The organism is Octadecabacter dasysiphoniae, from assembly GCF_021532615.1.
Classification (GTDB): Bacteria; Pseudomonadota; Alphaproteobacteria; order Rhodobacterales; family Rhodobacteraceae; genus Octadecabacter; species Octadecabacter dasysiphoniae.
Map to the genome: position 1 here is coordinate 1,250,442 of NZ_JAKGAQ010000001.1, position 57,159 is coordinate 1,307,600.

The 57,159-nt window shown below is 57.6% G+C and carries 57 protein-coding genes (2 of these 57 running past the window's edge); 29 read left to right on the forward strand and 28 right to left on the reverse strand.

Annotated elements, in window-relative coordinates:
• Positions 1-428: the end of a transcription-repair coupling factor gene (mfd, locus tag L0664_RS06040; RefSeq protein WP_235224716.1), read on the forward strand. It extends 3,013 nt beyond the left edge of the window; 428 of the gene's 3,441 nt are visible here — the last part of the coding sequence; the start codon falls outside the window, past its left edge; the stop codon is at positions 426-428.
• Here mfd and L0664_RS06045 read toward each other — a convergent pair.
• The 3 genes from L0664_RS06045 to L0664_RS06055 all read right to left on the reverse strand — a co-directional run bounded on the left by L0664_RS06045 (position 425) and on the right by L0664_RS06055 (position 3,873).
• Positions 425-1,630, reverse strand: a complete 1,206-nt coding sequence (locus tag L0664_RS06045; protein ID WP_235224717.1) for a multidrug effflux MFS transporter — start codon at positions 1,628-1,630, stop codon at positions 425-427. The genes mfd and L0664_RS06045 overlap by 4 nt on opposite strands.
• A gap of 115 nt (positions 1,631-1,745) precedes the next feature.
• Positions 1,746-2,390 (reverse strand): DsbA family oxidoreductase, encoded by a 645-nt coding sequence (locus L0664_RS06050; protein WP_235224718.1) that lies wholly within the window; start codon positions 2,388-2,390, stop codon positions 1,746-1,748.
• On the reverse strand, positions 2,377-3,873 hold the full coding sequence (locus L0664_RS06055; protein ID WP_235224719.1) for a class I adenylate-forming enzyme family protein: 1,497 nt from the start codon (positions 3,871-3,873) through the stop codon (positions 2,377-2,379). The genes L0664_RS06050 and L0664_RS06055 overlap by 14 nt, the downstream gene beginning before the upstream one ends.
• A gap of 66 nt (positions 3,874-3,939) precedes the next feature.
• On the opposite strand from L0664_RS06055, the gene L0664_RS06060 reads away from it, so the two are divergent.
• Positions 3,940-4,560: a helix-turn-helix domain-containing protein gene (locus tag L0664_RS06060; protein ID WP_235224720.1), complete on the forward strand. Its 621-nt coding sequence runs from the start codon at positions 3,940-3,942 to the stop codon at positions 4,558-4,560.
• Positions 4,561-4,569: 9 nt separating this feature from the next.
• Here the strand turns inward: L0664_RS06060 and L0664_RS06065 are convergent, their stop codons facing one another.
• From L0664_RS06065 to L0664_RS06090, 6 genes are all read right to left on the reverse strand, one after another.
• Positions 4,570-4,797, reverse strand: coding sequence for a hypothetical protein (locus L0664_RS06065; protein ID WP_235224721.1), 228 nt, complete (start codon positions 4,795-4,797; stop codon positions 4,570-4,572).
• A 53-nt stretch (positions 4,798-4,850) separates the two neighbouring features.
• A complete protein-coding gene (locus L0664_RS06070; RefSeq protein WP_235224722.1) occupies positions 4,851-5,516 on the reverse strand; it encodes an aquaporin in 666 nt (221 codons plus the stop codon).
• Positions 5,513-5,998 carry an arsenate reductase ArsC gene (locus L0664_RS06075; RefSeq protein WP_235224723.1) on the reverse strand — a complete coding sequence of 162 codons (486 nt, stop codon included), beginning with the start codon at positions 5,996-5,998 and terminating at the stop codon, positions 5,513-5,515. Before L0664_RS06075 ends, L0664_RS06070 begins: the two co-directional genes overlap by 4 nt.
• Positions 5,999-6,084: 86 nt before the next feature.
• The gene (locus tag L0664_RS06080) at positions 6,085-6,408 is read right to left on the reverse strand and encodes a PilZ domain-containing protein (protein WP_235224724.1); all 324 of its coding nucleotides are present in this window, start codon (positions 6,406-6,408) and stop codon (positions 6,085-6,087) included.
• Positions 6,409-6,577: 169 nt separating this feature from the next.
• A complete protein-coding gene (locus L0664_RS06085) occupies positions 6,578-8,410 on the reverse strand; it encodes an extracellular solute-binding protein (RefSeq protein WP_418888012.1) in 1,833 nt (610 codons plus the stop codon).
• Between the two features lie 357 nt (positions 8,411-8,767).
• Positions 8,768-10,225, reverse strand: coding sequence for a calcium-binding protein (locus L0664_RS06090; protein WP_235224725.1), 1,458 nt, complete (start codon positions 10,223-10,225; stop codon positions 8,768-8,770).
• 209 nt (positions 10,226-10,434) lie between these two features.
• Between L0664_RS06090 and L0664_RS06095 the strand changes: the two genes are divergently transcribed.
• The 3 genes from L0664_RS06095 to L0664_RS06105 are packed head-to-tail and all read left to right on the forward strand — an operon-like array spanning position 10,435 to position 12,583.
• The gene (locus L0664_RS06095; protein ID WP_235224726.1) at positions 10,435-11,220 is read left to right on the forward strand and encodes a 3-hydroxybutyrate dehydrogenase; all 786 of its coding nucleotides are present in this window, start codon (positions 10,435-10,437) and stop codon (positions 11,218-11,220) included.
• On the forward strand, positions 11,217-11,570 hold the full coding sequence (locus tag L0664_RS06100) for a pentapeptide repeat-containing protein (protein WP_235224727.1): 354 nt from the start codon (positions 11,217-11,219) through the stop codon (positions 11,568-11,570). The genes L0664_RS06095 and L0664_RS06100 overlap by 4 nt, the downstream gene beginning before the upstream one ends.
• On the forward strand, positions 11,567-12,583 hold the full coding sequence (locus L0664_RS06105; RefSeq protein ID WP_235224728.1) for a patatin-like phospholipase family protein: 1,017 nt from the start codon (positions 11,567-11,569) through the stop codon (positions 12,581-12,583). The genes L0664_RS06100 and L0664_RS06105 overlap by 4 nt, the downstream gene beginning before the upstream one ends.
• Here L0664_RS06105 and L0664_RS06110 read toward each other — a convergent pair.
• The 3 genes from L0664_RS06110 to L0664_RS06120 form a co-directional block, all read right to left on the reverse strand.
• Complete coding sequence (locus L0664_RS06110) at positions 12,580-13,332, reverse strand: DUF502 domain-containing protein (RefSeq protein WP_235224729.1); 753 nt, start codon at positions 13,330-13,332, stop codon at positions 12,580-12,582. The two genes, L0664_RS06105 and L0664_RS06110, sit on opposite strands and share 4 nt — an antisense overlap.
• An 86-nt stretch (positions 13,333-13,418) precedes the next feature.
• Positions 13,419-14,324 (reverse strand): pseudouridine-5'-phosphate glycosidase, encoded by a 906-nt coding sequence (locus L0664_RS06115; RefSeq protein ID WP_235224730.1) that lies wholly within the window; start codon positions 14,322-14,324, stop codon positions 13,419-13,421.
• A complete protein-coding gene (locus tag L0664_RS06120; protein WP_235224731.1) occupies positions 14,321-15,211 on the reverse strand; it encodes a PfkB family carbohydrate kinase in 891 nt (296 codons plus the stop codon). The genes L0664_RS06115 and L0664_RS06120 overlap by 4 nt, the downstream gene beginning before the upstream one ends.
• 186 nt (positions 15,212-15,397) lie before the next feature.
• Here L0664_RS06120 and L0664_RS06125 point away from each other — a divergent pair, with 186 nt between their 5' ends.
• On the forward strand, positions 15,398-16,072 hold the full coding sequence (locus tag L0664_RS06125) for a lysophospholipid acyltransferase family protein (RefSeq protein ID WP_235224732.1): 675 nt from the start codon (positions 15,398-15,400) through the stop codon (positions 16,070-16,072).
• 3 nt (positions 16,073-16,075) lie between these two features.
• Here L0664_RS06125 and L0664_RS06130 read toward each other — a convergent pair whose 3' ends face one another.
• The 3 genes from L0664_RS06130 to L0664_RS06140 form a co-directional block, all read right to left on the reverse strand.
• Positions 16,076-16,333 carry a hypothetical protein gene (locus tag L0664_RS06130; RefSeq protein ID WP_235224733.1) on the reverse strand — a complete coding sequence of 86 codons (258 nt, stop codon included), beginning with the start codon at positions 16,331-16,333 and terminating at the stop codon, positions 16,076-16,078.
• 169 nt (positions 16,334-16,502) lie between these two features.
• Positions 16,503-17,222 (reverse strand): hypothetical protein, encoded by a 720-nt coding sequence (locus L0664_RS06135; RefSeq protein WP_235224734.1) that lies wholly within the window; start codon positions 17,220-17,222, stop codon positions 16,503-16,505.
• A gap of 70 nt (positions 17,223-17,292) precedes the next feature.
• Positions 17,293-18,096 carry a DUF4198 domain-containing protein gene (locus L0664_RS06140; protein WP_235224735.1) on the reverse strand — a complete coding sequence of 268 codons (804 nt, stop codon included), beginning with the start codon at positions 18,094-18,096 and terminating at the stop codon, positions 17,293-17,295.
• A gap of 28 nt (positions 18,097-18,124) precedes the next feature.
• On the opposite strand from L0664_RS06140, the gene L0664_RS06145 reads away from it, so the two are divergent.
• From L0664_RS06145 to tsf, 4 genes are all read left to right on the forward strand, one after another.
• Positions 18,125-19,441: a HupE/UreJ family protein gene (locus L0664_RS06145; protein ID WP_235224736.1), complete on the forward strand. Its 1,317-nt coding sequence runs from the start codon at positions 18,125-18,127 to the stop codon at positions 19,439-19,441.
• 123 nt (positions 19,442-19,564) lie between these two features.
• Entirely contained in the window at positions 19,565-20,692 is a 1,128-nt protein-coding gene (locus L0664_RS06150) for a GGDEF domain-containing protein (RefSeq protein ID WP_235224737.1), read from the forward strand.
• 194 nt (positions 20,693-20,886) lie between these two features.
• Positions 20,887-21,672, forward strand: a complete 786-nt coding sequence (gene rpsB / locus L0664_RS06155; protein WP_235224738.1) for a 30S ribosomal protein S2 — start codon at positions 20,887-20,889, stop codon at positions 21,670-21,672.
• An 83-nt stretch (positions 21,673-21,755) separates the two neighbouring features.
• Positions 21,756-22,628, forward strand: coding sequence for a translation elongation factor Ts (gene tsf / locus L0664_RS06160; RefSeq protein ID WP_235224739.1), 873 nt, complete (start codon positions 21,756-21,758; stop codon positions 22,626-22,628).
• Between the two features lie 401 nt (positions 22,629-23,029).
• Here tsf and L0664_RS06165 read toward each other — a convergent pair whose 3' ends face one another.
• Positions 23,030-23,782, reverse strand: coding sequence for an autoinducer binding domain-containing protein (locus tag L0664_RS06165; protein WP_235224740.1), 753 nt, complete (start codon positions 23,780-23,782; stop codon positions 23,030-23,032).
• A gap of 405 nt (positions 23,783-24,187) precedes the next feature.
• Here L0664_RS06165 and L0664_RS06170 point away from each other — a divergent pair, with 405 nt between their 5' ends.
• The 12 genes from L0664_RS06170 (at position 24,188) to L0664_RS06225 (ending at position 37,183) form a co-directional block, all read left to right on the forward strand.
• On the forward strand, positions 24,188-24,763 hold the full coding sequence (locus L0664_RS06170; protein ID WP_235224741.1) for a DUF4956 domain-containing protein: 576 nt from the start codon (positions 24,188-24,190) through the stop codon (positions 24,761-24,763).
• A 54-nt stretch (positions 24,764-24,817) separates the two neighbouring features.
• Positions 24,818-25,564: a polyphosphate polymerase domain-containing protein gene (locus L0664_RS06175; protein WP_235224742.1), complete on the forward strand. Its 747-nt coding sequence runs from the start codon at positions 24,818-24,820 to the stop codon at positions 25,562-25,564.
• 91 nt (positions 25,565-25,655) lie between these two features.
• Positions 25,656-26,144, forward strand: coding sequence for an EF-hand domain-containing protein (locus L0664_RS06180; RefSeq protein ID WP_235224743.1), 489 nt, complete (start codon positions 25,656-25,658; stop codon positions 26,142-26,144).
• A gap of 171 nt (positions 26,145-26,315) precedes the next feature.
• Entirely contained in the window at positions 26,316-27,380 is a 1,065-nt protein-coding gene (locus L0664_RS06185) for a hypothetical protein (protein ID WP_235224744.1), read from the forward strand.
• Positions 27,377-28,897 carry an ABC transporter transmembrane domain-containing protein gene (locus L0664_RS06190; RefSeq protein WP_235224745.1) on the forward strand — a complete coding sequence of 507 codons (1,521 nt, stop codon included), beginning with the start codon at positions 27,377-27,379 and terminating at the stop codon, positions 28,895-28,897. Before L0664_RS06185 ends, L0664_RS06190 begins: the two co-directional genes overlap by 4 nt.
• Before the next feature lies 1 nt (position 28,898).
• Positions 28,899-30,449: a sensor histidine kinase gene (locus L0664_RS06195; RefSeq protein WP_235224746.1), complete on the forward strand. Its 1,551-nt coding sequence runs from the start codon at positions 28,899-28,901 to the stop codon at positions 30,447-30,449.
• Positions 30,446-31,117, forward strand: coding sequence for a response regulator transcription factor (locus L0664_RS06200; protein WP_235224747.1), 672 nt, complete (start codon positions 30,446-30,448; stop codon positions 31,115-31,117). Before L0664_RS06195 ends, L0664_RS06200 begins: the two co-directional genes overlap by 4 nt.
• 114 nt (positions 31,118-31,231) lie before the next feature.
• Positions 31,232-31,936, forward strand: coding sequence for a GntR family transcriptional regulator (locus tag L0664_RS06205; RefSeq protein WP_235224748.1), 705 nt, complete (start codon positions 31,232-31,234; stop codon positions 31,934-31,936).
• Complete coding sequence (locus tag L0664_RS06210) at positions 31,926-32,834, forward strand: dihydrodipicolinate synthase family protein (RefSeq protein ID WP_235224749.1); 909 nt, start codon at positions 31,926-31,928, stop codon at positions 32,832-32,834. The genes L0664_RS06205 and L0664_RS06210 overlap by 11 nt, the downstream gene beginning before the upstream one ends.
• Positions 32,831-34,303 (forward strand): aldehyde dehydrogenase, encoded by a 1,473-nt coding sequence (locus tag L0664_RS06215; protein ID WP_235224750.1) that lies wholly within the window; start codon positions 32,831-32,833, stop codon positions 34,301-34,303. The genes L0664_RS06210 and L0664_RS06215 overlap by 4 nt, the downstream gene beginning before the upstream one ends.
• Positions 34,300-35,850, forward strand: coding sequence for a trimethylamine methyltransferase family protein (locus L0664_RS06220; protein WP_235224751.1), 1,551 nt, complete (start codon positions 34,300-34,302; stop codon positions 35,848-35,850). The genes L0664_RS06215 and L0664_RS06220 overlap by 4 nt, the downstream gene beginning before the upstream one ends.
• Before the next feature lie 7 nt (positions 35,851-35,857).
• Positions 35,858-37,183 carry an NAD(P)/FAD-dependent oxidoreductase gene (locus L0664_RS06225; RefSeq protein WP_336247095.1) on the forward strand — a complete coding sequence of 442 codons (1,326 nt, stop codon included), beginning with the start codon at positions 35,858-35,860 and terminating at the stop codon, positions 37,181-37,183.
• Positions 37,184-37,190: 7 nt separating this feature from the next.
• Here L0664_RS06225 and L0664_RS06230 read toward each other — a convergent pair whose 3' ends face one another.
• The 12 genes from L0664_RS06230 to L0664_RS06285 all read right to left on the reverse strand — a co-directional run bounded on the left by L0664_RS06230 (position 37,191) and on the right by L0664_RS06285 (position 49,382).
• Positions 37,191-37,832, reverse strand: coding sequence for a LysE family translocator (locus L0664_RS06230; RefSeq protein WP_235224753.1), 642 nt, complete (start codon positions 37,830-37,832; stop codon positions 37,191-37,193).
• A 79-nt stretch (positions 37,833-37,911) separates the two neighbouring features.
• The gene (locus L0664_RS06235) at positions 37,912-38,631 is read right to left on the reverse strand and encodes a copper homeostasis protein CutC (protein WP_235224754.1); all 720 of its coding nucleotides are present in this window, start codon (positions 38,629-38,631) and stop codon (positions 37,912-37,914) included.
• On the reverse strand, positions 38,618-39,757 hold the full coding sequence (locus L0664_RS06240; RefSeq protein WP_235224755.1) for an N-acetylglucosamine-6-phosphate deacetylase: 1,140 nt from the start codon (positions 39,755-39,757) through the stop codon (positions 38,618-38,620). Before L0664_RS06240 ends, L0664_RS06235 begins: the two co-directional genes overlap by 14 nt.
• The gene (locus L0664_RS06245) at positions 39,754-40,983 is read right to left on the reverse strand and encodes a class II D-tagatose-bisphosphate aldolase non-catalytic subunit (protein WP_235224756.1); all 1,230 of its coding nucleotides are present in this window, start codon (positions 40,981-40,983) and stop codon (positions 39,754-39,756) included. Before L0664_RS06245 ends, L0664_RS06240 begins: the two co-directional genes overlap by 4 nt.
• Complete coding sequence (locus tag L0664_RS06250) at positions 40,976-41,878, reverse strand: ROK family protein (protein ID WP_235224757.1); 903 nt, start codon at positions 41,876-41,878, stop codon at positions 40,976-40,978. The genes L0664_RS06245 and L0664_RS06250 overlap by 8 nt, the downstream gene beginning before the upstream one ends.
• Entirely contained in the window at positions 41,875-42,927 is a 1,053-nt protein-coding gene (locus tag L0664_RS06255) for an SIS domain-containing protein (RefSeq protein ID WP_235224758.1), read from the reverse strand. Before L0664_RS06255 ends, L0664_RS06250 begins: the two co-directional genes overlap by 4 nt.
• Positions 42,924-43,928 carry an SIS domain-containing protein gene (locus L0664_RS06260; RefSeq protein ID WP_235224759.1) on the reverse strand — a complete coding sequence of 335 codons (1,005 nt, stop codon included), beginning with the start codon at positions 43,926-43,928 and terminating at the stop codon, positions 42,924-42,926. The genes L0664_RS06255 and L0664_RS06260 overlap by 4 nt, the downstream gene beginning before the upstream one ends.
• On the reverse strand, positions 43,925-45,184 hold the full coding sequence (locus L0664_RS06265) for a Gfo/Idh/MocA family protein (protein ID WP_235224760.1): 1,260 nt from the start codon (positions 45,182-45,184) through the stop codon (positions 43,925-43,927). Before L0664_RS06265 ends, L0664_RS06260 begins: the two co-directional genes overlap by 4 nt.
• Entirely contained in the window at positions 45,181-46,281 is a 1,101-nt protein-coding gene (locus tag L0664_RS06270) for an ABC transporter ATP-binding protein (RefSeq protein ID WP_235224761.1), read from the reverse strand. Before L0664_RS06270 ends, L0664_RS06265 begins: the two co-directional genes overlap by 4 nt.
• Before the next feature lie 78 nt (positions 46,282-46,359).
• Positions 46,360-47,571, reverse strand: coding sequence for an ABC transporter substrate-binding protein (locus L0664_RS06275; protein ID WP_235224762.1), 1,212 nt, complete (start codon positions 47,569-47,571; stop codon positions 46,360-46,362).
• 34 nt (positions 47,572-47,605) lie between these two features.
• Positions 47,606-48,448, reverse strand: a complete 843-nt coding sequence (locus L0664_RS06280) for a carbohydrate ABC transporter permease (RefSeq protein WP_235224763.1) — start codon at positions 48,446-48,448, stop codon at positions 47,606-47,608.
• Between the two features lies 1 nt (position 48,449).
• Positions 48,450-49,382: a carbohydrate ABC transporter permease gene (locus L0664_RS06285; RefSeq protein ID WP_235224764.1), complete on the reverse strand. Its 933-nt coding sequence runs from the start codon at positions 49,380-49,382 to the stop codon at positions 48,450-48,452.
• 213 nt (positions 49,383-49,595) lie between these two features.
• On the opposite strand from L0664_RS06285, the gene L0664_RS06290 reads away from it, so the two are divergent.
• The 7 genes from L0664_RS06290 to L0664_RS06320 form a co-directional block, all read left to right on the forward strand.
• Positions 49,596-50,351 carry a GntR family transcriptional regulator gene (locus L0664_RS06290; protein WP_235224765.1) on the forward strand — a complete coding sequence of 252 codons (756 nt, stop codon included), beginning with the start codon at positions 49,596-49,598 and terminating at the stop codon, positions 50,349-50,351.
• A gap of 1 nt (position 50,352) precedes the next feature.
• The gene (locus tag L0664_RS06295; RefSeq protein WP_235224766.1) at positions 50,353-52,143 is read left to right on the forward strand and encodes a beta-N-acetylhexosaminidase; all 1,791 of its coding nucleotides are present in this window, start codon (positions 50,353-50,355) and stop codon (positions 52,141-52,143) included.
• 112 nt (positions 52,144-52,255) lie between these two features.
• Complete coding sequence (locus L0664_RS06300) at positions 52,256-53,251, forward strand: 3-oxoacyl-ACP synthase III family protein (RefSeq protein WP_235224767.1); 996 nt, start codon at positions 52,256-52,258, stop codon at positions 53,249-53,251.
• On the forward strand, positions 53,239-54,219 hold the full coding sequence (locus L0664_RS06305; protein ID WP_235224768.1) for an NAD-dependent epimerase/dehydratase family protein: 981 nt from the start codon (positions 53,239-53,241) through the stop codon (positions 54,217-54,219). The genes L0664_RS06300 and L0664_RS06305 overlap by 13 nt, the downstream gene beginning before the upstream one ends.
• Positions 54,216-55,022 carry an MBL fold metallo-hydrolase gene (locus L0664_RS06310; protein ID WP_235224769.1) on the forward strand — a complete coding sequence of 269 codons (807 nt, stop codon included), beginning with the start codon at positions 54,216-54,218 and terminating at the stop codon, positions 55,020-55,022. The genes L0664_RS06305 and L0664_RS06310 overlap by 4 nt, the downstream gene beginning before the upstream one ends.
• Positions 55,019-56,272: a F390 synthetase-related protein gene (locus L0664_RS06315; protein ID WP_235224770.1), complete on the forward strand. Its 1,254-nt coding sequence runs from the start codon at positions 55,019-55,021 to the stop codon at positions 56,270-56,272. The genes L0664_RS06310 and L0664_RS06315 overlap by 4 nt, the downstream gene beginning before the upstream one ends.
• Positions 56,265-57,159, forward strand: partial view of a GNAT family N-acetyltransferase gene (locus L0664_RS06320; RefSeq protein ID WP_235224771.1) — the 5' portion only. The gene runs 212 nt beyond the window's last position; 895 of the gene's 1,107 nt are visible here — the first part of the coding sequence; it begins with the start codon at positions 56,265-56,267; its stop codon lies beyond the right edge, outside the window. The genes L0664_RS06315 and L0664_RS06320 overlap by 8 nt, the downstream gene beginning before the upstream one ends.

Below are 57,159 nucleotides of genomic sequence, written 5' to 3' on the forward strand. Positions count from 1 at the left end.
TCCCTGACACCTACGTGCCTGATCTGGATGTGCGTCTTGGGTTATATCGCCGCCTGTCTGATCTGACGACCAAGGTTGAGCTGGAAGGATTTGCTGCGGAACTGATTGACCGGTTCGGGAAATTACCGCGTGAGGTCAACACGTTGATGCTGGTCGTGCGCATTAAGGCGATGTGCAAACGCGCTGGCATTTCTCAGCTGGATGCGGGCCCGAAGGGGGCTGTTTTGCGGTTCCACAACGACAAGTTCATCTCGCCCAAGGGGTTGGTTGAATTCATCGAAGACCAGCGCGGGCTGGCCAAGGTGAAGGACAACAAGATCGTCATTCGCCGCGATTGGGGTACGGACCGCGAAAAGATCCAAGGGTCGTTCAACATCGCCCGCGATTTGGCCGCGAAGGTGAAAGAGGCCAAAAAGGCGAAGGCCTAGCCGTCGCTGTCGCGCCGGATCATGGATGTCAGGGTGAAGGCCAGAACGGCGCAGATAAGGGTGCCGATGGCCAATGGCATTGGTGTTCCGTCAAAGCGCAGCCCGATGGGCACGGCGATAAAGACAGCGCCCACGGTTGCGGACGCCGTGACGAGGGACGCGGCCATGCCTGCAATGTGGCCCATGGGTTCCATCGCTAGCGCGTTAAGGTTGCCGAGCGTGAGGCCGGCCTGAAAGAACACCGAAATTGTCCAGAACGCGTAAAACAGCAGTTCTATCTGGTTGGGCAGATGAAGGCTGACGACCAGCACCATCCCCAATGACAACGCGATTTGGGCTAAAAACATGGCTTTGATGATCGGGCGCATGCCAAGGCGTTGCACGATACGGGCGTTTACGATGGACGCGGAGGCGGCCAGAATTGCGATGCCGCCAAACCATAAATGAAAGGTTTCGCCCTGTCCGTAGGTGACGTCAAACACCTGCTGGGTGGAGCTGAGCACGGAAAACAACATCCCGAGGCTGAGGGTTTGGACAAGGGTGGCTAGACGCACGGTGGGGTGGCGCAGGACTTCGCTGGCGGCGGACCACAGGCTTGTGAAGCTCAGCGGGCGGCGTTTTTCGGGCGGCAATGTTTCGGGTTGGCGCAGCATCAACCAGATCGACACGAGCGTCGCAAAGATCGCGAAGGCCAGAAAGATGCCGCGCCAATCAGACACGGCGATGATCACGGCGCCAAGGGACGGCGCGAGGGCGGGCACCAGCGAAAAGATCAACATGATGAACGACATGATGCGCGCCATGTCGCGGCCGGAATAAAGATCGCGCACAATCGCCACGGAGGCGACGCGGGGGGCGGCGGCGGCCAACCCCATGGCGAGGCGTGCGGCCAGCATGGTTTCCAGCGATTGCGCGAAATAGGCCGCCAAAGTCGCGCAAACGTACAGCGCGGCACCCGTGACAATCACCGCTTTGCGCCCGAACCGGTCGGCCAGCGGACCCGTGAAGAACGTGCCCAAACCCATGCCAAGCACAAAGCTGGTGATGATCAACTGCGCGCGGTTGGGCGCGTCGGGTGATAATTCAGCGGCGATTTCGGGCAGGGCGGGCAGCATGGCATCGATAGAAATGGCGATTGTCGCCATCAACATCGCAATCAGCGCGACAAATTCCGTTTGGCCGAGGGGTTTGATCGGGGGCATTATGCGGGCCTTTTGTACAGGGCGATTGCGGCGGCCCAGATCGCCAGTTCCAAGGCAAAAACCGGATGCAGGATGAAATTCAACACCCGGTTGTCAAAACGCGAGGTGTCGGTGATCACTCGTCCGCCTCGATCTGGTCCATGATTTCGCCCATCACCTTGAGCCACATTTCGGTGGGCTGCGCGCCGGGCACCGCGTGTTGGTTGGCGACGATAAAGGTCGGCACAGACGAAATGCCCATTTCGCGGCTGTGGGCATCGCGTTTCTGGATGTTTTCGATGTCCGCGTCTGAATTCAGCAGCTTGGTGACCACTGCGGCGTCCATTTCGCAGCCATCGGCGATGTCGGCCAGGACTTCGTGATCACCGATGTCGCGCGCGTCGCGGAAATAAGCCTCGAACAGGCGCTGGACGATGAAGGATTGGCGCCCTTCAATGCCCGCCCAGTGGATCAGACGGTGTGCGTCGATGGTGTTGGGGGTGCGCTGCATGCCGTCAAAATCGATCTTGAGGCCCGCGGCCTCGGCTGCTGTCACGACGGGTGCGTAGGCTTTGACGGCGCCTTCTTTGCCGCCGAATTTTCCCTCAAGGTAGTCGCGCCGTCCCATGCCGCCTGCGGGCATTGTCGGGTTCAGCTGGAACGGGTGCCATTCGATGGTGAACGGGTGATCGGGGATCTGTTCCAGCGCGCGGTCCAGATTGGTTTTGCCGATGTAGCACCACGGGCAAATCGGGTCGGAAATGATATCAAGTTTGACCATGATCGGCCTCCCAGTTTTGTCTAAGCGCGCGGCGCAGGAGTTTGTTGTTCGCCCCGCGGGGCAGTGTGTCGCGCCAAATGAACAGGCGCGGCGTTTTGTAGTGAGCGAGGTGCGCGGTGCAATGTGCCGCGAGTTCGCCCTGATCTAACACATCTGGGCCGGTGTAAAAGGCGGCAATGATGCTGGCGTCCGATTTCACGCGCAGCTCTACGGCGGCGGCGTCTTCTATGGCGGGATGCAGGGTAAGGGCGCTTTCGACTTCGATGGGTGACACGCGGTAGCCGCCCGCGTTCATCATATCATCCACGCGCCCGTCATAACGGATGGCGCCAGACGGGGTGCGGGTGGCGACATCGCCCGTCAGGAACCAATCCCCGCTGAATTTGGCCGCCGTTTCATCCGGCGCATTGAGGTAGCCGAGCATGAGGCCGGGATCGGATGTATGAACCGCGATCTGGCCTGCGTTTGCGGGTGATCCAGTGGGATCCAGAAGGGCGATCTGGCGGCCGGTTTGGGGCTGGCCGAGGGTATCGGGGTCTGAAGGCCGGGACGGATTGCCAGAGATGAAGGTGGAACATTCCGACATTCCGTAGGCTTCGAAAATCGGGGTTTTGGAGGCGTTTGTCCATGCGGTGCGCGTCGTTTCGGGGAGCTTTTCACCCGCCGACAGCCCGTGTCGCAGGGCTGGCATCGGGGTGAATTCCGACTTTAAGAGTTGGCGGTAAATACCTGGTGCGGCTGCAAAAAGTGTCGCGTTGTGATCGCGCAGAAGGCGGGGCAGTTGGGCGGGCGTGGTGCCTGCGGCGGGGATCAGGGCGGTTGCGCCGCGTGTCCATGGGTCCATCAATCCGGTGCCGAGCGTGTAGGTCCAATTGAATGCGCCCGCGTGCAAGACACGATCATTTGGCGTCAGGCCGTACCAGCCGTCTACCATCATCCGGCGGGCCCAGATGGCGCGGTGTGCATGGATCACGCCGCGCGGTGTGCCTGACGTGCCGGAGGTGAAAATGATGTAGGCTGGGCGGTTGGGATCGCCCATTTCAAAGGGTGCGGGGGGCAGTGTGGCAAAGGATGCAAGGGTTTCGGTTGTGATCACCGCGGCAGAGTAATCGGGGCGCGTGATGCCTGCCGCGGCAATGATCGCGGCGGGCGCGAGGTCTTGTGCGAGGGCTGTGATTTCAGGGGCCGTCAGCTGGGCAGAGGTCGGCACGGGGATCAACCCGGCGGTGATGCAGGCCAGAAAGGCGATCGGGAAATCAGGCGCATTGCCAAGGCGCAGCAACACGCGGTCAGACGGTTTTAGCCCAGTGCGAAGAAGGCCTGTTGCGGCGCCGCGAATGGCGGTTTCAAGCTGCGCATATGTCCAGTGGTGCGCAGATGTCGCGCCAAGCAGGCTGAGCGCGATCTTGTCGGGCAGATCATGGGCGCGGCCCAGCACGTGGGCGGCCATGTTGAAAGGGGCTGGGACGGGATCAGGGGTCATGAGCCAAGCGGTATCGCCCGCACCGTGCGGTTGCAAGGTGGGGGCGTGCTGCCGTATAGCACTGATATGACAACTGACCCCAGATCCCTGATTACGATTGCGCGCGAAAGTGGCGACAGTGAAACGGCTGTGCCTTTGGATCTTGGCATTCGGGTGCGCGAGCTGCGCAAGGCCCAAGGTTGGACGCTGGAACAGGCGGCCACACAGGCGGGATTGGCGCGATCAACTTTGTCCAAGATTGAAAACGGGCAAATGTCGCCGACCTATGATGCGTTGAAAAAGTTGGCTGTCGGGTTGCAGATTTCGGTGCCGCAGCTGTTCACGCCGCCCCAAAAGGGCCAAGTGACCGGTCGGATGTCGGTGACGCGATCCGGTGAGGGGGCGAGCCACGCCACGGCGACCTATGAGCATGAATTGCTGGCCGAAACCCTGACCAAAAAGCAGATGTTGCCGTACCGTGCGCAAGTGCGTGCGCGCAAACCGGACGAATTTGACGGCTGGGTGCGCCATGACGGCGAAGAATTTCTATACGTGCTGACGGGGGTTATCCGGCTTTATACCGAATTTTACGAACCCGTTGAGATGAAGCGCGGGGACAGTGCGTATTACGACGCATCCATGGGCCACAATGTCATTTCGATCAGCGCAGAGGATGCGACGATCCTTTGGGTGACATCACTGGCCTGAGTGCCGCAATTACGCCGCGGCCTGTGCGCGAAGGCGTGCGCCTGTGTAGGTCAGCCAGTTGTCCAACGCTTCGCCCGCTTCGGCGACTGTCAGATCGTGGGTTTCGGCAAGATACATTTCCATACGCGCGCGATCGCCGCGAAACCGGCGCATGGCCGTCACTTCGAGGTGGCGAAAATCATAGCAAAGATGTTCGATCAGGTTTGGCCAGCTGGCAAGAACGTGAGCCCAGGGCATGAGAATCCTCCTATAAGGTCAGCCCATCAAACCCAACAGATATTGAGACGAAGTTAATCAGCGCCGTCTTTGGCGGGGCCGAACAGCAGCGGCAAGACGGCCAGCGCCACAAACAGCCCGACCAGCTGTGCGAGGATAAAGCCGGACACATGGGCGGGATTGATGCCTGCGAAGGTGTCCGAAAACATCCGCGCGATGGTGACCGCCGGGTTGGCAAAGCTGGTGGAGGAGGTGAACCAATAGGCCCCCGTGATATAAAGCGCGACAAGGGTGGGCACGGCGGCGGCATTGCTGCGCAGCCCGCCCATGATGACGAACAACAGCCCGAAGGTCGCGAAGATTTCGGAGGTCCATTGATGCGCGCCTGTGCGGTCCGTCGTGGAAAACTGCAACACGGAGAGGTCAAACATCACATGACACAGCCAGACGCCCAAGATGGCGCCGATGATCTGCACAGGAATGTAGGCCACGGCAAGCGGCCAAGGATGATCGCCCTTGATCGCGAAGGCCAGCGTGACGACCGGATTAAAATGCGCCCCCGACACGGGGCCCAAAATGGTGATGATGAAATAGAGAGTGCAGCCTGTGGCGATGGCGTTGGCCAGCAGGGCAAGGGCGGTGTCATCGGTGAGCGTTTGCGCCATGATGCCGGAGCCGACGACGCCGATCAGCAGGAAGGCGGTGCCGATGAATTCAGCACCGAGTTTTTGCATGTTCATAAGTCGGCGATTCCGTTCAGGGCGGTTTTGAGGTCGGCGGTTGACAGTGTGTCCAACGGCAATTCCATCAGGGCCGATGCCTTGCGTGACAAGGCATCAAAGGCCGCACTAAATGCGGCGTCCCAATCGGGTTCGGCGGCTGCGGCAGGGTCGGGAATGCCCCAATGGGCCTGCACGGGCGCGTGGCCGTTTGTGGTGGGCCAGAACGGGCAGGTTTCTGCGGCGGCGCTGTCACAGACGGTTATGACGATGTCCATTTTGGGCGCGTCCGGCGTCGCGTAGATGTCCCAGCTTTTGGATGACAGATCGTCGGTTGCAAAGCCTTTGTCGGCCAGCAACGTCAAGGACTGCGGATGGACGCGGCCCGATGGTGTGGAGCCTGCGGAATAGGCATGGATGCGGCCCGCACCTTTGCGGTTCAGGATGCATTCCAAAAGGATCGAGCGGGCCGAGTTACCGGTGCAAAGGACAAGAATGTTCATAGGCGTTTCACTATCTTTGATGTGTAACGCATTTATGACGGATCACTGATTTCGATGCAAAGCCTGCTTTGATGCGCGGGCGGGCGTTAGCGCAGTTCGGTAAAGGCGTGAACAGGGCGATGAATTGCGCCAAACGTTTTTGGGGTTTGTCGAATCTGGGCGATTTGGCGAGTGCCGAGCTGTTGGGCGAATTTCACCCCGCATTGATCGTCTTCGGCCCATTGCACGGTCGCGACAAGATTGCCGACGGATGATTTGACGGTGATGACATCCCCTTTGTTGACGCCCTTGACCTCAAACACGCCGGCGCCTGTCGGTGTGATATTGGTCAGGTGGCATTTCTGGTTGGTGGTGCCGTGTACAACGTCAACGGGAAACATTGTCGGATATCTGTGTGGTCTGTAGCCCATGTGTCGGTCTCCTTACGGTGTGACCTAGACGGCAGGAGGTGAACAAAGGGTTAGCACGCGGATGCGTGGGCCCGGATTTCGGCCCTAAAGGTTAACGCGAGCAGGGGGTGCGCATGGATGGCAAAAGGGCGCCCCGATGGAGCGCCCCCTAGATATTGTTGTCTGTGGTTTAGTCTTCGGCGTACCACCACACGTCGGGCTGCCAGCCGGGCCAATCGCCAAAGATCGGCATGGTGTCGGGGTAGCGCAGGTTTTTGTCATGCGCGATGCGGCTGATGTTCCACTGATAGATCGGCACCACGTAGCGGCCCGCCGTCAACAAACGATCCATCGCGCGGGTGGCGGCGACGAAATCGTCCTGGCTGTCGGAGGTGAGCAGACGGTTGATCATTGCGTCAATGGCAGGCGATTGCACGCCCATCATATTGCGCCCGCCCTCTGTGTTGGCGGCGTCCTGACCCCAATAGAGGTATTGTTCGTTGCCCGGGGACAGCGACACGCCGCGCTGATAATACGTCATGTCGAAATTATAGGTGTCGGTGCGTTCTTTGTACTGGGCGGTGTCCGCAGAGGTCACGGTGGGCGTGATGCCAAGGCGGGACAGGCTTTCGACGTAGATGTCGATGATCGCTGTGTTCTCGGTCGAGTTGGTTTCAAGCAGGATGTCGAAGGTGAACGGCGTGCCGTCGCTGTCCGACATCACGCCGTTCTGGATCGTGTATCCGGCCTGTTCCATCAGATCGAGGGCCGCGCCAATGCCTGCGCGGTTACGTTCGGACCCATCAGACACGGGCAGGGCATAGCCTGTGATGGCGTCGGCGGGGATGTCATCGGCGAAAGGTTCGAGGAATTCCAGCACGCGGCCCGTTGCGGGGCCGTCCTGCATTGCCAGCGGAGAGTTGGAAAAATACGACGTGATGCGCGGCTGCACGCCACCTGTGATCGTGTCGTTTATGAATTCAAAGTTGAAGGCATGCATCATCGCATCGCGCACCAGAATGTCATCGAACTGATCCCTGCGCGTGTTCATCACGAACCCGCGCATGCCCGAGGGGCGCGAATGGGGCAGGACGGATTTCACGAAGTCACCGGAAGTGATCAGGGCGGTGTCATACTGCGTTTCCCAACGCACGACGTTGAATTCGCGGTTGGAATTGATTTCACCGACTTTGAAGGCCTCGAATGCGGCGACTTCATCGCCAAAGAATTCGATGCGGATGGTGTCGAGGTTGTGCTGCCCGTTGACGAAGGGCGCGACGTCTTGTGCCCAATAGTTCGGATTTCGGGTAAATTCGATGAAGCGGTTGGCCTCGTAGTTGGTGATGACATAGGGCGAGGACGTGATCGGGATTTCCTCAATCGAGGCATTTTCGAAGTCACGGTCTTCCCACTGTGTCTTTTGCAGGATCGGGCGCAGGCCTGCGATCAGCGCGAGTTCGCGGTCCTCGACATTAAAAGTGATGCGCAAGGACCGATCGCCGGTTTGTTCGATGCTGTCCACTTTGCTGTAAAAGCCGCGATAGCGTCCGTTGCCAATTGTGCCCAGTGTTTCATACGACCAAATGACGTCTTCGACGGTGACGGGCGATCCGTCAGAGAATCGGGCTTCTTCGCGCAGGGTAAATTCCACCCATGAGCGGTCTTCCGGGGTCTCGATTGATTCGGCAAGAAGGCCGTAGACGGTAAAAGGTTCATCCAGCGAACGCGCCATCAGGCCTTCGCCCATGAAGAACCGCAACTGCCAGTGCACGGACCCTTTGGTGATGAACGGGTTGAGGCTGTCAAAGCTGCCGACGGTGGATGTGACCATTGTGCCGCCTGTGGGCGCGTCGGGGTTGGCGTAGGGCAGATGCGCAAAATCTTGGGGTAGGGCGGGTTCACCATACATAGCTATGCCATGGGTCGGCTCTGCCATGAGGGCGCTGGCGAAAACGCTGGTGGATGCGACGAGCGCTGCTGCGCGGAAAATCCGGCCTGAAATGGATCGAATGTGTTGGGACATTTTTATGTCTCTCCCCCTGAGGTGCCTGTCATTTGTGACCCAGCCTAGAGGTGGAAACAAACCATTTCAAACTTTTAGCTTGGATGCGAGCGCGCGAACGCTTATACACAGGGCACTGCTCGATAGGTTTCTTGCCTGTATGAAACCTGCCTCAATAACTTAACCCCAGCTTCGGCTGGGGTTTTTTTCTGCCCTTTTTTTATTGGGTGTTTATGGGGCCAGCTGCATGTTCAACCGTTTGAAATTGCACCCCTTTGTTCGGGCAAGGGAATCACTTTGGGCGGGTGGGCTATTTTCAGACGAAAACGGCCCCCACGCGCGAACGTGAGGGCCGATTGATCGTCGTGTTTGGGGGCGTCAGAGGAAGCCGAGAAGGGCGTCTTCTTCTTCGGACTCTGTGTCGATGTCATAGAAATCATCGGCCGAGATATTTTCGATGTTGGTGTAAAGCAGGGTCATGATGTTGCCTTCACCGTTGTCGAATTCGACGTGTTTGCCGTTCTGCGTGGCGTCCGCTGAAAAGATGTCGAACAGTTCGGCGGCTGTCAGAACATCGCCTGTGTCCAGATACAGCGAATCTTCGCCTTGGGTGAAATCGCGCACGGTCATGGTGCCGCCTTCGGTCGATGTCATGTCAGCGACAAACACATCCGCGCCGTCGTTGCCTGAGACCTGATCGTCGTCCACGCCGCCGATCATGATGTCGTTGCCGTCGCCGCCCTGCATTTTGTCATCACCAGCGCCGCCCACAACAACATCGTTGTCTGCGTTGCCGCTGATTTTGTCATCGCCGTCGCCGCCGTAAAGTTCATCGTCGCCGTTGCCGCCGCGAATGTTGTCTACACCGTCGTCGCCGTGGGCTTCGTCGTTGCCGTTATTGCCATAGATCCAGTCGTTGCCGTTGCCGCCCATGACAAGATCGTTGTCATCGTGGCCCGACAACAGATCATTGCCGCTGCCGCCATAGATTTCATCATCACCCGCGCCGCCGAACACGGAATCGCGCCCGCCGTCACCGTAGATTTCGTCGTCGCCGTCGTTGCCATTCAAACGGTCTTTGCCGGTGCCGCCGTTGATCACGTCATTGCCGTCACCGCCTGACACGCTGTCGTTGTCGCTGCCGCCATCGATGACATCGTCGCCGTCGCCGCCGTTGATGTCGTCTTTGCCGCTGCCACCGTCGATGGTGTCGTTGCCGGCTTCGCCAAACAGAACGTCGTTGCTGGTGCCGCCATAGATGTCGTCATCGCCTTCGCCGCCAAGGATGTTGTCCTTGCCGTCGCCGCCATGCAGGTAATCATTGCCGTCGCCGCCGCGCAGATCATCACGTCCGTCGCCGCCATAAAGATTGTCGTCACCATCGTTGCCAAACAGGGTGTCTTCGCCGCCGTCGCCATACAGGGTGTCATTGCCTTCGCCGCCGCGCATATCATCGCCGCGCGTCGATCCGGTGACTTTGTCGTCGCCTGCGCCACCTTTCCAGTTGGTGATTCCCGCGGCTTCCATGAAGCTTTCGCCGAAATATTGCGCGGGTTCGTACCAGGGTGTCAGGGCATCCTGAAACGCGTTGTCCAATTGGGACACATTCGCGTTGATGTCGCTGTAAACGGCGTGGACGGTGTTTCCATCCACGTCTGAACGCGTCTGAAGTTCGATCCGGTCGATCTGGCCACCCACGGGCAGGCCGCTTTCGGGGTCATAAATCAGGTCTGTGCCAATCACGACAGCCCCTGAAAATACAGAAGCGCCGCCACTGATGGATGTGGTGCCGAACAAAAATCGTGTTGCACTGGTCGTTGTAATAATCGGTTCCATGTCATCTCCGAACGCTGGACAATAAGAGCTTGAGGACGGGTTTAGACACGGTTTGTGGACAAATAAGGGCAGGGGTGCGGCGATTTTGGTTAATGGTGCGTTAACAACGGGGCAGCCGAACGAGGGTGTTTGACGGATTGCGCATGCCCCCTCGCGCTTTGTGCAGGTGCAGCATATAAGGCGTCAAACCCAATTTGCAGGAGACACCCATGTCGATCACTGGCCCCCTTTCAGGAAAAACCGCCGTTATCACCGGATCAAATTCAGGTATCGGCCTTGGCGTTGCGCGCGAAATGGCGAAGGCGGGCGCGAATGTTGTGCTGAATTCGTTTACAGACCGCGACGAAGATCATGCGCTGGCCGCTGAAATCGCCGAGAATTTTGGTGTTGAGGCGAAATACGTCGCCGCAGATATGTCCAAGGCTGATGATTGCCGCCGTTTGGTGGTGGCTGCGGGCGGATGTGACATCCTGATCAACAATGCGGGCATCCAGCACGTTGCCCCGATCGAAGAATTCCCCACGGCCAAGTGGGATGCGATTATTGCGATCAACCTGTCTTCGGCGTTTCACACGACTGCGGCGGCGGTGACGGGGATGCGCGAAAAGGGCTGGGGGCGGATTATCAATATCGCGTCCGCGCACGGGTTGACGGCGTCGCCCTATAAATCTGCCTATATCGCTGCCAAACACGGGATTGTCGGGCTGTCCAAAACCGTCGCGCTGGAAACCGCGCAAGAGCCGATCACATGTAATGCGATTTGCCCGGGCTACGTTTTGACGCCGCTGGTCGAAAGCCAGATCCCCGATACGATGAAAGAATATGACATGAGCCGCGAAGACGTGATCAAGAATGTCATGTTGAAACGCCAGCCGTCCAAGGAATTTGCGACGGTTGAACAGCTTGGCGGGACGGCGGTGTTTTTGGCGTCTGATGCGGCGGCGCAGATTACGGGCACCACGATTTCCGTTGATGGCGGCTGGACTGCGCTGTGACACTGGACCAGACGCCCAAGCCAATCCACCATAAGATGGAATTCCTGCAAGGATCGACCTTTGCCAGTGTCAGCCTTGCGGATGCGACGTTTACCGACAGTCATTTGATGGGCGCGCGGTTTTACGACAACAACATGTCCGCGGTTGATATCGAGAACGCCAACCTGAGCGGTGCCACGATCCATGATGCCAATATGACGGATGCCAAGATTTATCACGCCAACCTGACGGGGCTGTCTATTTCGGGGGTCAACATGACCAATGCCAGCATTGCGGACGCCGATATGACGGGCATGACGATCAACGGCATTCTGGTCAGCGATCTGTTGGCGAAATGGAACGACGCATGAAGCGGATCAACCTTGCGCTTCAGGGCGGCGGCGCGCACGGCGCGTTCACTTGGGGTGTTCTTGATCGTATCCTTGAGGATGACCGGATCGAGATTGCGGCGATTTCGGGCACCTCTGCGGGGGCGATGAATGGCGCTGCGTTGAAGGCCGGCATGGCCACGGGCGGGCGTGAGGGTGCGAAAGAAAACCTGGATTGGTTCTGGGAACAGATCGGGGCGGTTAAGGATGATGCGCTGGTCAACTGGATGGATGCAATTGCACCTGCCACGCCGATGTTGGCGGCTGCGATGGCGTATTCGCCGTCTTATGCAGCGATTGATATGACCACGCGGATGTTGTCGCCCTACGCGTCTGGCGCGCTGTATTCCAACCCGCTGACATCTATCGTTGAGAAATTTCACTACGATGATGTCTGCGGTGAACAGGGCCCTGAATTATACGTTGGTGCAACGAATGTGCGCACGGGCAAGATCAAGGTGTTCAGCGGTGGCGACATCACGGGGGACGCGCTGATGGCGTCTGCCTGTTTGCCGACCATGTTCCAAGCGGTTGAAATCGACGGAGAGGCCTATTGGGACGGCGGATATACCGGCAACCCTGCCTTGTTCCCGCTGTTTGGTGCTGGGTTGCCCAGCGATATTGTGGTGATCAACATCAACCCGTTGCACCGTGATGAAATCCCCAACGATCCGCAATCGATCCAGAACCGCATCAACGAGATCAGTTTCAATTCATCGCTGTTTCGCGAGCTGCGGGCGATCAATTTCGTGAAACGTCTGATCCTTGATGGCACGATGGATCAGGGCAAGATGCGCAATGTTCTGGTGCATATGGTGTCTGATGACGTTTTGATGAACGATCTGAATGTCGCCACCAAATCCGTCGCCAATCCGGTTGTTCTGGCGCGGCTGAAATCAGCAGGGCGCACGGCGGCGAACCGTTTCCTTGAGGATCATTTTGATGATCTTGGCGAACGCGACACCGTAGATCTTGAGGCGATGTTTTCGGGCTAGTCGCGGCGGGGGTGTGCGATCTTGTCGGCCAGCTGGCCGACAGATTCTGGCATGTCGGCGTCTTTTTCGCCCGGATACACAAGGCCTGCGGAAATCACGAGCTTGGCCGCGTCTTCGACCGACATGTCCAGTTCGATGATGTCTTTGGTGGGCACCAGCAGCAAAAAGCCCGACGTCGGGTTGGGTGTTGTGGGCAAGAACACGGACGTCATGGGGCCTGTGTTGGCCTTTTCCAGCAATTCGCCCTTGGTGGCGGTGGAAATGAACCCGATGGCCCAGATGCCTTTGCGGGGATATTCGATCATGCAGGCTTTGTCGAAGCTGGTGTCGCTTTGCGCGAATACCGTTTCGGCGATCTGTTTTACGGCGTTGTAAATCGAACGCATGACAGGCACGCGCGCCACGAGGCCTTCGCCCCAGCGCAAAAAGCTGCGCCCAATCAGGCCTTTACCCATCCAGCCGACCAGCATTGTGAAGACCAAGAAGATCACCACGCCGATGCCGCGCACGTTGACTTCGATCCAGTTGCCGTCCGCGTTTGAACGCCCCATCAGGCGGTTCACCAGTTCTTCGGGTTGGTAGGCGTTGGGCACGAAGGGCCACACGAAACTGTCGACCCAGCCCACAACTGTCCAGATCAGCCACAGTGTCAGCCCGATTGGGGCGATCACAACCAATCCGGCGATGAAATTGTTGCGCAGGGCCGTTAGAACAGGGCGGCGTGGCTTTTGGTCTTGGGATTGGGGCACGTGGGGTCGACCTTAGGTAATAGCGCTTTGGTGTTATGTAGGCGAAGGCCCAGCTATCCACAATGCCGCGCCGCAATATGGGGCGGTTAGCCCGCTAAACTGCACGCAATCTGTGCACTTAGGCGCGCATTGTTGCGCACGAGGGCAATATTGGCCGTCAGCGACGCCCCATCTGTCAGTTCAAATATCCGGCCCAGCAGAAAGGGTGTGACGGCTTTGGCGGCGATGCCTTGTGCGTCGGCTTCGCCCAGCGCCTGTGCGATAATCGGCGCGAGGGTGTCGGCGGGGATTTGGGCATCCTGCGGGATCGGGTTGGCGATCAGCTGGCCACCGGGCAGACCCATGGCGGCCCGCATTTTGTGGGCGCGCGCGATGTCATCCGCGCTGTCCATGCGCAAAGGCGCGGGCAGGGGTGATGTGGAAGACCAAAAGGCGGGCAGGGTGTCTTGGCCATACGCAATCACCGGCACGCCGAGGGTTTCGAGGACTTCATAGGTTTTTTCCAGATCCAGAATGGCCTTTGCGCCAGCGGCTACGACTGTCACGGGGGTTTGTGCCAATTCGTGCAGGTCCGCTGAGATATCAAATGTGGTTTCAGCGCCTTTGTGCACCCCGCCGATACCACCCGTGGCAAACACATGAATGCCCGCAAGATGTGCTGCGATCATGGTGGCCGCGACCGTCGTGGCCCCTGTGCCACCCGTTGCGATGCACGCCGCGATATCCGCACGGCTGAGTTTGGCGACGTTTTTGGCCTGGCCCAGCGCGTCAAGCTGCGGGTCCGTCAGGCCGATGTGAAGCGCGCCGTTGATCACGGCGATTGTTGCGGGGGTCGCGCCGCCATCGCGGATGTCTTGTTCCACCAGCCGTGCCGTTTCGACGTTCTGCGGGTAGGGCATGCCGTGGGTGATGATGGTGGATTCCAGTGCGACGATGGCACGGCCCGCGTCTTTGGCGGCCTGAACGTCAGGGGCGAAATGAAGATCGATCAATGTGGGGTTTCTCCTGAAACGTAGGTGGCGGCGGCGCTAAGAGCGCGTTCAAGGGCGTCTTGTGGGGCCATGCCCTGGACTTCGGATGCGATGTGGGCGGCCATGAATGTATCGCCCGCACCAGTGACCCGCGTCACGAGGACTTCTGGGGGTTGGGCGGTGCGGATGTCATCGCCCAGCGCTTCGGCGGCGAGATTGCCACCGTCTGTGACCAGACAGCGGTGCACGCCACGTGTACTCAGGGCTTTGGCGCCGTCTTTGGCGGATGTGAAGGTGGTTTGGCACAACAACCCCGCTTCTTCGAGGTTCACATAAAGCGTCGCGGACGGATGGCCGACCAACGCAAGCAGGCGTTCGGCCTTGCCGGGGGATGCGGGGGCGACCCGCAGATCGGAGGCCGCAAACAGCGGTGATTTGGAAATATCGGCCAGCAAATCGCGGGTCAGGTTGCCGTCAAGCGCCACAAGGCCCGACCATGGTGTGTCGGATGATCCCAGCGGCCCGTTCGAGAGGGCGCGCAAGATTTTTGTGCCAGCTTGTTCCAGCGAATGCGCATCGGCGATGGCCGCGATTAGCCCATTCGCGCCCTCAATCGCCATGTAGGAATCAGTCGGCAAGTCTTCGGAGCGATAGAGGTGATCGGTGATCATGCCCATGCGCGTGGCCTCAAGCACCAGTTCATCGCCCTCAACGTCGCGCCCCACGGCGGACAACAGCGCGGGCGTCAGGCCGAAATTCACAAGTGTCATCGCGATGTTCATCGCCACACCGCCCGGTAGGCGCGTGATGCGGCCGGGCACGTCTGACCCGCTGCGCATGTGGCTGGAGGAGCGCCCGATGATGTCCCACAGGACCGAGCCGATACACAGGATGTCAGGTTTGTTCATGGGCCTGTGATGGCGCGGGGGCGCGGGGACGTCAACGGGGCGCGTGAGGTCGGGTTATCCATACTTTGGGGGATGCGGGGTGATTTTTGCTTGCGGGGGGAGGTCGTGTTGGTTATTTATGAACAATGTTCACGAATTGATAGAAAGAGTTCCCATGATCCCGACAATCTGCCAAGGTCGCGTGTAATGATGCGTTTTATTGATGTTACGCTGGGCAAATGGACCCGGCATTTGTTTTTCGTTCTCGTGCGCAGTTATTACGCGCTGTTTTATAACGTGGGCGCGTCGGGCAAGGAATTGCTGCAACAACAGCCCGGCACGTTGATTTTGGCGACCCATGTCAGCCGCCATGACGGGCCACTGATTTCTGCCATTTTGTATTCCACGGCCCGCGTGCGCCCGACGGTGCATTATGACGAATACCACAATTGGGCGCAGTGGTTTCCCATGTGGGTGGCGGGGGCTGTGCCGATGTCATCGCCAAAATCATGGCCCGAAGACCGGCGCGGCGCGCGCAAGGTTGAAACGCTGGGCAAAATTCACACGTTGCTGGAAACGGGCAATTCGATCCTGTTGTTTCCCGCAGGGCAGGTGCGTCGCCAACCCGAAGAAATCGTCAAACCCTACCTGTCCGGCGTGCACGAGATTTTGAACGCGGAGCCGGACACGCCCGTGATGCTTTTGCGCCTTGGCGGGCTGGGCCAGTTTCAACCTGCGATCTATGATCTGTTCTGGAGCTTTCTCGGGCGCACCAAGGGGCGACGCCATGTGAGCCTTGATCTGACACCCGTGGTCGATCTGGACCCGGGCATGGAGCTTGAGGCGTTTAACGCCAAGCTTGAGCAGATGCTTAATTCCTGACGTTCACGCGGCGGTGCGCCACAGCAGGTAGATGAAAGTGAGGATCATCACGACCAGCGCGGCCTTTCCCATCAGCCGTTTGTCCAAGACCCGTTTTTTGACATCTGCGGGGATATCGGCCCCGGGGCTTGCGCCGGCCAGAAAGCGATCAATGCGGCGCTGACGGTCTTCGTGGCTGCTGAGATCCCATGACAGTTGGGTCCGCTTTTCTTTGACGGGTTCGGGATGTGGGGCGTGCGGGGACGGGCCGGACTTTGTCAATTTAACACTACTCACACAACGATCTACATGCTGCGCGACCTGCGCAGGGTGGTCCGTCCAGTTACACAAGTCTTTGCACTCATTACCTAAACTGGGCGGCCAAGGCTGTGTTACGATCACCTGTGCAGGGCGGGCAATGCGGTTGATGGGGGATTGGAGAGAAATAATCCTACTTGAGTGGGGGATCGTGGAAAACCAGCATTTCAAACAGCAATCGCAACATCCGCATGTCTGCGCGCCGCACTGTCAGAAAGAACATCGACAGGCATTTGAATTTGCCTTTTTTGGTGGCCGTGAAGGTTTTGCCGCTTTTGATCGCCATGCCGTCCTTCACCAGAATTTGCAGGACTTTGTGCACAGCCTGATAGGAATAGCCCGTCGCATCGACCAGTTCGCTGATAGACCACTGCGTGCCGTTGGGGGCCATCAGATCCATCGCCGTCAGCACCGTGCGGTAGGCGATGGAATGGGGATGGCGCCGTGTGGCGCGGTCCAGATCGATAAAGAATTCGGCCTGTTTGCGCATCGGGGATCGGCCTGCGTATTTGGTGGAAAAGAACCGCTTTAGCGCGGCGCGGTCCTGGTCGGGCAGGGCGCGGTAGAACCGCACGGTCAGCCGGTACGCTGCGTGTTCACCGCTTGGCGTCAGCACGTAGCCCTCATCGGTGCGCGTGATGTGATCGGCCGGGAAATTGCGCAGGTGTTCGCGCACGGTCGCGCGATCAAGGCTTGTGGCCTCAGCCAGGGCGCTGATTGTCCACGGGGTGCCCGGGCGCAGCCAAAGCCGCGAATACAGCACCGTGATCGTTTGGGGCACACCCGACACGTTGAGCGCCCGCACAATTGAAACCGCGAGGCGTTCGATCCATTTGCGTTTTTGATTCTTCATATTGGGTAGTTAACGCGTGCGGGGGGTATCTGGTTGCTCCTGATGTCTTAAGATTTTTGGCGACGTGGGGTTATTCCGGCACACCGAATGTCAGCGCGGCCCAGAGGGTTTCCCATTCAATATCGGCCTGTTGTGCCAATTGCGCAGAGGGTTCGCGCAAGATCACGTGATCCACAAGATAGCTGTGCCCAGCTTTGACAGGCAGAACGGCAATGCCGTCTTCGTTTGTGCGGTGCAGCGTGATGTCGACGGTGCCATTGGGTGCTTTTTCAAACAGTTCCACCTGACCGTCTGCCAGCGTGTCATCCAGGAAATACAGCTGAACCCGCAAACCGTTGGTCAGATCGGCGGTGTAGGGGTTGTCGAGGGCGACAAATTCGGTCGCCAGTCCGGTGCGAAAATCATTGCCCGCAGAATGGCCCACGCCGACAAGGGTTTTGGCAAAACGCCAGTAGCCTTCTGTGAACCCTTCGCGGGGCAGGCCGCGGGCGTCGTGCAAGTCTTCGTAATCTGCAAAATCTTTATGCTCTGCGAAATTTACGAACTTTTCCCATTCCGCATAGCTGATCGTGGACAGGCGGGATTGATAGCTGATGGCGTGCAGACCTTCTGCCAAAGGCGCAATATCAAGGGCAGGGCGCGCACCAAGGCGGTTTTCGACGTTTGCTTGGCGCATTCCGGATGCCACGGTAAAGCGTTCAAAGCGCTGGGGTAAATATGCCAGTTGTGATCCGATGAATTCTTGTCCATTGACAAGCTCACCCCGAATAATACCGTCTGCCTCGATTTGATAGGCTGGCGGTTCGATCCAGAATTCATGGGACGACGCGGGCAAGGCAGTGGCGAAGGCAAAAAGGGCAGCTAGGATGCGCATGAAAAACTCCAATCAGTTATCTTTAAACGTGGCATGGGCACGCGCAGTGTCAATGGCCGCTTTCATCTGGATCACGCTTGCGTCAGCGGTGGCCGCACACGAAGTGTTGCCAACGATCGGTGACATGGAGGTGATTGACGGCCAGATCACGTTCCGCCTTGAAGGGAATTTCGAAAGCATCGTCGCGGGCATTGATCTGGACGGGTTGGAAGACACCGAAGCCGCGCCCGAGGCGGAGGCCTATGATGCGTTGCGCGCCCTGGAGCCGGATGCGTTTATGGCGCAGTTTGATGCCAATTGGCCCCAAATGGCCGACGCGATCGGAGTGATCGTGGATGGAACCCCTGTGGCGCTGGAATTGACCAGCCTTGAGGTCCCCGCGGTCGGCGATGTGGAGGTCGTGCGCCAGTCTGTCGTGACATTTGCCGCCGATATTGCTGCGGATGCGCAGAGCGTTCAAATCGATTGGCCTGCTGAATACGGTGTTCTGGTGTTGCGCCAGATGGGTGTGGATGCGGGCTGGGACGGGTATCTGTCCGGTGGTGGTCTGACGGATCCTGTCGCCCTTGCCGGTGGCGACGAGATGTCGGGCGGCGAAGCCTTCATGCGGTTCATTCCCGTGGGTGTTGAACACATCGTACCCCTTGGGCTGGATCATATCCTGTTCGTGCTGGGGCTGTTTTTCCTGTCTGTCAAAATGCGCCCCTTGCTGTGGCAGGTAACCGCGTTTACCGCCGCGCACACCGTGACGTTGGCTTTGGCGACGCTGGGCTATGTGAACATCCCTGAAGACTACATGTGGATCGTCGAAAGCATCATTGCGGCGTCTATCGTTTACGTCGCGGTTGAAAACATCTTTACCGATGGTCTGAACCCCTGGCGCCCTGCGATTATTTTCGGGTTCGGTTTGTTGCACGGGCTTGGGTTTGCGTCAGTTCTGGGGGCCTATGGTTTGCCCGACAACGCCGTGATCCCCGCGCTTTTGGGCTTTAATATCGGGGTCGAACTTGGCCAGCTGTTGTGTATCGCGATTGCCTTTATCATCGTGGTCAGCGCGATCCGCCTGTCCGAGGATGGCAAAGTGAACCGCGCTGCCGCGTGGGCCTATATGGCTGTGGCTATTCTGGTCGTGCCATTGGCGATTATTCCGATCAGCGCCATGGGCCCTGACGCGGTTGAGGCCTATTTGCCGCTGTTGTTCATGGTCGCGGCGCTGTCGGGCCTGTGTGCGGCGTCTTGCGCGGTTGAGAGGTTTGAAACCTATCGCCACATGGTCGCGATGCCCGCCAGTATCGGGATCGCGCTGATTGGTGCCTATTGGGTTGTTGAGCGAGTTTTTCTTTAACCCTTGATTCATCATCATTTAACCGCGCGATAACCATGCGCGCGGTTAGGTGACGTGATCGTAACCATTGATTAGTGCGCCACTGTTAAGCATCGCCCAGAGTGATGTTTAAAAGGTATTTTCATGAGTGATTTTATGAAACTGGTGTCCACGTTTGTCGATGCTACGGCGTTGATCATGGCGTTGGTTCTGGTTGTTAGCATTTTGCACCGAACCGGTCGCACGGGGTGGTTTTATCCGATCCTGATGGGGGGCGTGTTTTCGTTCGCGCTGGTGTTCACGATGTCGGACCCGATCAGCCTTGGGTCGGCGGGTATTTTTGACATGCGCGGGTTGTTGATCGGGACGGCGGCGGCGTTGTTTGGCCCTGTTGTGGGGGTGATGACGCTGATCACGGGTTTGCTCATGCGGTGGGACATCGGTGGGCCCGGCATCTTGCCCGGTTTCGTCGGAATGATAATGGCCTATGGCGCGGGCCTTGTCTGGATCGTGATGTTCAAGAAACGTGCCTTTGCGACGTGGAAAAAATCCGTTTTGCTGGGGGTGATGATCACGTCGCAGATGCTGGCGATATTTTTCGCGCCGCCCGATCTTCGCGGTGTGCTGTTTATGACGCTTGTGCCCTACACGATTGTGGCGAATGTGCTGGGGGCGTTGCTGATCAACCACCTGATCAGTGGGGAGCTTTCGTTTCTGTCTGAGGCTGAAACATCAAAGATCGAGGCGAACACAGATCACCTGACCGGGCTTTTGAACCGCCGCGGATTTGAGATGATTTACCCCGATCTTGCGGATCAAACGGGGGATCGACGCGGGCGGGCGCTGTTGTATTTCGACGTCGATAACTTCAAGTCGATCAATGACATCCACGGGCACGCTGTAGGCGATGATGTGTTGCGGTTTATCACCGATGAAGTGGGGCGAAACCTGCGCCCGCATGATGTGTTTGCCCGATTGGGTGGTGATGAATTCGCCATTGTTCTGAGCAGGATTGACGCAGCGGAGGCCGAGCGGATCGCGGAAAGGTGTCGCTCAGTCGTCAGCGATCGCGGGTTTGTGCACAAGGACGCGGCCCTGCCTGTGTCGATCAGCATCGGCGCGGTCTGGATGCTGGAACATTCTGAAATTGATCAGATCATGGACGCCGCGGACACGGCATTGTATGCGGCCAAAACGGGCGGGCGAAACAAGGTTGTTTTCAAGTTGGATCGTCCCAAACGATTGACCCTGCCTGTGACGGCCCCGACCTAGCAAAAGCAGGTGTTGGGGCGGTGAAAAACAGCCCCTTGCGCGACGGCCCAAGCCATTCTATATCGCGCATACGAAATCCCCAGACGGGGGCGGGTGAATTGGGGAGAAATCCCAACGCATCCACCGGTTGGCAAAGCTTTTGGGCGGCGCTGATACCCCCGTCCAAGGCTTATGAAACCGGAAAGGAAACGACCATGGCTCTTCCAGAGTTTACCATGCGCCAGCTTCTCGAAGCAGGCGTACACTTCGGCCACCAGACACAGCGCTGGAACCCGAAGATGCAAGAATTCATCTACGGCGCCCGCAACGGCATCCACATCATGGACCTCACACAGACGGTTCCAATGCTGGACGCTGCACTTAATGTTGTGCGCGAAACGGTTGCCAAAGGTGGCCGCGTTCTGTTCGTCGGCACCAAGCGTCAGGCGCAGAACCCGATCAAAGAAGCCGCTGAGAAATCCGCACAGTTCTACATGAACCACCGTTGGCTCGGTGGTACGCTGACCAACTGGCAGACTGTGTCCAAATCCATCCAGCGCCTCAAGAACATCGACGAAGCGTCCGAGCGCGGGTTTGAAGGCCTCACCAAGAAAGAGCGTCTTGGCATGGAGCGTGAGCAGGGCAAACTCGAAGCGTCTTTGGGCGGTATCCGCGAAATGGGCGGCGTGCCTGACCTGTTGTTCGTCATCGACGTCAACAAAGAAGATCTGGCCATCGCAGAAGCCAAAAAGCTGGGCATTCCGGTTGTGGCTGTTGTCGACACCAACTGTTCGCCAAACGGGATTGATTACATCATTCCGGGCAACGACGACGCGGCCCGCGCTATTGCGCTGTACACTGACCTGGCTGCACGCGCTGCGCTGGACGGTATGACGGCACAGATGGGCGCTGCTGGCATCGACATCGGTGAGATGGAAGCCTCTGTTGAGGAAGAAATCGCAGTCGAAGCACCGGCCGCAGACGCACCTGCTGCTGAATAAGCCGCAAACGCGACTGACTTGAATTTCGGATGCGGGGGCAGGGCCTTCGCATCCTTTCAATCCAATTCCTAAAGGAGACCAACATGGCGATCACAGCTGCATTGGTAAAAGAACTGCGCGACAGCACAGGCGCAGGCATGATGGACGCAAAGAAAGCGTTGACAGAAACAGACGGCGACATGGAAGCGGCGGTCGATTGGCTGCGCACCAAGGGTCTTGCGAAAGCGGCCAAGAAGTCCGGACGCACGGCGGCCGAGGGCCTCGTGGCTGTCGCAGTGTCGGGCGGCAAGGGTATCGCGGTTGAAGTGAACTCCGAGACTGACTTTGTCGGCAAGAACGCTGATTTCCAGAAGATGGTTGCGGCCATCGCGGACGTTGCGTTGACGGTTGATGATGTTGACGCGCTGAAAGCGGCTGACATGGGCGGCAAGTCCGTTGAGCAGACTGTGACAGACGCAGTTGCGATCATCGGTGAAAACATGTCCGTACGCCGCATGAGCGCGCTGTCCGGGGAGACTGTTGTGTCCTACGTGCACAACGCTGCGGCACCTGGCATGGGCAAAATCGGTGTTCTAGTTGCGATGCAGGGCGGCGACGAAGCCTTGGGCAAACAGATTGCGATGCACATTGCTGCGGTGAACCCGGCTGCGTTGTCCGAAGACGATATGGACGCGGCTGTTGTTGAAAAAGAAAAGCAGGTCCAGATGGATATCGCACGCGAGTCCGGTAAGCCTGAAGCGGTGATCGAAAAGATGATCGTTGGCCGTATGAAAAAGTTCGTTGGTGAATCCACATTGCTGAACCAAGCGTTCGTCGTGAACCCTGACGTAACAGTCGGGCAGGCGGCCGCGGATGCAGGCGCGACCATCACAGGGTTCGCCCGTTTGGAAGTCGGCGAAGGCATCGAAGTCGAAAAAGAAGATTTCGCGGCTGAAGTTGCGAAAATGAACTCTTAAGGCGAAACATTAATTTTCATCTGTAAGGTATTGAAAAGCCGTTCCTTTATTGGGGCGGCTTTTTGCGTTTCGGCGCGTATCGGCGGCCCTTGCCTCGGGAGAAGGAAGGACCGCCTTAGCCGCGCATCTCAGGGATAAGGTAGAAAAACACACGACGACGTATTGTGCCGATCTAACAAGGCTTAGCCCGACCAGATCGGCGTCCGGTTTCCCGGCACGGATAAGCTTGCCTTGTAATTCCAAGGGGTCAAACCCGCTGTTCCCAGGCCTTAGGCCACCACTCACGGAACAGGGTTAGATTGACATTAACGTAGCGTAAACCACAGTCAGGGAATCCCTACCTTTGGCAATTATCTGTCGTGTGACCTAAGGGAAAACGTAAGGATCGGTCTTGTGCCTGCCTAGGCCGCTTCGGATTCGATCACGAACATCTGGTTATAAAAAGCAGCCTTTAGAACGGCTTGCGCGGTGGTTTCGACGTCCAGCGTTTCGCGTGCGAGGCGTAGGTGTTTTTCGATTGTTGCGGGCGTGAGTTCGAGCAAGATCGCGATGTCCTGGGTGGTTTTTCCGTCACCGACCCATTGCAAAACCTCGCGCTGGCGCTTTGTCAGGCTGCGCTGGGAATACGGCAGGGTCTGGATTTTCAGGTGCATGACGTTGTTGATGACCGTGATTTCATCGCCGTGCTTGTCCCAGATGGCATCAACTTGATCCTGTGACATGCCGATTTCCGCCGTCAGCGCCGTCGCGCCCTTGGTGCGTTCTGTGACGCTGAGAAAGCTGATTGTGTAGCCTGCGGTGACATTTTGGGACAGATTGAACGCCACAACGTCCTTTTCATCGTCGGTCAGGTTGCCGGGCACCGACATCCAGCGCCAGCTGCACGGGCCTGTGTTGGCCAAAGCCCAGCGGATCATTGGTGCTTTGTTGATGTGACCTTTGCCTAAGAACTGTTCCATGTAGCTGTCGCCGTGGTTTGTTAGCAAAACCCAATCCTGGGGATCACCCAGCGACGTGCCGCTGCGGTAGCGCGTGAAACCGTAGATGATGCGATCAAACCCGTAGGAGGCCATGCGTTCAGAGTGCAGCGCCCAGAGGGTCTCGACGGTTGGGGCGTTGGTGATCGCGTCCAGGTGTTGTGTCAAAGTGGCCATGGGGAATTGGTAGCATTGTTTGCATGAGGCAGGAAAGAAAATTTGACCTTACAGTCAATCCTGTGAGGAGCGTGGCGTAAGATATTGGCAAGACAGGGTTATTATGCGGTTTCGGATATTAGTATATTTTACATAATACTCATTATGCGAATAACGCGTATGTTTAACCGTAAAGCTAAACCATCGCCTATCTGCGATTCAGGACTGTCACCCGCCCTTAATGACCGCATTCGTCTATGCCCATGACCCGATGAACGGCAATCGTGGCTGAAATCCCGGATGTCATAAAACGTTCATGAAATTGTTACACGGCTCTAATCCGCTGACCATGAGCGGTTCAAGCGTATGAAGCAGTGTTGATCCCAGAGGTGCCCGACCCGCGGTGCCGATCAAAGGATCAATACCATGCTCGAACAGTTGCTCACGTCTGAAATGCCTATCCGGTTTGCCATCAATGTCGTTGCCATGTTGGCACTGGTGTTCGGGCTGTACTATCGCCGCTACCGCGACAAAGAACTTGTCACGGCGGCGTCCCTTTTCAACATCTTTGCGTTTGGCGTTTTGACAATCCTGTCGTCTGTCGAGTTCAGTCTGGCCGCCGGTTTCGGACTGTTCGCGATCCTTGCTCTTTTTACGCTGAGGTCAGAACAGATTTCCAAAGTCGAAATCACGTACTTCTTTGGCTCCATTGCGATCGCGGTTATCTGTTCGATCCAAGGGACTGAGCTTGCCTTTGTTGGCGTGATCGTTTCGTTGGTGCTGATCGGTGCATGGGCGCTGGATCATCCGCGCATCCTGCGATCTGCCGATGGTGTGAAAATCACCCTAGACAAGATTGACCCGCACGCCCTGTCCGACCCCGAAGCCATGCGCAAAGACCTGTCCGGTCGTCTGGGTGTGGATGTGATGTCTTACCAGATCACAGCACTTGATTACATCAACGATATGGCGCGCATCAACGTGTTTTTCCGCAAAACCTGAACGAGCATTGAGGAGATCGATATGGATCATGCTATCGCAACGACGCTTGCGGCATTGAACACCATCAGCCTTGACGGGTTGAATGAAAAAGCCGCGATGCTTGAACGGCTGGACAACAAATATATCTTGCCAGCCAGTTCATTCCGCCCTGCACTAATGAAGTTTTCAGAGCATTTTGATGTGCTGGAAATCGAAGGAAAACGCGCATTCACCTACGCAACGAAATACTATGATGATCCGGAATTGCGCGGGTATTACGACCACCATCAAGGCCGCCGTAAACGTTGCAAGGTTCGGGTCCGTGAGTATGTCGACGCCGGTTTCAGTTTCTTGGAAGTCAAGCTGAAGGACAAACGCAAAGTGACCGTCAAAAAACGGTTGAAGGTGATGGATCCAGCCAACCCCCTTTCTGCCGAGGCGGTTGATTTCATCGAGGACCAATACCGCGGCATATACGCGGAGGCATTCGGCAAGAGCCTCCATTTTGTCATCGCGATGAACTACGAGCGCATCACACTGGTCGCAAAGGACGGCGGTGAGCGGATGACAATCGACACAAGCCTGCAATTTGAGGCCAACGATGTCGTGCGGACGGTCCAGCCCGATATGTTCATTATTGAAACCAAGTCGGCGCGCGGAAACGGGATCGCTGACAAAATCCTGCGAAGCCATCACCTGCACCCGACCAAGAGCTGTTCAAAATACTGTATCGGTATGGCGTCGACAGGTTCGGTTTCACGCCGGAACCGGTTCCTGCCTGCGCTCAAACGGCTCCGTCTTACTGACGCACAGATCGCCTGAATTTCGACGGTCAATTTGATGTCGGGGTCTATTCAGGATCGACAAGATCACGCCCCTGCCCCCGTTTTGCGGTCTTGTTCATCTGACGTTCATGTCACTGACACGATCTATGTCATTTGCCATCGTTAAGCCGTCTTGGATTGGGACATGGGATATGGATTTGGGTACGCCATTCTGTCGATTGAAGGATTGCGATCAACAAAGAACGTGGGTGCGGGTTCGCCGCCTTGCCGCGGTTCTTGTTGCGTCAACGACACTTGTTTTCAGTCTTTCGAGCGAGGCGTCTGCCCAAACGGCCAGTTTTCGGTCCGTAGACACAAATGGTGACGGTGTCCTTGATCGCGAAGAACTTGAAGCGGCTTTCGGTCAGGCGGGCGCGCGCACCCTTCTTTCGACATTGGATCGCAACAACGACGGCCTCATTACCATCCCTGAGCTTCGTGCAACGCAAGACGAGGACGAGCGGTCCCCGACCAGCCGCGATGATGATCGCAATGATGATGATGACAGAAACGACAGTGATGACGATGATGATGATGATGATGATGATGATGACGACGGCGGTGACGATGATGATTAGGCAGTTTGGCCAAGCGTTTCGTTTGGTGCTGTCACTTTCCCATCAGCTGCGCGTCAAACAGTTCATCTCTTGTTCACCTGAATGAATGCGCGGCCTTCATTTGGTTTTGAAAGGGTTGTCACGTGGTGCTGGCAAAACGATCGCATCGAAACGCCCAAACGGAGCAATACAATGACCTTATTCACCAACATTTCCCCATCGATGTGCGATGTCGCAAAATGGTCCTTCACGACCCGTCGTGTCGACCGTTCCGATGTCTGTGGCATATCCACACAGATGTCGTGCGCCACAGCCGGAGACTTGATCCTGTGCGAGATCGCAGAGATCGGCCAGCACAAGAAAATTCAGCTTGCGGAACGCCGGGTTTCAATCAGCTACCCCGGTGATCTTGTGGTCCTGTGCCTTGGTGATCGCTATGCGCCCGATCAGTTCCTTGCAAGTGCCATCATCGACGATGATCTGATTGATCTTGTTGCCGGTGGCGGCGTTGCCGGACGCGTCGACGCGGCACATGTCAGAATGGACGAACCAACCCGATTGAAGCCCCTTGGCCTTTTGACGGGGGCGAACGGTCAGGTCTTGAACGTTGATGATTATGCCCTGCAGCCCCTGCCCGCCAATGATCAGGTCACGGTGATTGGTGTGTTCGGCGCGTCCATGAATTCGGGCAAGACAACAGCGGCATCAAGCCTTGCCCATGGCCTGATCAAGTCGGGGTATTGTGTCGCGGGTGTCAAAGCGACGGGCACAGGGGCCTTCGGTGATTTCAACAGCTTTGAAGACGGCGGTGCCCCGGCCCTCGATTTTACAGATGTCGGGATGGCCACAACTTACCGCATGCCGCTTGACCGGATTGAACAGGGCTTTGATACGTTGGTGGCGACCGCGGCATCCAGAGGCGCCGAAGTGGTCGTGGTCGAGATTGCAGATGGTGTGTTTCAGCAGGAAACCCGCGCAATTCTGAAATCTTCACGGATCAAGGACCGCTTGGACGGTATTCTTTTCGCCGCACCTGATGCGCTGAGCGCATTGGGGGGCGTGACTGTCTTGGAACGAGACGGGCTTCGCCCATTTGCGATTTCGGGCATGGTGAGCTGTTCACCCTTGGCGGCGGCGGAAGCCGCGGAAATCACCGCCCGCCCGATCTTGACCCGCGAAGATCTTTGGACACCAGAGAAAATAGAAACACATGTCGTGCCACTTATGCGCGACAGATCGGCAAACGTGGCTGCATGAAACCCATCCCCCAAATGGCCACGGAGGATCGCGTCAAAGACGCGATCCTTATTATTTCTTGCGGTATTGCGCAGGCTGCTGCCCTTGCGGTGGCCGCATTTGCGACCCGCGATGCGTTTGCGGCCATTCACACCGGAACCCCGTTGGAAAGCGCGACCATTTTCGAACTGGCAGTGTCTGGTTTGGTGGCCGCTGCGTGCCTCTTTTTGTCGCGGCGCCGTGCCGAGGCGTTAGGTCAAAGCTACGCGAATTCTTTGCGCAAAGTGCTTTACCTCCAGATTGCGAGGCTGCCGAAATTGCGACATGAAGAACGTCGTGTCGGCGCCCTATCCCTCAGGTTTGTCGGTGATCTGTCTGCCGCACGGCTTTGGTTTGGCCGCGGGTTGCCAGAGGTCTTGACCGCGCTTGTCGTGCTACCGAGCGCGATTGCAATTCTTTTCGCGCTTGATCCGGATTTGGCCCGGACTGGTCTTGTACCACTTGGCATCGCCGTTTCGATTATGGGGATCATGTCATGGCATCTTGAACGCCGTCACCGCCAACTTAGACAGCGCCGCGCAAGCATCGCCATTTCGATGATTGAACGGATCGCAATTGCACCCGAGCTGGACCTGATGGGGCGTACCGATAAGGAGCTGCGCGCATTGGACAGCCGAAGTGCCGCGCTGAGACACTCTGCGGTTCAAAGACGGGGACGCACGGCCGGTTTGCAGGCGATTTTGCAGGCGGGCGTCGCGATGTCGGGGTTGTCTTTGCTTTGGTTTGCGAATGGTCATGCGGTGGCGCCTGCGACGGTTGCCGCGTCCCTATCGGTGTTGGCGCTGGTTGCTTTGCCGCTTGGGTCATTGGCAAGCGCGTGGGACCAATATTGCGCATGGCGGGTCGCCCGAGAGAAGGCCCAAAATCTGCTGAACGAACGCCCCCTTTCGAGGCGCTCAAGCTCAAGCCGTGAACCGGTCTCGGTCGATGTGACCGGTTTGCAGGGCGGCCATCCGGTTGCGTTTCGCGCTGCGGCTGGAAGCGTTGCGAAATTGGAAGGTCCGGCTGCTGCGGTGGTGGCGCGCTGCATCTCGGGCTTGGACCTTCTGGCGGATGTAGAAGTCTCGTTTGACGGATCGGCGACCACGCGCCCACGGATCGCGCATATCGGGTCTGAACATGTTGGTCTGCAAGGAAGCCTGCGGCGGTCCGTCACGATGATGTGCAGGACACGTCCATCGGACGCTAAGATTGAAAATGTGTTGGGCGACTTTGGTTTGGCAGATTTACTGCGTCATCCGAAGTGGCTGGACCAGCGCGTTTTTGCAGGCGGGAAAGGTCTTTCGGAGATGCAAACCCTGCGCGTCGATTTTGCCCGCGCGGTTCTTGGAAAGGTTGATCTTATCGTAATTTCCTCAATCCGCTGGAAGGCCGATCCAGACCAGCAAGGCCTGCTGACGACCTTGCGACGCTTGACACCCGCCACGGTAATACTGGCTGATGCTTACACCAAAACTCAACACACCGAGGCACTTTGATATGCGCTCATCTGCTCTTTTTGGAATTTATTCGCTGGTCATTGTCAGTCTGGTGGTCGGGATGGCCGTCTTGACGCTGTATAGCCTTGAAAAATCGCGGTGGTGGGATGCGAGAACGCAACTGGCCCAGGAATCCCATGCGTTGCACCTGAAGTTGGAGGCGAATTTGTATCGCCTTTTTAAGCAACACGGTGATGTGCTGCTGATCGGGGATCGCGACGGAGGTGCCGCTGTCACGGAGCTGCGCGCCAAGATTGACCGAAATCTAGACGATATTCGCAATGTTATCGCCCGCGAAATCCAGATGGTTGGCGACGAAGAGATCGAAGAGCTTGAACTGCTAGATGAAATTGAAAACGACATTCGATCGGTGAATGCCGTGATCGCAACACTGACGACTTCGGGTGAGCCGATTGAAACGTTCATCCAGATCGAACGCCTTGCCGGACTGCTGGACGGTGACATCGATGATGAGCTTGATCGCAAGATCAACGCGGCCCTCGAAGAGGAAATCGAAGAAGTTGAAGAAGTTCTGGAAGAGGCCGCGGCCTTTCGGAATTGGAACACGAGGTTGGTCTATGTCATTTTGCTGGTGGCGGCTGTGACTTTTTTCGTGGCGCTGCTGTCATTCAGCAGTCAGATACGCCAGCCGATCATTCGATTGCAAAACGGCGTCAACCGATTGCGGGACGCCGATTATTCCGAACCGGTGTATCTGGGAGGGAGCCGCGAATTCAAAGATTTGGGGACGGTTCTGAACCAAATGGCCGAACAACTGAAGGAGAGAGAGCTTAGTCGTGTGGAGCAACAAAAACACCTCGAAGAGACAGTCGCGGCGCGAACGTCCGAGTTGCAAGAGTTGGTCGACAAGCTTGAGATTGGTGAAGAAAACCGAAAACAGCTTATGGCCGATATCAGCCACGAACTGAGGACCCCCTTGGCCATTATCCTTGGCGAGGCCGACGTCACCCTACGAACGGCTGGAACGCTGAGTGACGATGTTTCGGATGCCTTTGCGCGGATACGTGAATCCGCCAAGCACACGAACCAGATCGTTGATGATATGCTTACGGTGGCGCGCTATGAAGCCGGTCAACTTCGGCTGGACCGCAAGGAGATTGACCTGAACAAGGTCGTCAAGGATGCCGTTTCCATGTTCCCCGGAAAAGTAAATGTTTCGACGTCGAAAGTGGCTATGAAGACCCAAGTCGACGAAGTGCGCCTGCGTCAGGCGGTTCTGGCATTGCTGCAAAACGCGCGGCGCTATGGTGGCCCCAAAATATCAGTGGATCTGAGCGAGACCGCAAGGGCATACGTTATCGCCATCGAGGATGATGGCCCGGGTCTGAGCGCAAATGAGAAATCGCAAGCCTTTGAGAGGTTTTTCAGAGGGTCCAACGCTGCGGGGCAAGGTGTTGAAGGCAGCGGGCTTGGCCTTCCTGTCGTTAAATCCATTGTAGAAGCGCATAAAGGCACTGTTGTGCTTCTTGACCGAGAGGACACGGGGTTGCGCGTTGTTATCGAATTGCCAAAGGAGTTGCGCGGGACATGAATATCCTACTTGTGGAAGATGAAGTACGGGTCGCGGATTTTGTCCGCAGGGGGCTATCGGCGGAAGGCTGGTCGGTAGATCATGCGGCGGACGGGGAAGATGCTCTCGAACTGGCGGCGATCAATTCATACGACGTTATTTTGTTGGACTTGATGTTGCCGGGAATTCAAGGCCAAGACGTCTGTCGCAAGTTGCGTGCGCGCAAAACGAAGACGCCCATCTTGATGCTGACCGCACTTGATAGCCCCGAAGAAAAGGTTGCAGGGTTGCGCATCGGTGCGGACGATTATCTGCCAAAGCCATTTGATTTTGATGAGCTTATAGCCCGCGTCGAAGCGCTGCACCGGCGGGCAAGTGGATATGCCCAAGATGCAAACGACACCATCATTTCCAGTGGTGCCCTGACGTTTGATCGGGAATCCTTGCAGGTGATGGTCGATGACACCGAGGTTGAACTGTCAAAGAAAGAGCGTGATCTGTTGCTGCTATTCCTGACAAACCTTGGTCGGGTTTTATCACGAGAACGCATTTTGAACGCAGTTTGGGGGCTGAACGCGGATCCTCTTACGAATGTCGTTGATGTTTATGTTGGCCGTTTGCGCCGAAAGATCGGAAGCGAGGGCAAGCGCATCGTGACCTTGCGCCATGTCGGATATCGCATGACCTGATGTGTTAGCGGCATTCCAATCCCGCGGCGATCCTGTTTGGGCCCACCGCGGATGGAAGTGGCTTGATCGGCCTTCAATTTTGTATACACCGTGTATACATCAATTGGAGGTCACATGCCCCGCTTTACGAAACTGGATTGTTTGAACGATCTGCGCCGCCGCATTTTATCGACGGAACTGGAACCCGGTCTTGATCTGGATGAGGCTGGGTTGTCGGAACACTATGCGATGTCGCGCACGCCCCTGCGCGAGGTTTTGCAGCGCCTTCAGGGTGAAGGTTGCGTGGTCATGAGCGAAAACAGAGGTGCGAAAGTTGCGTCGATGGACGTCAGCGTTTTGCGCACATTTTTTCAAACGGCGCCGATGGTCTATGCCAATATTGCCCGACTGGCCTGTGAAAACCGCAAGGCCGCGCAGCTGGACGATCTGAAACAGGCGCAGATGGCCTTTGCCAAAGCGGCCAAGGCATCAAATGCCGCCGAGGCCGCGTTGGCCAATCACCGATTTCACGCGCTGATTGGCGAGATGGCCCATAACACCTACCTGTTCGCATCCCTTGCGCGGCTGCAAATCGACCACACCCGAATGAGCCAGACATTCTATCGCCCTGCCGCGCCCGCCGAAACGATGCTGGTTCTCAAGGCGATTGAACAGCACGACGCGATGATTGCCGCGATCGAGGCCCGCGAAGGTGCGCTGGCGATCGATCTGACCCTGCAACATTGGGATCTGAGCCGTGACCAGATGGAGCGTTTTGTGCGCCCCGACCCCCTGCCCGTTCACGTTATTTCATTAAAGGACCGCCGCAATGCAATTTGAAGGCATTTATACGCCGCTCGTGACGCCGTACCGGACTGATTTTTCATTGAGCGAAGGGGCGCTGGCGCAAACCGTGGAACATCTGATTGATGCGGGTGTTCATGGGATTATCGTCGCGGGATCAACGGGCGAATACTACGCCCAGACCACCGAAGAACGCCTCGATATGATGACGCGGTGCGCGGGGCTGATCAAAGGCCGCGTGCCGATGATCGTGGGAACGGGTGCCATTCGCACCGAAGACAGCGTGATGTTTGCCCAAGCGGCCAAAGCTGCGGGTGCGGATGCGTTGTTGGTGGCCACCCCGCCCTACGCCTACCCCACGGGGCGCGAAATCGCGCTGCATGCCCTAGCCGTGGATCGCGCCGCGAACCTGCCGATCATGTTGTACAACTACCCCGGCCGGATGTCGGTCAACATGGACGAAGAGTGTTTGGATCGTTTGGGGCGGTCCCCGAATTTCTGCGCGATCAAGGAAAGTTCCGGGGATATCAACCGCTTGCATATGATGGCGCGGGATTATCCGCATATCGCGCTTAGCTGTGGAATGGACGATCAGGCGTTGGAATTCTTTGCGTGGGGCGCGCGGTCTTGGGTGTGTGCCGGATCGAACTTTGCGCCCGAAGCCCATATCGCGCTGTATCAGGCCTGCGCCGTTGAGGGTGATTTTACCAAAGGCCGCGCGATCATGTCGGCGATGCTGCCGCTGATGCGGGTTCTCGAACAGGGTGGGAAATTTGTGCAATGCATTAAATACGGGCTGACCTTGCGCGGCATTGATGCAGGGCCGCCGCGCAAGCCGCTGCAACCCCTCAATAAGGATGACAAACGCGAATTGGGCGAGGTCATTCGAACCATGAATACAACCATTTCTACCATTACGGGGGCGACCACATGACCGAACTGCTGACACATGGCGAATACACAGCGATTGCCGACACGCTCGACCTGCCCCGCAGCCCGTTCATTGACGGTAAATACCAGCGTGGGCACGGGCCGATGATGGCGACGGTGAACCCCGCGACGGGGGCCGAGATCACGCAGATTTCAACGGCGAACGCGCAAGACGTGGATGTTGCAGTGGCCAAGGCCCGCGAAGCGTTTGATCAGGGCCATTGGTCGAAGATGGACCCAGATGCGCGCAAGGATGTGCTGATCCGGTTGTGCAAACTGATCACCCGCAACCGCCGCGAACTGGCGGTGATGGAAAGCATCGAGTCCGGCAAACCGATCCTTGATTGTGAACAGATTGACCTGCCCGAAACGATCCACTGCATAAAGTGGCACGCCGAAGTTGCGGACAAAATATATGACCAGACGGCCCCGACGGGCGACAGCGCCATTGCGATGATTGTGCGTGAACCAGTGGGTGTGGTTGCTGCCGTGTTGCCGTGGAATTTCCCGCTGATGATGCTGGCCTGGAAGATCGGCCCTGCCCTCGCCGCGGGCTGTTCGGTGATCGTAAAACCGGCCGAACAAACCAGCCTGACGGCGTTGCGTGTGGCCGAACTGGCCCACGAGGCCGGCGTTCCGCGCGGTGTGTTGCAGGTGCTGCCCGGTGATGGCCCGTCCGTGGGCGAACCGCTGGGTCTGCACATGGATATCGACATGGTCAGCTTTACGGGATCAACCGAAACCGGGCGGCGGTTTCTGAAATACGCGGCGGACAGCAACCTCAAGAAGGTCGTGCTGGAATGTGGCGGCAAGAACCCTGCGGTGGTGTTTGATGACGCCGAAAACCTTGATCATGTGGCTGAACATGTGGTGAATGCCGCGTTCTGGAACGGGGGGCAGAACTGTTCTGCCACGTCGCGCCTGATCGTTCATACGTCTGTCAAAGACGCGTTGTTGGAAAAGATCAACGCGCGAATGCGCGACTGGAAAGTGGGTGATCCCCTTGATCCGGCCAATCATATTGGTGCGCTGATTGATGCGGGCCACTGCGCCAAGGTGCGCAGCTATCTTGACACCAAGGACGATGGGCCGTTTGTATCACCTACCATCTTTGAGGTCAGCGCGGATGATCCGCGGGCGCGTGATGAAATCTTTGGCCCCGTGTTGTGCGTTATCGACGTGGCGAGCAATGACGAAGCCGTGCAGGTCGCCAATGATACGGCCTATGGCCTTGCTGCATCGGTGTTTTCAGCTGGGGGGCGCAGCGCAATTCGGGCGGCCCGCGATATCAAGGCGGGCACCGTGACGATCAATTGTTACGGCGAAGGCAACATGGCCACACCATTTGGTGGCTATAAGCAATCGGGTTTTGGCGGGCGCGACAATGGCATTCATGCCCATGATCAATACACCGAACTGAAAACCATCTGGATCGACCTGACCGATCCGGCAGACGGGGATAATGTTGCATGAGCGTTGATGCCGTCGGAACCGTGCGCCGTGGGCGCGGTGCGCGCAAAGCCATCCGCCAGACCCGTGATGTGAAGATGCTGCCTGCCCTGAAACGCAAACTGCCCTACACAGAACCTATGACCCCCGATCAGATCGAAAAGATCGACGGGGCGAGCATGGATATCCTTGAAAATGTCGGCGTGCAGTTTCGCGACGACATCGCGCTGGAGGACTGGAAGCGCGCGGGCGCCAAGGTGGTCGGCGACATGGTTTATCTTGATCGCAATTTGGTGCGTGAATTGATCGCCACGATCCCCGAGACATTTACATATCACGCCCGCAATCCGGCCAATAACCTGCCGTTCGGGCGGGATCATGCGATGTTTGTGCCCATGACAGGCGCGCCCTATCTGCGCGATCTTGATGATTTGCGCCGCAACCCGACGCTGGATGATTTGGCGAATTTTCATAAGCTGAGCCATATGCTGCCCGCGATCCATTCATCGGCGCACCATATCGTTGAGCCCTATGACTGGCCGATCAGCCAGCGGCACCTGCGCATCACCTACAGTTCGATGAAACATTCCGACAAGACGTTCATGGGCATGACGACCAGCCCCAAGAACGCCGAAGATGTGATTGAGATGTGCGCGATCCTGTTTGGGGATGATTTTCTTGAGACGCATCCGGTTGTGACGGGCAATTGTAACGGCAATTCCCCCCTTGTGTGGGATGAAACAATGCTGGGGGCCATGCGCGCGTTTTGTAAGCGCAACCAGCCTGTGTTGTGTTCCCCGTTCGTGTTGGGCGGCGCAAATACCCCTGCCAGCGTGCCCGCAACGGTCGCGCAGTTGAACGCCGAAGCATTAAGTGCCCTGGCCTATACGCAAGTAATCCGCAAAGGCTGCCCTGCGATTTATGGACATTATCTGTCGACGGTCAGCATGAAATCCGGCGCACCCATGGCGGGCACACCTGAAATCAGCCTGATGAACTTTATGATCGGCCAGATGGCACGGTTTTATGGTGTGCCTTGGCGGACATCCAACACATTGGGCGGTGCCAAGACGTTTGACGCACAGGCCGGATACGAAAGCGCGATGACGATGAATGCCGTGTTGATGGCGGGCGCCAATTACATCTGGCATTCGGCGGGTTGGAACGAGGCGGGCATGCATTGTTCCACTGCAAAATTCATCGTCGACGCAGAAATGTGCGAAATGGGATATCGCATGGCCGAAGGGGTCAATTGGGATGATTTTGATGCGGCGATTGCTGCTGTGCCCGACATTGGGCCAGGTGGGCATTATCTGGGGCATCCCCACACGCTGGAGCATTTCCAGAAGGCGTTTTTCATGCCCGAGATGTTTGACAACAACGCGATTGAGCAGTGGCAGGCCGAAGGCAGTATCGAGATAAATGAATGCGCCCTGATCAAAGCCCGCGCGATGTTGAACGAATACGAAGAACCCAAACTGGATGCGGGCGTAAACGAGGCGCTGCTGGACTATATCGCGCGGCGTGAACGTGAAATTCCTGCTGTTGACGCGCTCAATCAGGAACACTGAGGTGAAGGTGACCCGCCTGCCCCGTGATCCCGGCCCCGCCGGGTGGAACAGGCTGTTGCCTGATCCTGATCCGCCGACGCCGCTGGACGGCAAGATAACGGCGGATTGGGTTGTCATCGGTGCGGGTTTCGCGGGGCTGGCCGCGGCACATCGTTTGTCAAAAGAAGCGCGCGGTGATCGTATCGTTGTATTGGATGCCGTTCGGGTCGGGGATGGCCCTGCGGGGCGCAATTCGGGGTTCATGATTGATCTGCCCCATGATCTGACGTCAGGGGATTACGCAGGTGCGCTGGCCGCGGATCTGGCGCAAACCCAAGACAACCGTCGCGGCATCGCCCATGCCCAAGACATGGCGCAGGATTACGGGTTGGGCGACGAAGCCTTTGTTATGTCGGGCAAGATCAACGGCGCGGCCTCGTCCAAAGGCCATGCACATAATCAAAGCTTTGCGAAACATCTGTCGGCGATGGGCGAACCATTCGAGGTGTTTGACGCGGCCCGAATGCGCGACATCACAGGAACCGATTATTACCAAAGTGGTCTATTCACGCCGGGCAGTGCGATGATCCAGCCTGCGATGTATGTTCGCGGTGTCGCTGCGGGATTGCGGTCCAACCGCGTGTCGATCTATGAAAACAGCCCCGTTACGGCGCTTGAACGGCGCGGTGATTGGGTTGTCACAACACCGAACGGACAAGTCACAGCGCCGCGCGTGATATTGGCGGTGAACGGGCATTTGAACAGCTTTGGATATGTGCCGGGTCGGTTGATGCATGTGTTTACCTATGCCTCAATGACGCGGGCGCTCAGCCCGCGCGAGGTGGCATCGCTTGGCGGTGATCGGGTGTGGGGGCTGACCCCGGCAGACCCTATGGGCACCACCGTTCGGCGTGTGTCGGGTGTCGGTGGGGACCGTATCATCATCCGCAATCGTTTTACGTTTGATCCGTCCCTTGAGGTGTCCGACACGCAGCTGGCCCGCGTCGGACGCGACCATGATCGATCCTTTGCGCAGCGGTTTGCCGCCCTTGGATCGGTGGATATGCAATACCGTTGGGGGGGGCGATTGTGCCTAAGCCGCAATAACGTTCAGGTCATCGGAGAGCTGGAAAAAGGTCTGTATTCAGCCTGTTGTCAAAACGGGTTGGGCACAGCCAAGGGCACGTTGGCGGGCGGATTGGCGGCCGAATTGGCCATGGGAATGACGTCACCCGCCCTTGCCCGCGCGCTGGCGGCAGTTGATCCGGCCCGCCTGCCCCCCGCACCCATCGCGCAATTTGGCGCCACTGTGTATTTGAAACTGCAAGAACGTCGCGCTGGCCGCGAACTGTAAGCGGTATTCAGGCCCGACTTGTCAGCAGGCGCAGTCCGGCGAATGCAAAAAACGTTCCTAAGACGCCCTGAATGGCGCGGCGGGATTTTGCATATAGACGCACCATCGCAGGGGTCGAAAAGGCGACGGCGTACATCAGGTGAATAGCAATCGAGAGAACGAACGTCCCCAAAACGATTGAGGCCCCAACCCAAAGGGGTGCCCCGTCTTTCAGCCCAAGGGAGATGATTGCGATCCATGCCAGTGCGGCCTTCGGGTTGGTCATTTGAATGATGTAGCCGCGTTTGAGGTAGCCAAAGGGTGTGCGGCGTCCTCCGGCCAGTTCAAGCGCTTCGATGTCATGGCGCGACGCGGCGGATTTGAATGATTTATAGGCCAGCCAAAGCAAGTATGCCCCGCCGAAAATCTTGATCGCCAGAAGCGCGGAGGCATAGGTGGCAAGGATCGCTGAGAGCCCGAAAACCGTCAGGATCGCCCAAGTGAAAGACCCCGTCGCGACGCCCATTGCCAAGGCCATGCCCGACGTCCGCCCAACGCCCATCGATGTGCCAATCACGGCGAGGATGTTTGGCCCCGGGCTGGCGATCGCGAGAAGGAATGCAGAATAGGCCAGTAGAATTCCAGGGAGATAGAGAGCAACATCTTGCATGGGTTCGCCTTTCGGATGGAGTATGTGTGTTCACATAATGTTCCAAATTCGAACGCCGCGCAAACAAAACTTGAGGGCGTCAGGATTTAAGAACCTGTGCCAGCCTCGCCATTTCGTGCGGATCAAAAGTGCGGGTCGCATCCCCAAAGCCGAACTGAACATAGCGCTGATCAAGTCGGGCCTTGGCCGAACACGAGGCGTGGAAAGATGTAATGGCGGTTTGGTCCATGATCGTTCGGATGTTGCCGCTGTTGATCCCCGCGCCCGCCATGATGTCGATCCGGCCCGCTGCCGATGTGTGCAGCCGTTTCAGCCCGGCAATCCCGTGCGCAGCAGACATAGCGGCGCCTGACGTCAGGATGCGCACCATGGCGTACTCAATCGCGACCTCAATCGCGGCGACGGGATCGTCTAGCACATCAATGACGCGGTGCAGGGTGATGTCCATGCCGTCCGCAGCGTGCACCATCGCATCCAGTGCGCGCCGATCCAGTGCGCCTGCCCGTTCTGCCCCGATCACGACCCCCTTTAGCTCCATTGCCTTCGCCGCGCGAATGTCCGCGACTGCGGTGGCCAGTTCTGTTGGCGACATCGTGAAATCACCGCCGTGTGGGCGGATCAGGACGTGGGTTTCAACGCCTGATGCCTTTGACTGTTCCATCAACCCGATGCTGGGCGTTAGACCCCCAATATCCAGCGCTGAACACAGCTCAACCCTGTCCGCGGTAGCGGCACATGCGGTCAGCGTGTCCGGGTTTTCGACACAGATTTCAAGGGTATAGGGGTTATTCCGCGGCATCGCGCGCCAAGAGAGCGGCCAGCGCGCCCTCCAATGTATCGCTGAGCGACAGATCAGCCGACAACACCATAAGATCGCGCAAGGAGCGGCCCACGAGGTGGGACAACCCGGCCTGCCCGACCAGCTGCGCCGGTGTTGTGATGGCCATTCGCAATGCCTGATCAAGTGGTGCGCCCACGTGTTTGACAAGGCGCGCTACGCCTTCGGCTTGTGTTACGTGGGCCCCGGCAAGGTTGCCTTCGGCGTTGATCAGCCGCCCCGCATCAAGGTGGACGTGCTCGCCGTAAAGATCAAATTGGTCCGGTCCGCCAACGGTGGCCATGGCATCTGACACCAGAAACATCAGATCATCCGCAGGGCGCGCGCGCAGGGCCAGTTGGATCATGCGGTCATCCACATGAAAGCCATCGCAAATGATGCCGGATCGGACCTGTGAATTCAGAACCGCCCCCACGGCACCCGGTGCGCGGCTGGTCATGGGGGACATGGCGTTGAACACATGGGTGGCGCAGGTGGCACCGGCCGCAATTGCGGCCTCGACCACGTCCGCAGTCGCGTCTGTATGGCCAATCGACACGACTGCCCCCATCGCGGCGAGGGCTGCGATTTGGGTGTTGGTGGTTGCTTCTGGTGCGACGGTGATCAGCACGGCGATGTCGTGTTGGCGAAGGCGCGCAACCACGTCCATCGTGCGCGCATCCATCTGGCGGATATGGTCGCGGTTGTGTGTGCCGCGCCGCGCCACAGAAATATGGGGGCCTTCGATGTGAAGCCCGATGATGCCATCGTCCCCCTGCGCCGCGATTGCGGCATCGGCGGCGCGATCCAGAACATCGGCGTGATCGGTGATCACGGTTGGCATCACCGCGACCGTACCGAATTGACGATGTGCCGCCGCGATATCTGCCATGCCTGCGCGTGTTGGTGTGGTGTTCAACAACACGCCACCACCACCGTTGACCTGCACATCAACAAACCCCGGCGTCAGACAGCCTTTGATGCGCCGCGCATCGTCAGGGGTGTCTGCCAGTTCAATAACCTGCCCGTCCACAATGCGTACGGCTTTGTGTGACACAACATTTTGCCCGTCAAACAGGGTATCCGGTGCGATCCAAAGCTCTGTCATGGGGTGTCCTCAAAGAAATAGGGATCCAATGCGATTTCGATCTGCGCGTCGATCAGGCGCTGGACCTGACTGCCGTTTAGGGCTTCGGCGCGCTCCAGTACAGGGCCGTTGAACACGCGGTTCAGGGCGTCGTCCGGTATCGTGTCTTTGAACGACGCCAACAGGTCTGTGACTGCGGCCTGCGCATCTTTGTGCGGCCAATAATAACGAATGCGGTCGGCCAGCCCGAAGTGGCGTTGCTGGTACAGCGCTGTGCCGTCACCGGAATAATGGCCCTGCCATTGCGACGGATTGGCCAACATCACTGATTCCATTGTAGATTTGAGAGTGCAGGCCGGATCGCGCAGCTGGTCCAATGCATAAAGCGCCTCGCGGTAGGCGAATGTCAGGGCTGGGCCCACCTTTTGAAAGGCGAAACCAAGGTCGGCTAACCGTGGGAATACGGCCGGATCCTGATAATCTGTTGAATGCGCTTCGAGGCAGACCTGCGGGTGATCGCGCAAGGCATCAAGCAGGCCTGGATCACGATCCAGCGGCATAGCGTGTACCGCCGTTGGGCTGAATTCGACACCGGGTTGCACAACCAGCCCGCCAATCAGCCCCGCCATATCGCCAAAGGCAGCGTCGTGGGCGGCCAGCGTTGCGCGTGCGTCGGCGGGGTGGGTTGGGGGGATGTCGCCGTGTTCATCCATGCGCGCACCGCCCGGCGGGGGGACTTCGGTGCCGACGACAAACAGCAAATCATCGCCCGCATCACAACACATCCGCGCCAATCGCGCAGAGCGTTCAGCGGTGATGTCATCGCCCAACTGTGCAGGATCGCCCGCGCAACCTTCGGAGCAATCGAGGTGGATTTTGCCAAAGCCCGCAGCCACATAATCGCGCACCAAAACGTCTGCCTTGGCCATGGCGGCATCTGCATCCAGCGCGCGCCATGCCTGCGGGCCAAGGTGATCACCGCCAAACGTAATCCGCGCGCGATCTGCGCCCGCCGTTTCCGCCAGCCCATGCACGTAGCCGATAAATTCGGACGGCGTGATGCCCGTATAGCCACCTTCCTGATTGACCTGATTTGACGTCGCTTCGACGACGATCTGGCGATCAAGGCGCTCTGCCATCGCGATGGAGGCGCGCAAAACATCGGGCTGGGCGGAACACACTGACACGATTGCGGCGCGTTCGCCTGCGCGGTTGCGCGTAATGATATCGCGTAACACGTCAGTCATTTTCGGCCTGCCATGCGGCATAGGCCGCCCCGCGTGCGCCGCTGGTATCGCCGCCCTGCGCAAGAACCAAGGGCGGCACACCGAAATCGCCGATTTGCGCGCGTTGTGCTGCGGCTGTCAGATCGTCAATTATGCCGTCAATATGGGTCAACCCGCCGCCCAGCACGATCACATCGGGGTCCGCTGTCAGGGTCATCGAATGCAGCAAATCAGCCGTCAGATCACACCAAAGCTGCCAGACCTGTGCCATGTCACCACCGCGCCGTGTGGCGATCTGGGGCGGTGTGACGTCCTGCCCTGTCATCTGTTTGGCCAGACGCGCCAGACCCGGCCCCGCGATATAGGTCTCAATACAGCCCGTCCGCCCGCAGCCACATTGCCAGATTGGCAAATCATGCTGGGCAACCAAATGGGCAGGCGCGGACGTGTGGCCAAATTCGCCCCCTGTCAATGTAGGGCCCTGCAAAATCGCGCCGTCAACAGCCAGACCGCCACCAACACCTGTGCCAAGGATCAGCGCCATAACGATGCGGTGCCCCTTGCCTTGGCCGAACACGGCCTCTGACAGGGCCAAGGCGCGGCAATCGTTCACATAGGTGATCGCGCGGCCGGCCGCATCGGCAATGTCAGCGGGAAACGGTTGATCTGTTGCGGCCAGATTTGCGGTCAACGCGAGCCCGGTTTGCGGGTTGATCAAACCAGCCGCGCCGATGCCAACGGGGGCGGATTTCCCACCTTGTGTTTCTGCCCAGCCAATCAGATTTGCCACGTCGCGCACCAGATCGGGGTAATCGCACGGGGTATCGCGGCGTTCGCGTGCGATGACGTTCCAGGCATCGTCAAACACCTGCGCTTCCATCTTCGTGCCACCAAGATCTATCCCGATTGCTGTCATAGCGTCACAGGGTAAAGTTTAACGCCCGACACCACACGGCTGAGCGTGGATTGACCGCTGAACGGATCATCGACATTCAGACCGAGCGTGTCGGACCAAACGACACCGCGCACCTGTGCCACGGCCACAACCAGCGGTGCGGCCCATGCGGGGCCAAAAGGCATCGCGATATCAATGTCGCCGCCCGCCCCGATTGTTTCGACTTTCGCGTTCGGAAACTGGGTGCGCAGTTCTGCCGCAAGATCAGCGTCGTACAATCGTGTCGGATCGTTCGGGCTGGTAAAGATCGTGATGTCCGTTGCGTCCGTTACGAACGCCTTTGGGCCGTGGCGAAAGCCAAGGGTGCTGTCCCACACGGCGGGCATCTGTCCGGCGGACAATTCCATGACCTTTAGCGCGGCTTCGCGGGCGGCAAAGGCCAGCGGCCCTGCCCCGACATAAACCACCCGTTCAGGGCGCGGGCCTATCGCTATTTGGGTCAGCGCATTGTCCAATTGATCGGCAAGGTCGGACATGCGGGCGGGCACGTCACACGGCGCGTCAAACAGTGCCAATGCTGTCAGCAACATTGTTGAAAAGCTCGACGTCATGGCAAAGCCTTCATCGTGGGTTTCATCAGGCAGCACGATGATCTGGGTCGGCGCATCTGACGTGCGGGTCGCCAGTGCGCCGTCTTTGTTGCAGGTGATGTTGATGCGCGCAGCGTGCGGCGCGAGCGCGTCAAGCGCATCAAGTGTTCCGATGCTTTCGGTGCTGTTGCCGGATCGCCCGAAGTTGACGACAAGTGGCTTTGCACCTTTCAAGAAATGGGCAGGATTGGCCACGATGTCAGTGCTTGGCACGGACCGCGCGCCTTTGACAGAGGCTGCGATAATATCGCCGATATACGCACTTGTGCCCGCGCCGCAAAACCAGACCTCATCAAAGGATTGCGCCGCGATCCAGCTGCGCAGCCCCGCCACATCCAAGGCCTGCCCCCAAGCGCGCCAGATGTCGGGCTGGCTGTGGATTTCACGCCATGTCGCCCATTTGGAAAGATCTTGTGTCATGTGGTTTGCGTCACTTTCGACAGAGTTTCAGGCGCGTCAGGGTCAAACCCTAATGCCAGCGCAGTGTTGAGAATAACAGGGTACATCGCCGCCAAAAGAACAGCCGCTGCTGCTGCGGGCACAGTTTCGCCGAGATCGAAATCGGAAACCCTGATGCGTTGGACATCACAGTCGATAGCCCGAAAGCGCGCTTCGGCTTGATCGAGACTGTCCTGAATATCGGCCAGCCCGGTGTCCAGCATCAGCACCATCAAGGGGTTTGTGGCCAATTGAAGCGGGCCGTGCAGCACCTCTGAGCTGGAATAGGCTTCGGCGTGTAGCGCGCAGCATTCCTTTAACTTTAGCGCGACTTCATGGGCGGCGCCGTATCCGGTGTCGCGCCCGATCACATAGATATGGCGCGCGCGCAGGAAAGCGGATTGAAGGGCGGCGGCATCAGGGTGTTGGATCGTCTGTTGCGCCAATGCTGCCGCTGCGATTTTGGCCTTTGCGCCATATTCAGGCTTCAGCGCGCCCAGCAATGCCATGCCCGCCGCGATCGACCCGATGACAGATTTGGTGGCGGGCACGGCCAGTTCGGGGCCAGCCCCGATGGGCAGTGTTATATCTGATGCCGATTGAACCGGACTGTCGGGTTGGTTTGTGATTGCGACCACCTTGGCGCCATGCGCCGCCGCGCCTTTGGCCGAACGGACAAGATCATCGCTGGCACCGGATTGGCTGACGACCAATGCAACCGCGTTGTCCATCGCCACCCCTGCCCCGAGCGAAAACACGGATGGCGGCAAGGACGTGACCGGTACGCCGAGTTCGCGCATAAATTCATAAGACAGTATGTTGGCCGCTGCATCCGATGACCCGCGCGCAATTGTGTAGATGGCGCACGGTGTACCCAGCGTCGTGACGTCAATGTCTTGCGTCGCGGCACGCGCAAAAACGCCCATGCTTTGCGCGGACTCCGCAGCCATCAGGCGGCCGGGTGTTGTGTTTTCTCTGCTCATTGTCGCAATCCGTACGTGTCAAAGTCTGCCCATGTGGCGGTTAGATCGACCATGGTGCCCGCGATCCGTGCCTCATCCAGCGCCATGGCCACCAATCCTGCCTCAAGCGCGTCAACAACGCCCACCGGAAGGCTGTCTGTCTGCCCTTTCAAAAAGCCAACGATGTCATCCACCATCATATGATCTGCGCCGTAGTGCGCAGAGGCGCGGGTGGCTTCCATTTTGGTATAATCATGATCAGCGATAATTGTACCGTCGCGCGCCGTGGCCTTCAGGTTGCCGCGCACAAAGTCGCCTTCGGCCATGCCGTGGGTGCCCATGATGCAAAACCGGCGGTGTTCGTCGGGGGTGTTCAGGTTCGTGTGAAAGGCCAAGGATGCGCCGCTGTCGTAGTGCAAAATCGCCGTTTGGTGATCGATGATGTCACCGTCGGAATGAAATGCATCATCCGCAGTGTTCCACACGGATGGCTTGTAATGCATGATTTCGTTTTCGATATTCGCCGTGGGCGCGTTTTCGGGCACGAAGGATTTGCGTCCCCCGAAGCTTGCGACGCGCGTGGGGCGCGACCCTGTGACCATGTTGTAGATGTCGATGTCGTGGCAGCATTTTTCGAGCATGAACCCGCCGGACCAAGACACCATTCGCCGCCAGTCGCGCATGAAAAACGCACCGTGATAGGGCGCGATATGTTCGTTCGCCTCAAGCGACACAATCGGCCCCAGATCATCCAGCACGGCGCGCAGATCGACCATATGTTGCGAATAACGCAGCACGAGGCCGACCATCACTCGGTCCGTTCCGTGTTCGGCCAAAAGCGCCGTCAGTTCCATCGTGTCCTCTTTGGTGGTTACCACAGGTTTTTCGGTAAAAATGCGTACGCCCGCCGCCAACCCGATCTTGATATGTTCGAGGTGAAAGCTGTTGGGCGATCCGACAAACAACAGGTCCGCATCGGTCTGCGCCAACATATCGCTAAGGTCGTTAAACCGCTGCGTATCTTTGCGAAGTTGCGCACAGGCTGCGAACCCTTCGCGCAACTGTGCGATTTTGGGGGCGTCGGGGAATTGCGGGTACGTCTGATCCGGGATCAACGCCTTGGCCGCGTCATCACTGATGGTTTGCCCGCCAACGTGAAGTGCGGAGTCGGGAAGCGGGTCATAATAGCCCACGATTTCGGCCTCTGGCATGGCGTCTTTGAGGATCGACAGGACGTGTGCGGCCCTTAATCCGATGCCGGCGGTGACAATTTTCATGCGACAAGCGCCGGGGCTGATTTGCGCCGCAGCACATCGCCGGATGCATCAAACACGTGGCAGTCTTGCGGTGCCACAGACAGCATCATCGGTTCCCCTTCTTTGATGGCTGCATCACCGGGCAGTGATGCGCAGAACCGTGTGGCGCCCGCGATCGTGCCATAGGTGATCGACACACCGCCAAGGCGTTCCAGAACGTTGACTGAAATCTCAAGCCCGTTGTCACCAAGGGCCACGTGTTCGGGGCGAATGCCGACTTCGACTTTGTCGCCTTTGTTCACCGTCGCGGCCTCAACCGGGAGGGCCATTTGGTGCCCGCCGATCAGTTCAACCTTAATCCCGGATGCATCCGTGGCGAGCACCGTTGCGGGGATCAGGTTCATGTTGGGCTGGCCGATAAAGGACGCCACGAATTTGGTTTTGGGGTGGTGATACAGCTCCATCGGGGTGCCGAATTGTTCGACCCGCCCGCCGTTCAAGACCACGATCCGGTCTGCCATTGTCATGGCTTCGATCTGATCATGGGTCACGTAAACCATTGTCGCATCGAGGCTTTTGTGCAGCTGGCTAAGTTCGACGCGCATGTCACCGCGCAACGCGGCATCAAGATTGGACAGCGGTTCATCGAACAAGAATACTTTGGGGTTGCGCACAATGGACCGCCCGATGGCGACACGCTGGCGCTGACCGCCGGACAGCTGGCCGGGTTTCAGTTGCAGCTTGTCGGTCAGTTGCAAAACCTCTGCGGCGCGGTGCACCCGTGCGTCCATATCGGCCTTTTCCAGCTTCTGCACACGCAGTGGAAAGGCAATGTTTTCATAGACAGAAAGATGCGGATAAAGCGCGTAGGATTGAAACACCATCGATATGCCGCGTTCAACCGGATGGGCCGCGCTGACGTCTTCCCCGCCGATAATGATCTGGCCTGATGTCGCTTCCTCAAGGCCCGCAATGATGCGCAGCAAGGTGGATTTGCCGCAGCCCGACGGGCCGACAAACACCACAAATTCCTTGTCGTTGATGGCAAGGCTGATGTCATGCAACACCTTGGCCGTGCCAAACGACTTGCTGATTGAATTGAGATCGAGAGTTGCCATGGCGCTGTCTATCCGTTTGAAAGAATTCGGTAAAATGTCGGGGCGGCAGCGCACCGCCGCCCCGACAAGGGAGGTATCCTAGAGAGCGTCGGCGAGTTCTTCACCCGCGATTGTCACAAGGTTGTCGACTGTGTCGTCTTCCAGAATGATGCCTTGGATCATGTTGGTGAACACAGATTGCAGCGACTTGAAGTCTTCCAAAAGCGGTTCGGGCCCGCCGGTGGAAATGGTTGCTGTGAAGTTTGGCCAGATGCCATCTTCGTAATACAGATCGGTTTTACCCATCGCCGCATAATCAAGGATGGGCGTCAAACCCCATGAACTGTCCAGATCATACTGGCTGTCGCCCGACGTGATCCGCTGTGCCAATTCCTGCGCCAGTTCTTCGTGGCCAGACCCTTTGAACACAACAATCGAGTCCGTGATGAGGATGGTGCCGCTGACGCCGGACGGGCCAGCGGGAACAGGTGCAACCAACTGGTTGATGTCTTCGTTGTGCTGCCCGTAGCCCCATGGGCCTTGAACGTACATCGCGATTTGGCCGTCGTTGAACAGGTCTTTCAACTGGTCGCGTTCCCAAGCGGTCGGGCCTTCTTGGGACACAGTCGCAAGCTTGCCGTAGAATTCTAGCGTTTCGCGGGTTTGCGCACTGTCGAGTTGGGATTCGCCTGTGGCGGGGTCAATCACAACGCCGCCGTTGGAATACAGGTAGTTCAGGAATTGGTGCATCGTGTTGTCGAAGTCTTTGCCCGCAAGGCCGACACCTGCGCTGTCGGTGTTTGCAACAACGCCTTCGGCCATCGCATACATCTCGTCCCACGTTGTTGGCGCGACACATTCCTGACCGGAGGCTTCGACAATATCACAGTTGATATAAAGAGCTTTGGTGGAGAACGCATGCGGATAGCCCCACTGCGTGCCCTCAATCGTAACGGTGTTCAGAACGCCGTCCTGATAGATCACATCATCCTGAATGTTGGCCGGAACGATCAGGTCGTTGTTGGCCAGTTGACGCAATGTGCGCGACCCCATGTAGGCGATGCTTGGTGGATCGCCCGCGGCTGCCAATGTCAGGGATTTGTCCTGACATGTGCCCCATGGGACGGCCTCAAGGTTGACGGTGACGCCGTCATTGTCGGCCTCGAATTGGTCTACAACGGCCTGATCCGCAGCCCGAACTTCGCCGCCGCACATGATGAAATGCAGCTCTTGTGCGTGACCGTCGGCGAACGCCACAGTCGCACCGCTGGACAGCAAGGCCGCAGCACAGGTGAGTTTGATAAGTTTCATTTTGTAGTCTCCCTTGGTTGGTAGTTTCGTTTCATTATTCTTTGACCGCACCCGCCGTGAGGCCCGCGACGAGGTATTTTTGCAGAAACAAAAAGATGACCATGACCGGCAAAACACCGACCAAAGCAGCCGCCATCATCTGGTTCCACGTCACATCCTGATAGCCGATGAATTCGAACAATCCGGCAGGCAGGGGTTGCAGTTCACGCTGTTGGTTGAACGTGATTGCGAACAGAAATTGCTGGGCATAGGCGCCGATGAACACGGCCGTTCCCACGACGATCAGGCCCGGTGTGGCAAGTGGCAAAACCACGCGGCGCAGCGTGTACATACGCGATGCACCATCCACAAAGGCCGCTTCTTCCAGCTCTTTCGGGATTTTTTCGAGGTAACTGCGCAACAGCCAGATGCCTGTCGGAATAAGGAATGCGACACCGGGCACGATCATCGCCCAATAGGTGTTCAGCAACCCGAGCGAGCGCAGCACACGGTAAAGCGGGATCAACAGAACCGCGCCCGTGAACATGTTCACCCCAAGAAAAATCGCGAGGGAGGCATTTTTGAAAGGGAAATCTAGACGCGCATAGGCGTAGGCGGCGGGCACCACGAACACCATGGTGATCAGGGTCACCGAAGTGGCGATAAAGACCGAGTTGAAGATGTAGCGCCCCAGCAGCGGGACCGTGTCCCACATGTCGCTGTAGGCCTGAAAACTGAAATCGTCCGACCAGAACTGGTAGGGGCTGCGAAACAAATGTTCGAGGGGGCGCAGCGACGCCATGAACATTTCAAAGAATGGAAGCAGGATGAACGTCAGGAACACGAGGAGTGCTGCGTAAATCCCGACCGTCTGTAACTTTGTATACTTGTCCATCATCCTATTTGGTCCCGTATTTGCGGTTCACGAATTTCAGCACGTTGAGGTACAACAGCGCGAACACACCCAGCAGGATCACGATGATCACCGCCCGTGCGGACCCTTCGCCGAATTTGAAATTGCTGATCGCGGTTTTGTAGGTATCGATGATCAGGGTTGTGGTGGCGCTGCGCGGGCCACCTTCGGTCAAGATCCAGATGACCTCGAACGAATTGAACGTGAAGATCGCCGACAGCAGTGACATCGACACGATGACGGGCATGATCTGCGGGATCGTGATGCGGCGGAACCGGTACCACCGCCCTGCCCCGTCAACCCACGCGGCCTCATACAGATCGCGGCTGACGCCCTGCATCGCGGCAAGGAAAAACAGGGTGACCATGGGCGTGCCGACCCAGACATCGGCAACCACTGCGGAATAAAACGCGGATCGTTTATAGGCGAGGAATTCGAACGGGCCGTCGGTGATGCCCAGCGACATCATCGATCCAGACAAAACCCCGAAATATCCGTTGTAAAGCCATAGCCAGCCGATCATCCCGATGGCCATGGGAATGATCCATGGCGGCATGACCAAAACGCGAAACAGCGCGCGCCCGGGCACGGCGGCATTCAGCAGTGTCGCGCCGATCAACCCAAGGACCAGTTTCAGACCCACAGATAGGAACATCCAGTAGAAGGTGCGCACAATGGTCTGATGGAATTTGCGGCTTTCAACGAGGTCTTGGTAATTGGCAAGGCCGACGTATTCTTCGCCGCCCAGTCCCGCCTCCATGAAAGACAAGCGGATCGTTTCGGCCAGCGGCCAGGCCACAATGATGGCGATGAACAACATCGCAGGACCAATAAGAAGCCATGCGAACACCGCTTCGGGCAATGTCTTGGCCTTCGGTTTAAAGGTGCCTTGGCCAATTTGTTGCGTCACATCTGCCATTTATCCCCCGACAATCGCATTCGAATCATTCGCTTTCATAAAGCCTACCGCAGAATTCGGCTTTTACTACCAGTCTAGTACCAAAGTTGATCTTCGATAAAATTTACATCAATAACAGCTAGTTATGGTGTGTTTCGTAATGCCATGTTGTCAAAGTGGCTTGCATTGGTATTGTTTATTGATACCACAAGATACCTGATCCGAGGATGATCCATGACTGATCTGATTGCCGAACTTGACCCGACCCAGTGGTATCGCGACGGACGCGGGCCGCGTTACAAACAGCTGCACCGCCATATCCGGGGTTTGGTGTCATCCGGTGATCTGGCCGCAGAAGACCAACTGCCGTCCGAGCGTGAAATCGCGGATCGTGCGCAAATCAGCCGCGTCACGGTGCGCAAGGCCATCGCGGAACTGGTCGCGGATGGATTGATCGAACAACGCCACGGCGCGGGATCGTTTGTGCGGGCCAGCAGCAACCGGTTTGAACAATCGTTGTCGTCGCTTGTGTCGTTTACCGAAAATCTGCAAGCACGGGGGATCACATCGGCCAGCCGCGTTTTGTTGAAAGGTTTGTTTCGCCCCACCCCGACAGAGGCGATGGTCCTCGGCCTATCGCCGCATCATCAGGTTGCGCGCATTAATCGTTTGCGCAGTGGTGACGGTGTGCCCATGGCCTTGGAATATTCATCCCTTCCCGAGGATGTTTTGCCGCGCCCCGACAAGATTGACCTGTCGTTGTACGAATTGCTGCGTGCCCGCGGGACGGCACCGACACGGGCGATACAGCGGGTGATTGCAGTCAACGCCACCGCGCCTGTTGCGGACTTGCTTGACCTTGCCGAAGGGGCGGCGGTTCTTCAGATCGAGCGCACGGCCTACCTCGCGTCAGGGCGCCCGATTGAATTCACCAGCGGCATCTATCGGTCTGATATATATGATTTTGTTTCTGAACTAAGGCTGGACTGACATGCACTATGACTGCCGTATTGAGGGTGATCTTCTGGTTTGCACATTGACGCCCGATCGGACCCTTAGGGGGGCGGTGTTCTGCTGTTCGGGTATGGCGCCCATGGCCCCCGTTTTGGGCGGCACGTTGGCGCGGTCTTTGGGCAGCTACACCGAAATTGCGCTACCAGATTTGGCCGCTGACGCCCCCCACGTTTTTCATCTGCGCTACACGGGCGGCTACACCCCCGCCAACCGCGCGTGGATGCCGCTTGGCCCCTATCTGCGCGATGGCGAGGATATTGTTGTGCTGCCGCCAACACCTGCGGGCCGCATGGCCAAACCACGCGGTGACAGTGCCCCGTTGGAGGGGCTGTCGGTTGTTCCCCAGCCGGACGGTTGGGTGCCAACCGGGCAAACTGTGGATATTGACGGGGTCAAAGTGCAAGGCGGCGCGCTGAGGGCTGTCACTGACCTTGCGGATCGTCAGGGGATGTCGTTTCGCGGGTCACATCCGGTAACGCTCGTTCATCAGGATTTGCCCAAAGACGCCTATTCTATCGCGATCGCACGCGACGGGATCACCATTGGCGCATCCGGTTACGATGGGCAGTTTTATGCAGGGATCACGCTGTTGACCTTGCTACAACACGGGCCGCTGCCGTGCGGGGACATCACCGATACGCCCCGTTTTGAATGGCGCGGTCAGCACCTTGACACGGCGCGCCATTACTTTGATCCGACCAGCATCACAGCCCTTCTGGACCTGATGGCTTTGCTAAAGCTGAACCGGTTTCACTGGCATTTTGCGGACGACGAAGCATTCCGCATTGAGCTTGATACCCTGCCCGAACTGGCGACAAAAACCGCGTTGCGCGGGGAGGGCCAGTTTTTGCCCGCCCTGTTTGGTGGGTCACCGTGTGAGGGTGGGTCATACCCAAAAGACACCGTGCGCGACATCATCGCCCATGCCACGGCACTGAATATTGAAGTCATGCCCGAGATAGAAACGCCTGCCCACGCCTTGGCCGTTGCGGCGATTTACCCCGACACGCGCGATCCTGGTGACAATGGTCAGGAAACGTCCGTGCAGGGATATCAGGGCAACGCAATGAACCCAGCAATGGCGAAATCCTGGCAGGTTTGGGAAGCGATGATTGATGAAATAAGCGATCTGTTCCCATTCGATCATCTGCATCTGGGGTGTGATGAACTGGCCGAGGACACATGGATGAGCAGCCCCCGCGCCCGCGCCCTGATGGCGGAGCACGGGCTGGAAACCACCCATGATTTGCAAGGCTGGACGATTGAAAAACTTGCCGCCTACACCGCCCGCAAAGGCAAACGCCCCGCTGCATGGGAAGAGGCCGCGCAAGGGTCAAACGGCGGGATCGGCAACAACGCGACCCTGTTCAGCTGGACAGGCCAAGGCCCCGGACTGGATGCCGCACGCGCTGGATATGACGTGGTCATGACCCCCGCGCAGCATGTTTACCTTGATATGGCCCATACGGATGATCCAAACGATTGGGGGGCCAGTTGGGCGGCATTTGTCGACCTGCCCGACACAATTGCATGGGATCCCGTGCCCGATCCTGCGTTAGTGGGCCGCATCATTGGTGTTCAGGGTGCGTTCTGGTCGGAATTCACCACCCAAGATAGCGAATTATGGCCGATGATTATGCCACGGATGTTGGGGGTGGCCATGATGGCGTGGCAGTCAGACCCGCCAAACCCTGACGTTTTGAAAGCCCTGTCGCACCGCTACAGTGTTGATGATAGCGGGCAGGTTACGATCGGGACGCAGGGCTAAAGTGACACCCCGCCAAAAGCGGGGGTATTCCATACCTTTGCGATCTGCGCGGTTGTGAGGCTTGGTTTAGTCGTTACCTTAATTCGACATGACCCAATGAAAGATCAACACGGTGCAGCCCTCAGTCTCGATCATAGGAACCGGTGCAGCGTTGCCGAACACTGTCTGGACGACGCAAAAGCTGCGTGACACCTTTGGCGATGACGCGGCCAAACAGGCAGAAACGACGGGTGTTTTAAGCCGCCGATATTGCAGCAGCGAAAGCCAGATTGACATGGCCTGTGACGCCGCCCGCGCTGCAATTGGGGCTGCCGACATTGGGGTCAATGATATTGATCTGGTCCTGTCCGCCAGCGCTGTGCCCTATCAGACATTGCCCAGCACCGCGCCTTTGGTGATGTCACGCCTTGGGATGGCGGATGGGGTTGCCGCAGCCTTTGATGTGAACAGCACCTGCTTAAGCTTTCTGACCGCGCTTGAGGTGGCGACGCGTATGATCTGTGCACAACAAGCCCGCACCGCGTTGATCGTGTCTTCTGAAATCGCGTCACGCGCGTTGCCGTGGCGGACTGACCCGTGCACCGCTGCCCTCTTCGGGGACGGCGCGGGGGCGGTGATTGTGCGCAAATCGGTCGACGATTCGGTCGGTTTGAAGGCCGCGCAGATGCGCACCTATCCGTCGGCCTATGACGCCTGTTCCATCGGTGCGGGCGGCACGCGGATCGACTATCACACCAACCCGGAGGAATTCGCCCGACAGGCTTGGTTTGCGATGGATGGAAAGGAATTGTTCCGCCTCAGTTCGCGTCATTTCAAAGGCTTTGTGGCTGATTTGCTTGATAAGGCGGGTTGGTCGTTGGACGATGTGGATGTGATCGTCCCCCATCAAGCAAGCCCCGCCGGATTGACACATATGATCAAACAAGTGGGCGTTGCGCCGCAAAAGGTCGTCAATATCGTTGCGGAGTATGGCAACCAGATTGCGGCGTCTTTGCCCGTTGCACTGGATCACGCCATGCAGGGTGGTCGTATCCAACAGGGTGCAAAAATCCTGTTTCTGGGCACGTCTGCGGGTGTGTCTTTTGGTGGTGTGGCATGGCAGACCTAGGCCGGTTTCAGCGGGTATTGGTGACAGGGGCAACCGGGTTTTTGGCTGGGCACGTGGTGGCAGAGCTGACACGGCGCGGTATCGATATCGTAGCTGTTGGGCGCAATGAAGCCAAGCTTGCTGGACTTGGGTGCGCCGTTTTGAAACACGATATTTCCCGGCCTTTTTCGTCGAATGATGTACCTGACATTGATGCCATCGTGCATTGTGCCGCCCTGTCTGCCCCGTTTGGCTCGCGCAAAGATTTTATGGCTGCCAACGTGGATGGCACCGGCAATCTGCTTGATCTGGCGGGGAAAAAACAGGTGCAAAGGGTCGTCCATGTTTCAACCCCGAGCGTGTATTTTTCCTATCAGGATCAATTGGATATTGCGGAAAACCACCCTTTGCCGCCGCCTGTGAACCATTACGCGCAAACCAAAGCGATGGCCGAAGACATGGTGATGCAACAGCTTGGGCACCATTCAATCATCTTACGCCCGCGCGGGATTTATGGCCCGGGTGACACGGCGCTGTTGCCGCGTGTTTTGCAAGCCGCCAATCAGCGCCCCCTGCCCCTGCTGCGCGGTGGTCAGGCAGCTATTGATTTGACCTACGTGAGCGACGTTGTCGACGCGATCATCACAGCGTTGGCTGCGCCCGATGACGCCTGTGGGGAAGCCTACAATGTCTCTGGCGGAGAAATGTTGCCCGTGCGCGCCATCGTTGATCAGGCTTGTCAAAGGGCAGGCATAACACCACGCTGGCGCAAAGTTCCGCTCCGTGTTGCTATGGGCGTGGCGGCCGCGTCTGAAACCATCGCCGCTTGGCGAAAAGGCGCGCCGGAACCTGCGATCACGCGGTACGGTTTGGGCCTGTTCGCCTATCGTCAAAGTTTGGACATTCACAAAGCCCGCACACATCTTGGCTGGTCCCCAAAGGTACGTTTCAAAGAAGGTCTTGCGCGCACGTTTGAGGGGATGTCGTGAAAGCCCTGTTCCCCAACAGCGCGTGGGTTCCGGCGCTAGAGAAGTTCATCATTGCGCGTGGGCGGCTTAAATCTGTGCGCTTGAAGGTCAGATATGGTGTGATCCTTCATCCGGAACACGGGCCTGTCCTGATTGACACGGGGTATACGTCGCATGCGCTGATTGGATCGCGGCGCAGTGCGGCCCTGCGCCTGTATTCACGGATACTGGGGCCCGTTCTGAACCCTGTTGGCCAGCCGACAGCGGTGCTTGCGGCCCTTGGTTGCAAACCCGAAGACGTCAAAACAATTATCGTGACCCACTTCCATGCCGATCATGTATCGGGTCTGCGTGATTTTCCCAATGCGCGCTTTGTGGTGGATGGTGATGCGTGGGCGCATGTGTCGTCGGCCTCTGCGGTGGCCAATCTGCGTCACGGAGTGTTCGACGAACTCTTGCCGGATGATTTTAAGGACAGGATGGTTCCGCTTGGGTCCTGTCCTGATACCGCCATGGGGCGTGATGTTTTCGGGGATGGCAGTCTGATTACCGTCGCCTTGCCTGGCCATGCAGTTGGACATTTTGGTGTTTGGATCAATACAGCGCCAAGACCTGTGTTTTACGCCGTCGATGCGCAATGGCTGCGCAAGGCGGCTGTTGAACACCGCACGGTCGGGTATCCTGCGCGTTTGATTATGGATGACTTTGGCGCGTACAAACGATCGAGCGATTTGGTGGCACAGCAGATCGCGCAAGGCAAAGATGTTGTGTTCTGCCACGATCCCGAAGATGGCCCGTTTGACTATCAGGGTCCGCCGGAATGATTGGCCCCATTGAGGCGATACAGTCTTTTGTCATCACCCGGTGGCGATCGCGGGCGGGCCAGTCGCGCGGTGGGTTTGAACGCTGGCAAAACCGCGCCGTACGGACGTGGCTGAAAAAACGCCTGCCTAAGGTTGGGTTCTACAAGATTGCCGACGGGCAGTTGTCTGACCTTCCCGTGAACGACAAAGCGACGTTGATGGCGCATTTTGATCAATTCAACACGCATGGCCTAACAGCTGACGCAGCTTGGGAGGTTTTGAAATCTGGCGGTCAACATGGCGATCTGACAGTCGGGGCCAGTACCGGAACCAGCGGAAACCGCGGGCTGTTCGTGGTTTCTGAGCGTGAAAAACATCGATGGCTGGGCGCGATTGTCGCCAAAACCATGGCTGATCTGATGTGGAAACCCCAACGGGTCGCGATCATTCTGCCGCAGGACACAGGCCTTTATGGCAATGCAAATCGGCTGTCTTTTATCAAGTTGCGCACGTTTTCCGTATTAGAACCGCCACAGGATTGGCGCGCGGATCTAGAACAGTTTGACCCGACTGTCATTGTCGCGCCCCCCAAAATGCTGCGCTATTTTGCGCAGCATAATTATGCGATCCGCCCGGTTCGTGTGTTCTCTGCTGCTGAAACGCTGGACCGCGTGGACGAATGGATTGCAAACGCGTTCTTTGATCACCCGATCCGCCAGATTTACATGGCAACCGAAGGGTTGTTGGCCGTCAGTTGCGCGCATGGAACATTGCATTTGGCGGAAGATTCGGTCGCGTTCGAATATGAATCTTTGGGCGACGGGCTGGTATCACCTTTGATCACCAGTTTTCGCCGCGACACGCAGATTATGGCCCGTTATCGCATGAATGATGTGTTGCGGTTGTCAGATACGCCTTGCCCCTGCGGATCACCTTTGCAGCCCGTCGCAGAGATCGTGGGCCGGATGGATGATGTTTTTGTGTTTGATGGCGCTGTACAGATCACGCCGGATGTGATGCGCAATGCCGTTCTGGATGCGGACCGGATGATCACGGATTTCCGCCTGATCCAGATGTCCAACGATCGGGTGGTGTTGCGGTTGCCGCCGTCTGTGACGTCGCAAACCGCGCAGAAGGCGTGCCATGCGGTTCAAGCGCTGCTTGAACGATTTAGAACCAGTGCACAGGTCGTTTTGGAACAGATCGACCTACCCTTACAAACAAATCAGAAATTGCGGCGCGTTGAACGGCGGGTATCCAAGGATGGGTGAACCAGCAAAGGTCATTGACGCCAAACAGGCCGCCGATTTCGCGGCAATTTTTGAAGACCACCCAATTGAGGACTTGATCTGCGATGCACGCGCGACAGTCGGGGTGATGACCGTTGGGGAAATTGTGTTCCCCACCACCGTGTCTGACCCGACCGAAGGCGCGAACTGCTATCTGTGTAGCCCGTCGACGGCATATATCGATTATGCCCTGGCCGAAGTTGAGGCGCTCAATCTATCGCGCATAGCAAAGGTGCTGACCCGCGTTGGCATTAAGGCATGTGCGCCCTTGGTGCGCGCGACTGGGTTAGATGGCCAAGTACAAGTGAATAACTGGTTTGTCTCAACCAACCCCAGCCCTGATCTGAACTTGGAGCTGGTAGAGGCGATCAAGGCCAGTTGCCTTGCGACGCACCCTACCCGCGCGATTGTCATGCGGTCTTTGAATGATGTGTGGGACGTCGACGCGATGAAAGTGTTACGCGCTGCGGGATTCAAATTGTTGGCCGCGCGCCAGATTTACCTGTTGGCAAACGATGCACATCATGTATCGCGCGATGTCAAACGTGACGCCAAATTATTGGAAGAAACACAGCTCAAGGTGGCTGAGGGTAAGGCGTTTTCACAAGGTGATTTTGAACAATGCGCCGCCCTTTATCGCGCGTTGTACCTTGATAAATATACAACCTTGAACCCGCATTACACCGCCGCCTTTCTGCGTGAATTGCAGGTACGCGGCGTTATGACGATGGTTGCGCTGCGTGATGCGGATGGCCAGATCGTCGGATTTACCGGATTGTTTGAAAGTGCGCGCACCCTCACCCAACCGTTCGTCGGATATGACATTGCGCGCCCGCAAAACGAAGGTATTTACCGCATGTTGATGCAGA

Excerpts from the sequence above, each read along its gene's own strand:
- L0664_RS06045 (WP_235224717.1), bottom strand. The coding sequence starts at position 1,630 with ATGCCCCCGATCAAACCCCTCGGCCAAACGGAATTTGTCGCGCTGATT.
- L0664_RS06050 (WP_235224718.1), bottom strand. The coding sequence starts at position 2,390 with ATGGTCAAACTTGATATCATTTCCGACCCGATTTGCCCGTGGTGCTAC.
- L0664_RS06055 (WP_235224719.1), bottom strand. The coding sequence starts at position 3,873 with ATGACCCCTGATCCCGTCCCAGCCCCTTTCAACATGGCCGCCCACGTG.
- L0664_RS06060 (WP_235224720.1), top strand. The coding sequence starts at position 3,940 with ATGACAACTGACCCCAGATCCCTGATTACGATTGCGCGCGAAAGTGGC.
- L0664_RS06065 (WP_235224721.1), bottom strand. The coding sequence starts at position 4,797 with ATGCCCTGGGCTCACGTTCTTGCCAGCTGGCCAAACCTGATCGAACAT.
- L0664_RS06070 (WP_235224722.1), bottom strand. The coding sequence starts at position 5,516 with ATGAACATGCAAAAACTCGGTGCTGAATTCATCGGCACCGCCTTCCTG.
- L0664_RS06075 (WP_235224723.1), bottom strand. The coding sequence starts at position 5,998 with ATGAACATTCTTGTCCTTTGCACCGGTAACTCGGCCCGCTCGATCCTT.
- L0664_RS06080 (WP_235224724.1), bottom strand. The coding sequence starts at position 6,408 with ATGGGCTACAGACCACACAGATATCCGACAATGTTTCCCGTTGACGTT.
- L0664_RS06085 (WP_418888012.1), bottom strand. The coding sequence starts at position 8,410 with ATGTCCCAACACATTCGATCCATTTCAGGCCGGATTTTCCGCGCAGCA.
- L0664_RS06090 (WP_235224725.1), bottom strand. The coding sequence starts at position 10,225 with ATGGAACCGATTATTACAACGACCAGTGCAACACGATTTTTGTTCGGC.
- L0664_RS06095 (WP_235224726.1), top strand. The coding sequence starts at position 10,435 with ATGTCGATCACTGGCCCCCTTTCAGGAAAAACCGCCGTTATCACCGGA.
- L0664_RS06105 (WP_235224728.1), top strand. The coding sequence starts at position 11,567 with ATGAAGCGGATCAACCTTGCGCTTCAGGGCGGCGGCGCGCACGGCGCG.
- L0664_RS06120 (WP_235224731.1), bottom strand. The coding sequence starts at position 15,211 with ATGAACAAACCTGACATCCTGTGTATCGGCTCGGTCCTGTGGGACATC.
- L0664_RS06125 (WP_235224732.1), top strand. The coding sequence starts at position 15,398 with ATGATGCGTTTTATTGATGTTACGCTGGGCAAATGGACCCGGCATTTG.
- L0664_RS06135 (WP_235224734.1), bottom strand. The coding sequence starts at position 17,222 with ATGAAGAATCAAAAACGCAAATGGATCGAACGCCTCGCGGTTTCAATT.
- L0664_RS06140 (WP_235224735.1), bottom strand. The coding sequence starts at position 18,096 with ATGCGCATCCTAGCTGCCCTTTTTGCCTTCGCCACTGCCTTGCCCGCG.
- L0664_RS06150 (WP_235224737.1), top strand. The coding sequence starts at position 19,565 with ATGAGTGATTTTATGAAACTGGTGTCCACGTTTGTCGATGCTACGGCG.
- rpsB (WP_235224738.1), top strand. The coding sequence starts at position 20,887 with ATGGCTCTTCCAGAGTTTACCATGCGCCAGCTTCTCGAAGCAGGCGTA.
- tsf (WP_235224739.1), top strand. The coding sequence starts at position 21,756 with ATGGCGATCACAGCTGCATTGGTAAAAGAACTGCGCGACAGCACAGGC.
- L0664_RS06165 (WP_235224740.1), bottom strand. The coding sequence starts at position 23,782 with ATGGCCACTTTGACACAACACCTGGACGCGATCACCAACGCCCCAACC.
- L0664_RS06170 (WP_235224741.1), top strand. The coding sequence starts at position 24,188 with ATGCTCGAACAGTTGCTCACGTCTGAAATGCCTATCCGGTTTGCCATC.
- L0664_RS06180 (WP_235224743.1), top strand. The coding sequence starts at position 25,656 with ATGTCACTGACACGATCTATGTCATTTGCCATCGTTAAGCCGTCTTGG.
- L0664_RS06185 (WP_235224744.1), top strand. The coding sequence starts at position 26,316 with ATGACCTTATTCACCAACATTTCCCCATCGATGTGCGATGTCGCAAAA.
- L0664_RS06190 (WP_235224745.1), top strand. The coding sequence starts at position 27,377 with ATGAAACCCATCCCCCAAATGGCCACGGAGGATCGCGTCAAAGACGCG.
- L0664_RS06195 (WP_235224746.1), top strand. The coding sequence starts at position 28,899 with ATGCGCTCATCTGCTCTTTTTGGAATTTATTCGCTGGTCATTGTCAGT.
- L0664_RS06200 (WP_235224747.1), top strand. The coding sequence starts at position 30,446 with ATGAATATCCTACTTGTGGAAGATGAAGTACGGGTCGCGGATTTTGTC.
- L0664_RS06205 (WP_235224748.1), top strand. The coding sequence starts at position 31,232 with ATGCCCCGCTTTACGAAACTGGATTGTTTGAACGATCTGCGCCGCCGC.
- L0664_RS06210 (WP_235224749.1), top strand. The coding sequence starts at position 31,926 with ATGCAATTTGAAGGCATTTATACGCCGCTCGTGACGCCGTACCGGACT.
- L0664_RS06215 (WP_235224750.1), top strand. The coding sequence starts at position 32,831 with ATGACCGAACTGCTGACACATGGCGAATACACAGCGATTGCCGACACG.
- L0664_RS06220 (WP_235224751.1), top strand. The coding sequence starts at position 34,300 with ATGAGCGTTGATGCCGTCGGAACCGTGCGCCGTGGGCGCGGTGCGCGC.
- L0664_RS06230 (WP_235224753.1), bottom strand. The coding sequence starts at position 37,832 with ATGCAAGATGTTGCTCTCTATCTCCCTGGAATTCTACTGGCCTATTCT.
- L0664_RS06235 (WP_235224754.1), bottom strand. The coding sequence starts at position 38,631 with ATGCCGCGGAATAACCCCTATACCCTTGAAATCTGTGTCGAAAACCCG.
- L0664_RS06240 (WP_235224755.1), bottom strand. The coding sequence starts at position 39,757 with ATGACAGAGCTTTGGATCGCACCGGATACCCTGTTTGACGGGCAAAAT.
- L0664_RS06245 (WP_235224756.1), bottom strand. The coding sequence starts at position 40,983 with ATGACTGACGTGTTACGCGATATCATTACGCGCAACCGCGCAGGCGAA.
- L0664_RS06250 (WP_235224757.1), bottom strand. The coding sequence starts at position 41,878 with ATGACAGCAATCGGGATAGATCTTGGTGGCACGAAGATGGAAGCGCAG.
- L0664_RS06255 (WP_235224758.1), bottom strand. The coding sequence starts at position 42,927 with ATGACACAAGATCTTTCCAAATGGGCGACATGGCGTGAAATCCACAGC.
- L0664_RS06260 (WP_235224759.1), bottom strand. The coding sequence starts at position 43,928 with ATGAGCAGAGAAAACACAACACCCGGCCGCCTGATGGCTGCGGAGTCC.
- L0664_RS06265 (WP_235224760.1), bottom strand. The coding sequence starts at position 45,184 with ATGAAAATTGTCACCGCCGGCATCGGATTAAGGGCCGCACACGTCCTG.
- L0664_RS06270 (WP_235224761.1), bottom strand. The coding sequence starts at position 46,281 with ATGGCAACTCTCGATCTCAATTCAATCAGCAAGTCGTTTGGCACGGCC.
- L0664_RS06275 (WP_235224762.1), bottom strand. The coding sequence starts at position 47,571 with ATGAAACTTATCAAACTCACCTGTGCTGCGGCCTTGCTGTCCAGCGGT.
- L0664_RS06280 (WP_235224763.1), bottom strand. The coding sequence starts at position 48,448 with ATGATGGACAAGTATACAAAGTTACAGACGGTCGGGATTTACGCAGCA.
- L0664_RS06285 (WP_235224764.1), bottom strand. The coding sequence starts at position 49,382 with ATGGCAGATGTGACGCAACAAATTGGCCAAGGCACCTTTAAACCGAAG.
- L0664_RS06290 (WP_235224765.1), top strand. The coding sequence starts at position 49,596 with ATGACTGATCTGATTGCCGAACTTGACCCGACCCAGTGGTATCGCGAC.
- L0664_RS06295 (WP_235224766.1), top strand. The coding sequence starts at position 50,353 with ATGCACTATGACTGCCGTATTGAGGGTGATCTTCTGGTTTGCACATTG.
- L0664_RS06305 (WP_235224768.1), top strand. The coding sequence starts at position 53,239 with ATGGCAGACCTAGGCCGGTTTCAGCGGGTATTGGTGACAGGGGCAACC.
- L0664_RS06315 (WP_235224770.1), top strand. The coding sequence starts at position 55,019 with ATGATTGGCCCCATTGAGGCGATACAGTCTTTTGTCATCACCCGGTGG.